A 57,525-nucleotide genomic window follows, 5' to 3' on the forward strand; every position below is an offset into this window, starting at 1 on the left:
GACACCGCCGGACCACACCACCAGGGTCGAGCCCCCGCACACCGTGCGGGGGCTCCCCGCATTTAACACCCATTGCCGGCGCGAGCTCTACGGCACAGGCCCTCATCGCACGGTGAGGGCCTGTCCGCGTCCCAGGGCCCCACTGCCGCCGGCGGAGTGAGCCGGACCCGCGGTACGGCCCCCGCTCCACGGACCGACCGCTGTCCGTCACAGAAGCGCGGGAACGGCTCTCGGCGCATAATGCGGGCATGGATGCGACCGACGATGAGTCCGAGACCCCGAAGGTGATGGAGCAGGACGAGCAGCCCACGGCGGTGGTGACGGGGACGGTGGCCATGGGCGAGCTGCGGGAGTTCTTCGACCGCGCCTTCGGCGAACTGGGACAGGCGATGGCCGACGGGGCGTTCGAGCCGACGGGTCCTCCGATGGCCGTCTACCACGGGGTCCCGGCGGAGACGGTGCACCTGGAGGTGGGTTTCCCGGTGCAGGAAGAGGTCTCCCCGAAGGGCGCAGTGGTGGCGGGCCGGCTGCCTGCCTCTCGCGTGGCGACGTCCGTGCACCGCGGCAACTACGACGACCTCGGACGATCCTGGCAGCATCTGGCGGAGTGGGCGGGGGGGCAGGGCCTCGCCCTCGGCGACCGCATGTGGGAGGTCTACGTGACCGAGCCGCGGCCGGGGGACGACCCTGCCGACATGGTCACCGAGCTCCACTGGATGCTTCGTCCCTGATATCCCACGGGCCGCTCGGCCCACGGCCGGGGAAGGCCGCGTGCCCAGGGCCCCGGGACTGTCCTCGTCAACTGGCCGGGTCGTACCCGAACTGCCGGAGTTCCTGCGGGCAGCGGCAGGCGGCGGCGAACGTCGCGGCCCACTCGAGTGCCGCCTCCCGCGAGGGCAGCTCGAGAACGGTGTAGCCGCCGTTGGTCGCCTCGTGGCGCGGATGCGTGCCCTCGGTGACGGTGCCGTCGGCGGCCACGAGCACCGGGTCCACGTCCTCGTCGATCCCGCCGCCGAAGACGTACACGCCCGCCGCCTTGGCCTCCTCGATGACGGCGTGCGAGGCCTCCACCACCGACTCGAAATCCTGCTCGGGGACCACCATGGCCTCACTCGGGAACGAGATCAGGTACTTCGTCATGGAAGGACTCCTCTGCTCCGGCGGCGCCGTCCCTCGGCTCCTCGGCGGGGCACCGCACGGGTGCCCCGCCCGATTATGGCTCCGGCGCCGGACCTCGGGTCAAGGCGGAGCTTCGAGAGCGGCCCGCGGCATCCGGTCGTGCGGGAGCGTCCGGGCGGACGCTTCCGACCTCCGCCCCGCCGTGGAAGGAGCCGGACGACTACCGAGCGGTCTGTGCGTCCGACAGTGTCAGCTTCGCCGGGATCTCCTGCGCGGATCCGGCCATGGTGCGCCGGCCGATGAGCTTGTTCATGACCACGGCGATGGCGCCGTCCCCGGTCACGTTCGTCGCGGTGCCGAAGGAGTCGATGGCGATGTACGTGGCGATCATCAGCGCCACCGCGGTCTCGTCGAAGCCGAGCATGCCCTGGAGCAGACCCACGGCGGCCATGATCGCCCCGCCGGGAACGCCCGGGGCGGCGACCATCGTGATCCCCAGCATGAGGATGAAGCCCACGTAGGCCACATCGTCGATCGGGGTGCCGGTGATGGTCATGACAGCCGTCGAGAACAGCACGATCTTCAGGGTGGACCCGGAGAGGTGGATCGTTGCGCTCAACGGGATCACGAAGCCTGCCACGGACGGGCGGACGCCGTTGGCCTCCGCGCACCTCAGGGTGACCGGGATGGTCGCGGCGGAGGACGACGTGCCCAGCGCTGTGGCGTAGGCCGGAAGCATGTTCTTCAGCAGGGTCGCGGGGTTGCGGCCCACGTAGATCCCCGCGACGACGTACTGGGCGACGAGGAGCACGACGGACAGGGCCAGGGCGACGAGCACCACCTTCGAGAAGGTGGCGACGACCACCAGGATCTGTCCGTTCATGGTGAGGCCCATGAACATCCCGAAGATGTAGAGGGGCAGCAGCGGGATGATGACCAGCTCCACGATGCGCATGATGATCCGACGCAGGTCGTCCATGCTCCGGTGGAGGGTGTCACCCGATATGAGGGTGATGCCCACCCCCAGGCAGAAGGCCAGGAGGAGCGCTGTCATGACGCCGAGCACGGGTTCCATCTCGAGCGTGAAGAAGCCGGCGAGGGCGCTCTCCTCCGGGTTGGCCAGGGCGTCGACGTCGCGCTCCCCGTCCAGCAGCCACGGGTATCCGGCGCGGGCGACGGCGAAGGCCAGCAGACCGGAGAGGACGGTGGAGGCGTACGCGATGGCGGCGGTCACGCCGAGCCACTTGCCGGCCCCTCTGCCGAGGTCGCCGATGGCCGGGGTGACGAGACCGACGATCAGCAGCGGGACGATGAAGCCGAGGAAAGCGCTGAAGAGGCCGTTGAACGTCAGGAAGACCCGGGCGAGCGGTTCGGGGAAGAACAGACCGCAGGCGACGCCCAGGACGATGCCGAGCAGCACGCGCACCAGGAGGTGGGACGTGAGGGGTTTTTTGGACATGAGCCCATCATCCGACGAGGGGCCGGCCGGGGACGAATCGGGACAGAGGGTCGTCGGACCTGCTTATACAATGGGAACGATCATCATGGCGGACCGTTCTCCGGCCACCGCCGACATCCACGAGAGCCGACCGGCACCGCGTCGGCACAGAGGAGCGGTACGTGTCCGAGTCTTTCCAGCACGGGTCCCGGGACGAGCGTCGGAACGGACATTCCGGCGACCGCCGGTCCGGCGGAGGAGCCGGGCGCGAGGGCGACCGGTCCGGCGCTCAGCCCCGACGCCGTTTCGACGAGGGGCGGCGCGGTCCGGCTCGCGACGGCGAGGCGCGCGGACGCAACTCCGAGGACCGCGGAGCCGCCGACCGGCCCGGCCGCGACCGTCGGGACGACCGCAGTGGCGGGTACGCGCCGCGCGGTGACCGGCGGGACGACCGGCCGGGTGAGCGGGGGCCGCGCCGTGAGGGCGAGGGTCGCCGCGACGATCGGCAGGACGAGCGTCGTGGTGGGTACGCCCCGCGCGGTGACCGTCGCGATGATCGCCAGGAGGACCGTCGTGGTGGGTACGCCCCGCGAGGAGGCCGTCGCGATGACCGCCAGGACGAGCGTCGTGGTGGGTACGCCCCGCGCGGTGACCGGCGGGACGACCGGCCGGGTGAGCGGGGGCCGCGCCGTGAGGGCGAGGGCTACCGCGGCCGTCGCGATGACCGCCAGGACGACCGCCAGGACGACCGCCAGGACGACCGCCGCGGCGGGTACGCCCCGCGAGGAGGCCGTCGCGATGACCGCCAGGACGAGCGTCGTGGTGGGTACGCCCCGCGCGGTGACCGGCGGGACGACCGGCCGGGTGAGCGGGGGCCGCGCCGTGAGGGCGAGGGCTACCGCGGCCGTCGCGATGACCGCCAGGACGAGCGTCGTGGTGGGTACGCCCCGCGCGGTGACCGGCGGGACGACCGGCCGGGTGAGCGGGGGCCGCGCCGTGAGGGCGAGGGCTACCGCGGCCGTCGCGATGACCGCCAGGACGAGCGTCGTGGTGGGTACGCCCCGCGCGGTGACCGCCGCGGCGGATTCCCGGACCGCGACGAGGGCTACCGGAGCCGGCGTGACGACCGGGACGACGTCTCGACCCACCGTCACCGGGCACCCGAGGTGGACGAGGACATCACGGGTCGCGAGCTCGACAAGCCGACCCGTGCCCAGCTGGGGGCGCTCGAGCCGCGCAACGCCGAGGCCGTCGCCAAGCACCTGGTCATGGCCGGGCGCTACCTGCTCGACGTCCCCGAGCTCGCGCTCGAGCACGCACAGGCCGCGGGACGGCGCGGCGGCCGCATCGCCGCGGTGCGGGAGGCGACCGGCGTCGCGGCGTACGAGGCGGGTGACTACGCACTGGCGCTCAAGGAGCTGCGCACGTTCCGCCGGATGACCGGAGCCGACATCCACCTGCCCCTGATGGTCGACTGCGAGCGGGCCCTCGGACGCCTGGACAAGGCCGTGGAGCTCGCGACGTCCGAGGCCGTGCAGTCGCTCGAGCCCAGCGAGAAGGTGGAGCTGGCCATCGTCCTGGCCGGCATGCGCCGGGACCAGGGAGACGCCCAGGGTGCGGTGGACGCGCTGAGCATCCCGCAGCTGGACAGGAACCGGGGCTTCCCGTACAGCCCCCGGCTGTTCCGTGCCTACGCCGAGGCCCTGCGGGGCGTAGGGAGGGACCGCGAGGCCCTGACCTGGGACCGGCAGGCCGTGGTGGCCGAGGCCGCCCTCGGGACGGGGCAGTTCGCCGAGCCGGAGATCGTCGACTTCGACGACGAGGAGGAGACCGAGCAGGTGCCGGCCGGCGGCGTCGTCCTGGCCGACGCCGAGGAGACGGCCCAGGACCCGACCTCGGACCCGGCGGACGCACCGGTCCCGGACGCGGCCGAGGTCGCCGGCGACGATCCGGGCCTCGACCCCGACGGCGGGGCGGACGACGAGACCGAGGACGTGCTCGACGAGGGCACCGAGGAGGAACCGGACCTGGAGCCGGACGACGAGGCGGAGGGCTCGGAGCACGACCTGGACCCGGACGACGACTTCGAGGGCGGCTCCGAGGCCGATCTCGACCCGGACGACGACGCGGATCTCACGGACCTCGGCGGCGACGACGCGAGTGACGAGGCGAGCGACGGCACGGACGGCGGCCCGCAGCGTGGCTGAGCGGCTGCTCGACCGGTACGACGCCGTCCTGAGCGATCTGGACGGCGTCGTCTACGCCGGCCCGCACGCCATCCCCGGCGCACCGGAGGTCCTCCGCCGGATCTCCGCGGACGGCGTGCCCGTGGTGTTCGTGACGAACAACGCCTCGCGCTCCGTCGCGACGGTCGCCGAGCACCTGACAGAGCTGGGCGTGCCCACGGGCCCGGACGGCGTGGTGAGCGCCGCGCAGGCGGGAGCCGAGCTCCTGGCGCAGCGGGTCCCGGCCGGCACCGCGGTGCTCGTCACCGGCTCCCAGGCCCTGGCCGACGTCGTCGCGGAGGCCGGGCTGGTCCCGGTCCGCGCCCAGTCCGACGAGCCCCGCGCCGTGATCCAGGGCTTCGACCCCGGCCTGGGCTGGGCCGAGCTGGCCGAGGCCGCTTACACGCTGGCCGACCCGGACGTGCTGTGGGTCGCCACCAACACCGACCGCACCATCCCGCAGGCCCGCGGTCTGGCGCCCGGCAACGGCACGCTCGTGGCCGCCGTGGCGGCCACGACGGCGCGGCCGCCGGTCGTGGCCGGCAAGCCGGAGGCCCCCATCTTCCGCACCGCCGCCGAGCGGGCGGGCAGCGCCCGGCCCGTGGTGCTGGGGGACCGGCTGGACACCGACATCCGGGGCGGCATCGCCGCCGGCTTCGCGACGATCGCGGTCCTCACCGGGGTGGACACCGTGTACACGATCCTCGCCGCGTGCACCGCGGAGCGCCCGGACCACGTCGTCGGGACCCTGCACGCGCTCTTCGAGCCGTACCCCGACGTCGAGGTCTCGTCCTCGGCCGGAGCGCACTCCGCGCGCTGCGGGGCGGCGGAGGCCGAGACCGACGGCACGCGGCTGCGGATCCGCGGCGCCCAGGACGACCTCGACGCCTGGCGGGCCGCGTGCGCGGCCTGGTGGGCGGCGCACCCCGACACCGACGTCCCCGTGGTTCCGGACCCCGAGTGGGAGGCGGGCGAGTGACCGGGGGCGCCGGGGCGCAGCGCGCGGCCGGGGACGACGGCCCAGCCCTGCGCCCGACCGGTCACGCCCGGGTGGACGCCGTGCTGGACCGTGCCGGTGAGCTGGAGGCGCTGCCCGTCGCGGAGCACCCCGGCCGCTACGACGAGCTGCACGCGGCACTCGTCGCCGAGCTCGACGCCGAGCCCGGCACGGTCCCCGCCGGCCTCGCGCCGCGACCCGGCACCGGACAGGAGGAGGCGGCGCACCGGTGAGCTCCCGTCTCGACCAGGAGCTGACCGCGCGGGCGCTGGCCCGCTCCCGCACGATCGCCGCCCGGTGGATCGGCGAGGGCCGGGTCCTCGTGAACGGCCGCCCCGTGACCAAGCCCTCCGTCCGGGTCGGCCCCGAGGACCTGCTGGAGGTCCGGCCCGCGGACGTCCCGGACTACGTCAGCCGGGCCGGGCACAAGCTCGCCGGAGCGCTCGCGGCCTTCCCGGACATCGACGTGGCGGGCAAGCGGTGCCTCGACGCCGGCGCCTCGACGGGCGGGTTCACCGACGTGCTGCTGCGGCGGGGCGCCCGGGAGGTGGTCGCCGTGGACGTGGGCCACGACCAGCTCGACCCCTCGCTCCGGGCAGACCCCCGGGTCCGGGTGCTGGAGGGCATGAACGTGCGCTGGATGCGCCCCGAGGACATCGGCGGCCCGGCGGAGCTCACGGTCTGCGACCTGTCCTTCATCTCGCTCACCCTGGTCCTGGAGCCGCTGGCGGCGGCCACGGTGCCGGGCGGTGACCTCGTGCTCATGGTCAAGCCGCAGTTCGAGGTCGGCGCCGAACGCCTCGCGCGCACGGGGGTGGTCACGAGCGAGCAGGAGCGGGCCCGGGCCGTCGAGGCCGTGGCCGCCGCTGCCCGGACCCACGGACTGTCGGTCCGGGGCCGGGAGCGCAGCCCGCTGCCGGGGCAGGACGGCAACCACGAGTTCTTCCTGTGGTGCCGCCGGGACCAGCCGTCCTGACTGTCCCCGCCCTCGCGTAGGGTGGTGAGCGGTGCCCGGTCCGCGGGCACGGCGTGCGCCACGGGCCGGTCCCGGTCCTGACGACGCCCGCGCGCACCGAGCAGTCGAGAACGGGAGGACCCGGTGAGCAGAAAGATCCTGGTCATGGCCCACATGGGCCGGCAAGAGGCCAAGGACGCCGCCCGCGACTCCTGTCTCCAGCTGCACGAGGCCGGCCTGGTGCCGGTGATCTCGCGGGCGGACCTCGAGGCGCTCCAGGAAGACGCGGAGCCGCTCGCGCCCGTGGAGGTCATCGAGGAGGACGTCTCCCTGCGGGAGATCGAGCTCGTCATGGTGCTCGGCGGGGACGGGTCCATTTTGCGCGCCGCCGAACTGGTGCGCAGCGTGGACACCCCGCTGCTCGGGGTCAACCTGGGCCACGTGGGCTTCCTCGCCGAGAGCGAGCGCTCCGACCTGCGCGAGTCCGTGGAGGCCATCGTGGACGGGCGCTACACGGTGGAGCAGCGCATGACGATCGACGTCACCGTGTGGCAGGGCGAGAAGAAGGTCCTGCACACCTGGGCGCTGAACGAGGCCTCGGTGGAGAAGGGCGACCGCGAGAAGATGGTCGAGGTGGTCATCGAGGTGGACCGCCGGCCGCTGAGCACCTTCGGGTGCGACGGCGTGGTCCTCGCCACCCCGACCGGCTCCACCGCCTACGCGTTCTCCGCGGGCGGGCCCGTGGTCTGGCCCGAGGTCGAGGCGCTGCTCATGGTGCCCCTCAGCGCCCACGCCCTGTTCTCCCGGCCCCTGGTCATCTCCCCGAACTCCATGATGGCCGTCGAGGTCCTCACCCGCACCGACGCCCGCGGCGTGCTGTGGTGCGACGGCCGCCGGACCACCGAGCTGCCGCCGGGCTCCCGGATCGAGGTGGTGCGCTCCCCGAAGGCGGTCAACCTCGCGCGGATGCACCTCACCCCCTTCTCGGAGCGGCTCGTGCGGAAGTTCGAGCTGCCCACGAGCGGCTGGCGGGGGCCGGTGCCCCCGCACGAGGCGGCCGCGGCGCGGACCACGGCCCTGCCCACCGTCCGCGGCGACGAGGCACAGGAGCAGCAGAAGTCCACCGTCGGGCACGAGATGCCGCACGAGCCGGACGCCCCGGCGCCCACTGCACCCGCGACGAGTCCGGGGAGGCCGGCTGAATGATCGAGGAGATCCGCATCCACGACCTCGGGGTCATCACCGACGCCGTGCTGCCCCTCGGCCCGGGGCTGAGCATCCTCTCCGGTGAGACCGGCGCGGGCAAGACCATGGTGGTGACCGCCCTCGGGATGCTGCTGGGCAACCGCTCCGACGCCGGCGCCGTGCGCTCCGGGGCGCCCAAGGCCGTCGCCGAGGCCGTCGTGCGGGTGCCGGCCGGCCATCCCGCCGCGGTCCTCGTCGAGGACGCCGGCGGCGCGGTCGACGTCGAGGCCGTCGGGGACGCCGAGGAGGCCCTCGTCACCGTCGCGCGGACGGTGACCGCGGAGGGGCGCAGCCGCGCCCACGTCGGTGGCCGCTCCGCTCCCGTGGGCACCCTCTCCGCGGTGGGCCAGACCCTGGTCGCGGTGCACGGCCAGTCCGACCAGCTGCGGCTGAGGTCCCCGGCCGCCCAGCGCCACGCCCTGGACCAGTACGCGGGGGAGGAGCTGGCCGCCGAGCTGCGCCGCTACCGGGAGCGCCTCGCCGAGTACCGCTCCGTGCAGCAGACCCTGCGCGAGGTCACCGAGCACGGCCGCGAACGTGCCCTCGAGGCGCAGAGCCTGCAGGGCGCCCTCGAGGAGATCGACGCGGTGGACCCCCAGCCCGGCGAGGACGAGCGCCTCGACCAGGAGAGCCAGAAGCTGACCAACCTCGAGCAGCTGCGCGCCGCCGCCCTCACGGCCCACGCCGCTCTCAGCGGCGGGGAGTTCGCCGACGCCGACACCCCGGACGCGACCGCCCTCGTGGCGGCGGCGCACCGGGCCCTGGAGCAGGAGGCCGGCTCCGACCGTGATCTCGAGGAGCTGTCGGGGCGGGTCGCCGAGCTGGCCGTGCTCGTCAACGACATCGCCGCGGACCTCTCGGGCTACGCCTCGGGGCTCGACGACGAGGGCCCCGCCCGCCTGGCCGAGGTGGAGTCCCGGCGGGCCAAGCTCAAGTCCCTGACCCGCAAGTACGGCGCCACCGTGGACGAGGTCCTCGACTGGGCGGGGCGCTCGCGGGCGCGCCTCGACGAGCTCACCGACGACCCCGCGCGGGAGCAGGAGCTCCGGGCGCGGCTCGAGCAGCTGCACGCCGAGCTGAGCGAGCTGGCCGCGCGGATGACCGAACGGCGCCGGGACGCCGCCCACCGGCTCTCCGGGGCCGTCAGCTCCGAGCTCACGGCGCTGGCCATGCCCAACGCCTCCCTCGTCATCGAGGTCGAGCCCACCGAGGAGTTCTCCGGCCACGGGAGGGACGAGATCTCGTTCCTCCTCAGACCGCACGCCGCCGCCGCACCCCGGCCCCTCGGCAAGGGCGCCTCCGGCGGCGAGCTGTCCCGCCTCATGCTCGCCATCGAGGTGGTCCTCGCCGCCGTGGACCCCGTGCCCACCTTCGTCTTCGACGAGGTGGACTCGGGCGTGGGCGGCAAGGCCGCCGTGGAGATCGGCCGCCGGCTGAAGATGCTCGCCCAGCACGTCCAGGTCCTCGTGGTCACGCACCTGCCGCAGGTCGCGGCGTTCGCCGACCAGCACATCCTCGTCACCAAGAGCACGGACGCCACGGTCAGCGACGTGCGCGTGCTCGACGCGGAGGAGCGCGTGGTGGAGCTCGCCCGCATGCTCGCCGGCCACGAGGACTCCGCGGCGGCCCGTGAGCACGCCCGGGAACTCGTCCGCGGCGCGGTGCTCTGAGGTGCCGCCGCCCGGTGATCCCCAGCACGCAACCGACGTCCTGAGCGGACAAGAATGATAGGGTCGAATTCCGTGGTGAATGCAAACGAAGCCGCCCACGAGGCCGGCGCACAGCAGACCGAAAACCAGCGACCGGGCAAGGTGACCCGCCAGATCTTCGTGACGGGCGGCGTGGCCTCCTCCCTCGGCAAGGGCCTGACGGCCTCGTCCCTCGGGATGCTGCTGCGGGCGCGCGGGCTCTCCGTGACGATGCAGAAGTTGGATCCGTACCTCAACGTCGATCCGGGCACCATGAACCCCTTCCAGCACGGCGAGGTCTTCGTGACCGACGACGGGGCGGAGACCGACCTCGACATCGGCCACTACGAGCGGTTCCTCGACGAGAACCTCGACGCCTCGGCGAACGTGACCACCGGACAGGTGTACTCCACGGTCATCGCCAAGGAGCGCCGCGGCGAGTACCTCGGGGACACCGTCCAGGTCATCCCCCACATCACCGACGAGCTGAAGAACCGCATGCGCCGCCGCGCGCAGGGCGAGGACCAGCCGGACATCATCATCACCGAGATCGGCGGCACGGTCGGCGACATCGAGTCCCAGCCGTTCCTCGAGGCCGCGCGTCAGGTCCGCCAGGACGTCGGCCGCCGCAACGTGTTCTACCTGCACGTCTCGCTGATCCCGTACATCGGGCCCTCGGGCGAGCTGAAGACCAAGCCGACACAGCACTCCGTGGCGGCGCTGCGCGGGCTCGGCATCCAGCCGGACGCACTGGTGCTGCGCTCCGACCGGCAGGTCCCCGACACGATGCTGCGCAAGATCGGCAACGCCTGCGACGTCGACCACGACGCCGTGATCTCCTGCCCCGACGCCCCGAGCATCTACGACATCCCCCGGACCCTGCACACCCAGGGGCTCGACACCTACATCCTCGACTACCTGGGGCTGGACTACCGGGACGCGGACCTGGCGCAGTGGGAGCGGCTGCTCAAGGCCGTGCACGAGCCCTCCCACTTCGTCACGGTGGCCATGGTCGGCAAGTACATCGACCTGCCGGACGCCTACCTGTCGGTCTCCGAGGCCCTGCGGGCCGGCGGCTTCGCCAACGACGCCCGCGTGAAGATCAAGTGGGTGGCCTCGGACCTGTGCGAGACGCCGGAGGGCGCCCAGCGCGAGCTCGGCGACGTCGACGCGATCTGCGTCCCCGGGGGCTTCGGCATCCGCGGCATCGAGGGCAAGCTCGGCACCCTGCGCTTCGCCCGGGAGCACCGCATCCCGACCCTCGGGCTGTGCCTGGGCCTGCAGTGCATGGTCATCGAGTTCGCCCGCTCGGAACTCGGCCTGGCCGGGGCCTCCTCGAGCGAGTTCGAGCCGGAGACCGCCCACCCGGTCGTGGCGACCATGGACGAGCAGAAGCAGTTCGTCGAGGGAGCCGGCGACCTCGGCGGCACCATGCGGCTCGGCCTCTACGACGCGCAGCTGCGGCCCGGGTCCGTCGTGGCCGGCGCCTACGGCTCCACCGAGGTCAAGGAGCGCCACCGCCACCGCTACGAGGTCAACAACGAATACCGCGAGCGCCTCGAGGAGGCGGGGCTCGTGATCTCCGGAACCTCCCCGGGCGGCACCCTCGTGGAGTTCGTGGAGCTGCCCGCCGACGTGCACCCGTACTACGTGGGCACCCAGGCGCACCCCGAGCTCATGTCCCGCCCGACCCGCCCGCACCCGCTGTTCGACGGGCTCGTCAAGGCGGCCCTCGAGCGCCGTGAGGCCGAGGGCCGCTGAGCCCCCGCCCGTCACCGCACGGGCGTCCCGGTGCAGGCGCCGGTCCTCGCGAGGACCGGCGCCTGCACCGTCTCCCCACCCGCACCCCGCCCGCCGCTCCCGTCGCCCCGCGACGGCGGCCGCTCCGAAAGGGACCCCATGGACATCCGCCACCTCGCACCCGAGGAGCTCTCCGACCAGCTCAGCGACCGCCGCACGGTGTCCTCCGAGACGGTCTACGAGGGCTTCATCTGGGACGTCCGGCGCGACGAGTTCGAGCTCGCCCGGGGGGAGGACCCGCTGCGGCGCGACTACATCACCCACCCCGGCGCTGTGTCCGTGCTCGTGCTCAACGACCACGACGAAGTGTTCCTGATCAACCAGTACCGCCGGCCGGTCGGGATGACCATGTGGGAGATCCCCGCCGGCCTGCTCGACGTCGAGGGGGAGGACCCCGCCGTGGCGGCCCAGCGGGAGCTCGCGGAGGAGGCCGATCTGCGGGCCGAGCGCTGGGACGTGCTCGTGGACTTCCACAACAGCCCCGGTTCCTCCTCGGAGGCCAACCGGATCTTCCTGGCCCGTGGTCTCAGCGACGTCCCCGACCACGAGCTCCACGAGCGGGACGGCGAGGAGGCGGAGATCCACGGGGCGTGGGTCCCGCTCGACGGCGCGGTGCGGGCGGTGCTGGAGGGCCGGCTGAACTCGCCCGCCGCGGTGATCGGCGTCCTCGCCGCCCACGCCGCCCGGGCGGAGGGCTACCGGTCCCTGCGCCCGGCCGACGCCCCGTGGCCCGGTCACCCCGACCTCCGGTGACCGGCCTCCCCACCGACGGGACGTCCGGGACCTCGCCCGGCGCCCCGTCCGGTGACCACCCCGGCGACGCGTTCGACCGCGCCCTGGAGCGCTATCTGCAGCACCTGGCTGTCGAACGGGGCCTGGCCGCCAACACACTGGCCGCCTACCGCCGGGACCTGCGCCGCTACGCCGAGCACCTCCGCGAGCGGACGGACCCGCCCGTGACCACCCTGGAGGGCATCACCACCGGTCACGTGCGCGACTTCCTCCGGGACCTGTCCGCCGGGTCGCTGGACAGCGAGCCCCTGAGCACCCGCAGCGCCGCCCGCACCCTTGTGGCGGTCCGGGGCGCCCACCGGTTCTGGGTCCTCGAGGGGATGACGCGCACGGACCCCGCGGCCCCCGTCCAGCCGCCCACGCCCGGGATGCGCCTGCCCAAGGCCGTCCCGGTCGAGCAGGTCACCGCGCTGCTCGAGTCGACCGGCACCGACACCCCCCAGCAGCTGCGCGACCGGGCGCTGCTGGAGCTGCTCTACTCGACGGGCGCCCGGATCTCGGAGGCGACCGGCCTCGACGTCGACGACCTCTCCCGGGCCGTGCGCCGCAGCGGGGAACCGGAGGAGAGCGGAGCGGGGATGCCCTTCGTGCGGCTGTTCGGCAAGGGCGGCAAGGAGCGGATGGTGCCGCTGGGCTCGTGGGCCGTGCGCGCCGTGGACGAGTGGCTCGTGCGGGGCCGGCCCGCGCTCGCCGCCCGGGGACGAGGCACCCCCGCGCTGTTCCTCAACGCCCGGGGCGGGCGGATCAGCCGCCAGACGGCGTGGACCACGGTGAAGAGCGCGGCGGAGCGGGTGGGCCTGGGCGACCGGATCACCCCGCACACGCTGCGGCACTCCTTCGCGACCCACCTCCTCGAGGGCGGCGCCGACCTGCGGGTCGTCCAGGAGCTGCTCGGCCACGCGTCGGTCAGCACCACCCAGGTCTACACCCTGGTGACCGTCGACTCCCTGCGCGAGGTCTACGCCGCCGCCCACCCCCGCGCCCGGTAGCCGGGGCGGGTCACCGGCAGCGCGTCCCGGAGGGGTCACACACGCGCCGGTGCTATCGGGAAGGCCTGCCGGCGGCCTAGCCTGGACGCACGCCCGAGCGCTCCGCTCGGCGGACGGACGGGGACGTCATGCGCGAGACCACGCGGCACAGCACACGGCAGACCACGCAGCCCGGCACGCGCAGGACCGGGCGGACGGGCCGGACGCTGCTCGTCCTGCTGTTCGCCCTGGGACTGGCTCTCCCGGGGCTCGGCACCCCGGCGTTCGGGGCCACGGCGATCCAGGCCGAGCACCAGCGGCTCGGGGGAGCGGACGGCCGGCTCGGCCGGGCCCTGGGGGCCGAGCGGTGCGGGCTCGTCCGGAGCGGCTGCTACCAGAAGTTCGAGCGTGGGACCATCCACTGGTCCCCGCGGACCGGGGCCCGTCCCACGTGGGGTGCGATCCGTGCGGCGTGGGCCGCGCAGGACCACGAGCGGGGGCCGCTGGGCTACCCCGTGAGCCGTGAGGTGTGCGGACTGCGCGACGCCGGCTGCCACCAGGCCTTCGAGGGCGGGGTCGTGGTGTGGTCGCGGCCGAGCGGGGCGCATCCCACCGGCGGCGGCATCCGGGCGGCCTGGCTGCGCCACGGCGCAGAGCACGGCGCCCTGGGGTATCCGGTCTCGGCGGAGTCCTGCACGGGCGGCGGCTGCCGGCAGACCTTCCAGCGCGGGTCCGTCAGCTGGACCCGCGGCGCCGGGACCCGGGTGGTCCGGGAGATCGACCGTGCCGCGTCGGTGTACGTCGTCGTCAACAAGCGCCGCCCCCTCGACCCGGCCGATCACGTGCCGCGCCCCCTCGAGTCCATGGGCGGGCAGCTCCTGCGAGCGGACGCCGCCGCGGCGTTCCGGCGGATGCAGCGGGCCGCGGCGGCGGACGGGGCGCCCCTGACCGCGGTCAGCGGCTACCGCTCCTACGCCACGCAGGCCGGCCTCTACCGCGACTACGTGGCGCGCTACGGGCAGGCGCAGGCGGACCTGATCTCGGCGAGGCCGGGTCACAGCGAGCACCAGACCGGGCTGGTCATGGACATCGGCGACCCTAGCGGGGAGTGCGGTCTGCAGAGCTGCTTCGAGGGGACCCCGGCCGGGGCGTGGGCGCGCGAGCACGCCCACGAGCACGGCTTCGTCGTGCGGTATCCCCGCGGCCGGACCGCGACCACCGGCTACGCCTACGAGCCGTGGCACCTGCGCTACGTCGGCGTGCACGTGGCCTCCGGCATGGTCGACCAGGACATCCCCACGCTCGAGCACTACATGGGGCTGCCCGCGGCGCCCACCTACTGAGCCCGCCGCGTCCCGCGCGGACGTCTCCCGTCCGGACGGTCGCGGGACGGGGGCAGGCCGGCGGGGAGGGACGGGCCGGGGGCGGGTCCGCGGACCCGCCCCCGGCCCGTCGCGCTACAGGTGCCGCTCGTCCGGGCCGTTGTACTCGGACAGCGGGCGGATCAGGGAGTTGGCGGCCACCTGCTCCATGACGTGCGCGGTCCAGCCGGTGATCCGGGCGGCGACGAACAGCGGGGTGAACGTGGGGATGTCGAAGCCCATGAGCCAGTAGGTGGGACCGGCCGGGTAGTCGAGGTTCGGCTTGATGCCCTTCGCCTGGTCCATGGACCGCTCGAGCCCGTTGTACAGGCCCAGCAGCTCGCCCCGGCCGTAGTGGGCGACCATCGTGTCCAGGGCCGCCTTCATGGTGGGCACCCGCGAGTCACCGTGCTTGTACACGCGGTGGCCGAAGCCCATGACCTTCTTCTTCGCCGCCAGGGCCTCGTCCATCCAGGCCTTGGCGCGGGCCTCGGCCTCGGCCTCGGTCTCCTCCTTGCGGATGCCCAGCTCCACGAACGTCTCCATGACGGCCTCGTTGGCCCCGCCGTGCAGCGGCCCCTTGAGCGCGCCGATGGCGGCCGTGACCGCCGAGTGCAGGTCCGACAGGGTCGAGGTCACCACCCGGGCCGTGAACGTCGAGGCGTTGAAGGAGTGCTCGGCGTAGAGGATCATCGACACGTTGAACGCCTCGACGACCTCGGGGTCGGCCTCCTCGCCGAAGGCCATCCACAGGAAGTTCGCCGAGTAGTCGAGGTCGTCGCGCGGCTCCACCACGTCCTGGCCGCGGCGGCGACGCTGGTCGTAGCAGACGACGGCGGGCATCGCCGCGAACAGCTTCTGCGCCTTGGCCAGGTTCGCCGCAGGGGTGGAGTCCTCGGCCTGCGGGTCCTGGGCGCCCAGGACGGAGGCCGCGGTGCGGCAGACGTCCATGGGGTGGCAGGTGGTCGGCAGGGCGTCAATGATCGCCTTGAGCTCGGGCGTCAGCGCCCGGTGCTCCCGCTCCCGGGCCCGGAACTCCGCCAGCTCCTCGTCCGTGGGCAGCTCGCCGTTCCACAGCAACAGGGCGACCTGCTCGAAGGAGCAGTTCGCCGCGAGCTCCTGGACGGGATATCCGCGGTAGAGCAGGGAGTTGGTGTCCGGGTTGACCTTGGAGATGGCCGTGTAGTCGGCGACGACGCCGGCCAGTCCCTTGTGGACCTCGCTCTGGGTCTCGGTCATGGTGGTCTCCTTCACGTGGTCGGTGCGGTGGGTGCGGTCAGTGGTGCAGTCCGGGGACCTCGAAGTCGAAGACCCCGGAGTCGAACTGGTTGTACCCGTTGTAGTCCACCAGCTCGTAGAGCCGGGCGCGAGTGAGCATCTCCGGCACGGCCGCCTCCTGGGTGCCGTCGGTGCGGAGGGTGTCCAGCACGCGCTCCATGGCGCCCAGGGCGGCGCGCATCAGGGTCACCGGGTAGATGATCATGTTCACCCCGGCGTCCTGGAGCTGGTCGGCGGTGAACAGCTGCGACTTCCCGAACTCGGTCATGTTCGCCAGGATCGGCACGTCCACCGCGGCCCGCATCGCCTCGAACTCCGAGAGGTCGGCCATCGCCTCGGGGAAGATCGCGTCCGCTCCGGCGTCCACCAGTGCCCGGGCCCGGTCGGTGGCGGCGTCCAGGCCCTCGACGCCGCGGATGTCGGTGCGGGCCATGATTAGGAAGTTCGGGTCCCTGCGGGCCTCGGCGGCGGCCCGGATCCGCTTGACGGCGGTGGCCAGGTCCACGACGTTCTTGCCATCCAGGTGGCCGCAGCGCTTGGGGTTGAACTGGTCCTCGATGTGGCACCCGGCCAGGCCGGCGTTCTCGAGCTCCTGGACGGTGCGGGCCACGTTCATGGGCTCGCCGAAACCGGTGTCGGCGTCCACGAGGCACGGCAGGTCGGTCACCCGGGCGATCTGCCCGGCCCGGGCAGCCACCTCGGACAGGGCGGTGAGCCCGATGTCGGGGAAGCCCAGCTCGTTGGCGAGCACGGCCCCGGAGATGTAGACGCCGTCGAAGCCCTGCTCCTGGATCAGTTTCGTGGACAGCGGGGTGTAGGCGCCGGGGAAGCGGACGGTGCGGGGGCCGGCCAGCATCTCGCGCAGGGCGATCCGCTTGGCCTCGGGGGTGGTGGTGGAGAACAGCATGGCTCTAGAAGATTCCCTTCGTGCCGGTGCGCAGGTCGACGGAGGCGGTGACGTTGAGGGCGTCGAGCTCGCCGGCGCCCAGGGCCGGGAGGTTCTCGGCGGCGGCGATGAAGCGCTCCAGCTCGTCGTCGGCGACGATCCCGGCGGCGAGGGTGCGCAGCTTGGTGACGTACTGCTCGCGGGCGAACGGGCGGGCGCCCAGCGGGTGGGCGTCGGCCACGGCGATCTCCTCGACCACGGTGGAGCCGTCGGTCAGGGTGATCTCGGCCCGTCCGCCGAAGGCCTTCTCGGCCGGGTCCAGGGAGTGGTAGCGGCGGGTCCACTCGGCGTCCTCGGCCGTGGTGACCTTGTTCCACAGGGCCACGGTGTCGGGCCGGCCGGCGCGCTCGGGGGCGTAGGAGTCCACGTGGTCCCAGTGCCCGTCTTGGAGCGCGACGGTGAAGATGTAGGGGATCGAGTGGTCGAGGGTCTCCCGGGTGGCCGTCGGGTCGTACTTCTGCGGGTCGTTGGCCCCGGAGCCGATCACGTAGTGGGTGTGGTGGGAGGTGTGCAGCACGATGCGCTCGATCCGGGCCGGGTCGGCCAGCTCGGGGCGCTCGCGGTGCAGCTTGCGGGCCAGGTCGATCCAGGCCTGCGCCTGGTACTCCGCCGAGTGCTCCTTGGTGTAGGTGTCCAGGATCGCGGCCTTGGCCTCGCCCGGGGCCGGCAGCGGCACCTCGTAGGCGGCGCCGGGGCCGTCCAGCAGCCAGGCGATGACCCCGTCCTCGCCCTCGTAGATGGGGGTGGGGGAGGTCTGCCCGCGCATCGCGCGGTCCACGGCCTCCACGGCCATCTTCCCGGCGAAGGCCGGGGCGTGGGCCTTCCAGGTGGAGATCTCGCCCTTGCGGGACTGGCGGGTCGCGGTGGTGGTGTGCAGGCCCTGGCCGATGGCGTGGAAGACCGTCTTCACGGGAAGGCCGAGCAGGGTGCCGATTCCGGCCGCCGCGGACGGGCCGAGGTGGGCGACGTGGTCGATCTTGTGGGCGTGCAAGCAGATGGCCTTCACGAGGTCCACCTGCAGCTCGTAGCCGGTGGCGATGCCGCGGACCAGGTCGTGGCCGGTGGCCCCCACGTGCTGGGCCACGGCCAGGATCGGCGGGATGTTGTCGCCGGGGTGGGAGTACTCGGCGGCCAGGAACGTGTCGTGGTAGTCGAGCTCGCGCACGGCCACGCCGTTGGCCCACGCCGCCCACTCGGGGGAGACCTTGCGCGTGGCGGTGTCCACGCCGTAGAGGCCCGAGCCCGTGCCGCCCGGGGTCGGCACATGGGCCAGGGCCTGGTCCCGGGCGGAGACGATCGGTGCCCGGTTGAGCGAGGCGATCGCCACCGAGGCGTTGTCCAGGACCCGGTTGATCACCATCTCCGTCACCTCGGGCGTGACCTCGACCGGGTCCGCGGCGACCTCGGCCATCTTCCAGGCCAGCTGCTCCTCGCGGGGCAGGTTGTCCTTGGACGGGTGGACGCGCACGGAATGGAGAACGGTCATGGGAGTTCCTCTCGTGGAGACGGACGACCGCCGGCAGCGGTCGAAGGGGTGTCCGCGCTCAGCCGGCGGCCTCGAGCGGGGGAGCGGGCTGGACCCACTCCCGGACAGGGGTGGTTAGGACGGCCTGCAGCGAGTTGGCCAGGTGCACACGGGTCGCCGCCTCGGCGAGCTCCTCGGAGCCCTCCGCGACGGCGCGGGCGATCTGGGCGTGCTCGGCGGCGGCGCGCGCGAGCCGGTCGGGGTTGGTGCGGGAGAGCTTGCGCACCCGGGCCAGGTGCAGGCGCAGGGAGCGCTGGGCCGCGGTGAGGTACGGATTGGCCGTGGCCTCGTCGATGGCCCGGTCCATGCGCTCCACGAGGTCGTAGTACCCGGCCCGGTCGATGCCCGGCCCGTGGAGCTGGGCCACGACCGCCTCGAGCTCGGCGGCCAGCTCCTGGAACGCGACGGGGTCGCGGCGCCGGGCGGCCAGCCGGGCCGCCCGGCAGTCGAGGGCCTCCCGCAGCTCGAACAGGGCTCGGACGTCCTCGAGGGAGACCTGGGAGACCACGACGCCGCGGCCCCGGTGCGCCTCCGCGAGACCGTCGGCGGTGAGCCGGCTGAGGGCCTCGCGGATCGGCGTGCGCGAGATGCCGAAGCGCTCCGACTGCTCGACCTCGCCGAGCACCTGGCCCGGGAGCAGCCGCCACTCGACGATGTCCTCGCGCAGGGCCTCGTAGGCGCGGTCGCTGGCTCGCACGGCTCCCTCCTCGCTCTTGTCGCCCGCGACAGGGAGTGCGCCGCGGACTCTGGGTGACAGGCATCACAATGCACGAGCATTGTATACACAGTTCGGTGCAGATGACGAGGGATTTGGTCCCGCTCGGCTTGATCGTGCATCTGTGTATACAGAGGTCTTGTCGTGTGTGACCTGCACCACTAGGGTGTCCGGCAGGACCGCAACACCTGGGAGGGACCCATGAGCACCGACCACCGAACACCGCCGCCGGCCGAGGGCTACGCGGAGGTCTACCGCCGCAGCGTGCAGGACCCGGTGGGGTTCTGGCTCGACGCCGCCCGCGCCGTGGACTGGGTGCGCGAGCCCACCACCGCCCTCGACGACACCGCCGCCCCGCTCTACCGATGGTTCCCCGACGGCGAGCTCAACACCTCCTACAACGCCCTCGACCGGCACGTGGAGGCCGGCCACGGCGAGCGCACCGCGCTCGTCTACGACTCCGCCGTGCTGGGGGTCCAGGAGAGGTTCAGCTACGCGCGCCTGCGGGACGACGTCGCCCTGTTCGCCGGGGCGCTCGCCGCCCGGGGGGTGGGCAAGGGCGACCGGGTGCTCGTCTACCTGCCGATGATCCCGCAGGCCGTCGTGGCGATGCTCGCCTGCGCCCGGCTGGGCGCGGTGCACTCGGTGGTCTTCGGCGGGTTCGCCCCGAAGGAGCTCGCCTCCCGCATCGACGACTCCCGGCCGGTCGTGGTGGTGACCACGACCGGCGGGGTGGAGCCGAAGCGGCGGATCGAGTACATCCCGGCCATCGAGGAGGCCCTGCGGATCGCCGAGCACGCCCCCGGGGCGGTGCTGGTGCACGAGCGCCCGGGGTTCGAGACGACGCTCGAGGACGCCCGGGGCCGGGCCGGGGCCGGCGGGCAGCCGGCCGTCGAGTGGCTCGACTGGGCGGAGGCCGTCGAGGGCGCCGAGCCCGCGGCGCCCGTCCCGGTCGCGGCCACCGACCCGCTCTACGTTCTGTACACCTCCGGGACCACCGGGACCCCCAAGGGCGTGGTCCGCGACAACGGCGGGCACGCCGTGGCCCTGACGTGGTCCATGCGCCACATCTACGACGTCGGCCCCGGCGAGGTGATGTGGACCGCGTCCGACGTCGGCTGGGTGGTGGGCCACTCCTACATCGTCTACGGCCCGCTCCTGGCCGGCGCCACGACCGTGCTCTACGAGGGAAAGCCCGTGGGCACCCCGGACGCCGGGGCGTTCTGGCAGCGCGTCGAGGACCACGGCGTCAAGGTGCTGTTCACGGCGCCCACGGCCCTGCGGGCCATCCGCCGGGCGGATCCCGAGGGAGAGCTGGTGCGCCGGCACGACATCGGCTCCCTGCGGGCCCTGTTCGTGGCGGGGGAGCGGCTCGACCCGGAGACGTACCACTGGGCCGCCCGGGTGCTGGGCGTCCCGGTCGTCGACCACTGGTGGCAGACGGAGACGGGGTGGGCCATCTGCGCCAACCCCTTCGGGATCGAGCGGCTGCCCCTGAAGGCCGGCTCGCCGTCCGTGCCGGTGCCGGGTTACCGGGTGGAGATCCTGGACCCGCTGGGCCGGCCGGTGGAGACCGGCGAGGAGGGCAACATCGCCCTGCGCCTCCCGTTGCCGCCGGGCACGCTCCCCACGCTGTGGGGCGACGACCAGCGGTTCGTGGACTCCTACCTCAGCGCGTTCCCCGGCTACTACGCCACGGGCGACTCCGGCCACGTGGACGAGGACGGCTACGTCTACGTCATGGGGCGCACCGACGACGTCATCAACGTCTCCGGGCACCGCCTGTCGACCGGGGCCATGGAGCAGGTCCTCGCCTCCCACCTGGCGGTGGCCGAGTGCGCCGTGATCGGGGTGGGGGACCCGCTGAAGGGCCAGCGGCCGTCCGGGTACGTGGTGCTCAAGACCGGCGCCGACGTCCCGCCGGAGCAGCTCCGGGAGGAGCTCGTGGCGCTCGTGCGCCGGCAGATCGGGGCGGTGGCGGACTTCAAGGACGTGGCCGTGGTGGAAGGGCTCCCCAAGACCCGCTCCGGGAAGATCCTGCGCAAGACCATGCGGCAGATGGCCGACGGCGAGGACTACACCGTGCCCTCGACGATCGAGGACGCCTCCGTGCTGGAGGCCCTCGAGAGCGTGCTGCGCCCGTCGAGCGGTCGGTGACGCCCCGGCGCGCGGCACGGGGTCAGCGGCCGGGGGAGACGTCCTGCCCGGCCCAGCCGTACTCGAGCTCCGGCCGCCCGGGGGTGCCGTGGCGCGGGCGGCGCTGCACGAGGCCCCGGGCCGTCAGGTGCTCGAGGTAGCGCCGCGCCGTGACCCGGGACAGCGTGCTGCGCTCGGCGACCTCACCGGCCGAGAGCCACTCCCCGCCCCGGATCAGCGCGGTGACGGACTCGAGGGTCTGCGGGGACAGGCCCTTGGGCGCGTCCGGGCGGGTGGGCGCGCCCAGGGCCGCGAACGCGCGGTCCACCTCCGCCTGGCCCACCGTCCCGGCCGCGCCCAGGGCGGAGCGGTAGCGCCGGTAGGCGTCGAGCTTCTCCTCGAACACGGCGTAGGTGAAGGGCTTGATGAGGTAGCCGACCACGCCCAGTGTGCTCGCGGCCCGGACGGTCGCCACGTCCCGGTGCGCCGTGATCACCAGCAGGTCCACCGTCTCGCCGCGGGCGCGCAGGGTCCGTGCCACGTCGAGACCGGACATGTCCGGCAGGTTCACGTCCAGCAGCACCAGGTCCACGGGTCGCCCCGCCCGCCGGGCGGCCTGCACGGCCTGCACGGCCGTCCGCCCGGACACGGCGGTGGCGGCCGCCTCGAAGCCCGGTGAGCGCTCGACGTACTGGGCGTGGGCGGCGGCGGTGAGCGGCTCGTCGTCGACGACCAGGACGCGGACCGGCGCGCTCACGGGGCCCGCCCCGCCGCGGCGTCGCGGGCCACCGGGACGGTCACCGTGAACACGGCCCCGCCGTCGTTGCGGTGCTCGATCCGCGCGCCCCACCGTTCGACGACCTCCCGCACCAGGTGCAGGCCCACGCCGCGGCCCTCCGGGCCGGCCGGCTTCGTGGTGACGCCGAGCTCGAACACCTCCCGAGCGAGGTCGTCGGGGACCCCCATCCCGGTGTCGGCGACGGTGATCACGACCGCGTCCCGGGCGGGGTCCGCGGCGTCGGGCGCCCGGGCGATCTCGACCTCGACGACCGGACGGACCCGGTCGGCGTTGGCCGCGGCGGCCTCGACGGCGTTGTCGACGAGGTTGCCGACGAGGGTCACGAGGTCGGCGGGGGAGACGGGGATCCGGGGCGCGTCCGGGTCGACGACGACCTCCAGCTCCACGCCGCGCTCGTGGGCCGCGGCGGTCTTGCCGACCAGCAGGGCCGCGAGGAACGGGTCGTCGAGGTGGGCGAGGAGGTCGTCGGACAGCACCCGGGTGCGCACCATGTCCGCCGAGGCGAAGCCGAGGGCCTCCTCGTCCCGGCCGAGCTCCAGCAGGGAGACGACCGTGTGCATGCGGTTGGCGTGCTCGTGGGTCTGGGCCCGCAGCGCCCCGGCCAGCGCCGCGGTGGCGCGCAGCTGTCCCGAGAGCCGCGAGATCTCGGTGTGGTCCCGCAGGATCACGATCGTGCCGCGCCCCGCGAGCGCTCCGCGGGCCGGGAGGGCCGAGACGATGAGGGTGCGCTCCCCGACCACGAACCACTGCTCCTGCACGGGCGCGCCGGCGCGCAGGAGGACCGCCAGCGCGTCCGGCAGGTCCAGGTCCGCGATGGGGAGGGGCTCGTGCCGGGCCGGTCCCGGGGCCGCCGGCGCCCGGACCCCGAGCAGCTCCCGCGCCCGGGCGTTGAGCACCTGCACCGCGCCGGTCGTGTCCACGAGCAGGAGGCCCTCCGTGGCCTCGTTGAGCACGGCGTCGTGCAGCGCGTGCACCTGGGCGAGCTCCTCCGGCCCCCAGCCGTGGGTGACCCGGCCCAGGTACCGGGAGCCGAGGGCCGCGACCGTCGCTGACGCGGCCAGCAGCAGTAGCCCGACCAGGAGCACCGCCGGCAGCTGGGCGAGCGCCTGCTGCGAGACGGCCTCGAGGAGGACACCGGTGGCCACGAGCGCCACGACCGTGCCGTTCCCGTCCCGGACCGGGGCGATCGTGCGCACGGAGGGGCCGAGGTTGCCGCGCTCCGTGCTGGTCCAGGTCTCCCCGGCGAGCGCGTGCGAGCGGTCCCCGCGGTAGGCCTCGCCGACCGAGGAGGGCAGGGGGTGCGTCCAGCGGGTGCCGTCCGGGGCCATGATCGTGACGAAGTCGAGGTCCGTGTCCGCGAGCAGCCGGTCCGTGAGCGGCTGCAGCACGGCGTGCGGGTCCGGCCCGCCCACCGCCTCGAGCACGTACGGGTCGTCCGCGAGGGCCGTGGCGAGGACCCGGGTCACCGCCTCGGCGCGGTCCACGACCGCGCCGCGCTCGTGGGCGAAGAGGACCAGGGAGACGGCGAGGGTCACCAGCGCGACGACGGCGAGCTGCATCAGGAAGAAGCGCCGGGCCAGGGACATGTGCGCTCCTTGATCTCCCGGTCGTCCCTCCCTCGGTTGTGGTGGGCGTCACGACCATTATGACCACAACACGACAGGGCGCCGGGCCGCGGTGAGACTCGTCACATCGGCCCGATCCCGGGCCCCGCGCACCGCCCCACCGCACCGCCCATCCAAACCGGAGGACAAGCATGGCCACCGTCGCCACGGACCCCGTCGACCCGCAGCCGCCCGCCCAGAAGCAGAAGAAGGACAGGACGCACTACCTGTACGTCTTCGTGATCGTCGCCGTCGTCGCCGGCGCCGTCCTGGGCCTCGTGGCCCCCGAGTTCGCCCGGACGCTCAAGCCGGTCGGCACCGCGTTCATCGCCCTGATCAAGATGATGATCGCCCCCATCATCTTCTGCACGATCGTCCTGGGCGTCGGCTCCATCGCCAAGGCGGCGACCGTCGGCAAGGTCGGCGGCCTGGCCCTGGCCTACTTCATGGCGATGTCCACCATGGCACTGGGCATCGGCCTGGTGGTGGGCAACCTCATCCACCCGGGCGAGGGCCTGAACATCCAGGGCTCGGAGTACGAGGTCACGGACACGGGCCACGGCGACGGGGAGGGCGGGACCATCGGGTTCCTGCTCGGCATCATCCCCACGTCCCTGCTGTCCTCCCTGACCGAGGGCAGCATCCTGCAGACCCTGTTCGTGGCGCTCATCGTGGGCTTCGCGCTGCAGCAGATGGGCTCGGCCGGCAAGCCCGTGCTCAAGGCCGTCGGCTACGTCCAGGCCCTGGTCTTCCGGATCCTGGTCATGGTCATGTGGGTCGCCCCCATCGGGGCGTTCGGCGCGATCGCCGGTGTGGTCGGCGAGACCGGCGTCCAGGCCATCGTCTCGATGGCCACCCTGATGATCGCCTTCTACCTCACCTGCGTCCTGTTCATCGTGGTGGTCCTGGGCGGGCTCCTGAAGGCTGTCACGGGGATCAACATCTTCCGGCTCATGAAGTACCTGGGCCGCGAGTACCTGCTGATCTTCTCGACCTCCTCCTCCGAGGCGGCCCTGCCCCGGCTCATCGCCAAGATGGAGCACGTGGGCGTCTCCAAGCCCGTGGTCGGCGTCACGGTCCCGACCGGCTACTCCTTCAACCTGGACGGCACCGCCATCTACCTGACCATGGCCGCCCTGTTCGTCGCCTCCGCGATGGGCAGCCCGCTGGCCATCGGCGAGCAGATCTCCCTCCTGGTGTTCATGATCATCGCCTCGAAGGGCGCCGCCGGGGTCACCGGCGCCGGCCTGGCCACCTTGGCGGGCGGCCTGCAGTCCCACCGCCCCGACCTGGTCGACGGGGTCGGCATCATCGTCGGCATCGACCGCTTCATGTCCGAGGCCCGCGCCCTGACCAACTTCACCGGCAACGCCGTGGCCACTCTGCTGATCGGCAAGTGGACCCGCGAGATCGACCTCGTCCAGGTGGAGCGCGTGCTCTCCGGCCAGGACCGGTTCGACGAGTCCACCATGGCCGCCCACTCGCACGGCACCGCCGAGGACCGGCCCGCCGCCGAGCCCGCTCCCGGGGCCCGGGTGGAGGACTCCGTCGCGGAGAAGGTCGAGGCCGCGGCCGGCGCCGGCGCGCGCTGACCCGTACCCGCACCGGGACCCGTGTCCGGCCCGCGCCCGCCGTGCCCCCTCGGGGGCGCGGCGGGCGCGGGCCGTCGTCGTCCGCCGGCTCCACCGCGCCCGGGAATTCGGGGCCGCACGGCGGCGGCGGTACCCTGGTAGCTGATCGAGTCCAGGAAAACCCCAGGTCGGCCCGTCCGGCCCGGGCCGCCCCGTGCCCGGGGCCGGTCCGCCCGAGCGCGACCACGAACGAAAGAGCGGTGCCACGAGTGAGCCAGCAGAGCGACGAGAGGAACCCCGGCACGGGCGAGGCCGGGACGGGAACCGTCGGCCTGACCGGCCGTCCCGCCCGCGACTTCCCCGAGCCGCCCGAGCTCTCCACCCACGGGCCCGCCCGGATCATCGCGATGGTCAACCAGAAGGGAGGGGTCGGGAAGACCACCTCGACCATCAACCTCGGCGCGGCGCTCGCCGAGCTGGGGCGCAAGGTCCTGCTCGTCGACTTCGATCCGCAGGGCGCCCTCTCCGCCGGCCTCGGCGCCAACCCGCACGAGCTGGAGCTGACGGTCTACAACGTCATGATGGACCGCTCCGTGGACGTCTGGGACGTGGTCCAGGAGACCGACGTCGAGGGCGTCGACCTGCTCCCCGCGAACATCGACCTCTCCGCGGCGGAGGTGCAGCTCGTCACCGAGGTGGCCCGCGAGCAGGTGCTGGCCAGTGCCCTGCGCAAGCTCGAGGAGCACTACGACGTCATCATCATCGACTGCCAGCCCTCGCTGGGGCTGCTGACGGTCAACGCGCTGACCGCCGCGCACGGGGTGGTCATCCCGCTCATCGCGGAGTTCTTCGCCCTGCGCGCCGTGGCGCTGCTCGTGGACTCCATCGAGAAGGTCCAGGACCGGCTCAACCCCCGCCTGCAGATCGACGGGGTGCTCGCCACGATGTTCGACTCCCGGACCCTGCACTCCCGCGAGGTCATGGCCCGGATCGTGGACGCCTTCGGCGACAAGGTCTTCGACACCGTCATCAAGCGCACCGTGAAGTTCCCGGACGCCACGGTGGCCGCCGAGCCCATCCTCTCCTTCGCCACGGCCCACCAGGGCGCCGAGTCCTACCGTCAGCTGGCGCGGGAGCTCATCTCGCGCGGCGGCGCACCCTGATGCACCCCGAGGAGCCGCCGGTCCCCGAGGGTCCCGGCGGCTTCGCGGTGCGGCTGGAGGACTTCGCGGGGCCCTTCGAGGTGCTGCTCTCCCTGATCGCCAAGCACGAACTGGACATCACCCGGATCGCGCTGGCCACCGTCACGGACGAGTTCCTCCAGTACGTGCGTGCCCTGCACGAGATCGGCTCGACCCGCGCGCTCGACGAGGCCAGCGAGTTCCTCGTGGTCGCCGCGACGCTCCTGGACCTCAAGGCCGCCCGGCTGCTGCCGCGCGGGGAGGTCGAGGACGAGGAGGACGTGGCCCTGCTGGAGGCGCGGGACCTGCTCTTCGCCCGGCTGCTGCAGTACAAGGCGTTCAAGGAGGTGGCCGTGCTGCTCGACGAGCGGATGCGGGCCGAGTCCACCCGCCTGCCCCGGTCGGTGCCGCTGGACCCGGAGGTGGCGGACGTGCTGCCCGAGCTCGACTGGCGGACCACGCCGGAGCAGTTCGCCGAGATCGCCCGCTCCGTCTTCGTGCCCCGCCCCGGGGCGCCCGCGGAGGTCGGGGTGGACCACCTGCACGGGGCCGCCGTGACGGTCCGGGACGAGGCGGAGATCCTCGCCGGGCTGCTCGAGGACGGAGCCCCGCGCTCCTTCCGGGTGCTCGTCGCGGACGCCGGGTCCACCCTCGCGGTGGTCGTGCGGTTCCTGGCGCTGCTCGAGATGTACCGGGACGCGGTGCTCGAGCTCGCCCAGGAGCAGCCGCTGGGGGAGCTGACGGTCCGCTGGACCGGGGCGGGCACCGGGTGGACCGCCGACCGGCTGTCCGAGGACGCCGCGGGACCGGCGGCCGTCGTCGCGGCCCCGGACGGGGTCCCGGCCGCCTCGGTGGCCCCGGCGTGAGCCCCGCGGCCGAGGGTGGACCGGACCTCGAGGCGCTGCCCGGCGGGGTCCGGGCCGCCGTCGAGGCGATCCTGATGGTGGCCGACGAGCCCGTCAGCGAGTACGAGATCGCAGCCGTCCTCGTGGTCCCGGTCGCCTCCGTGCAGCGGGTCCTCGACCGGCTCCGCGCGGAGTACGACGGCGTCGCCGCCGATCCGGGGTATGATGGGACGTTGGCGCCGCGCGGGTTCGAGCTGCGCAGCACCGGTGCCGGCTGGCGGATCCACTCGCGCAGCGAGTTCGCCCCCGTCGTCTCCGCGTTCGTCGCGGAGGGACAGACCGCCCGGCTGTCGCAGGCGGCCCTGGAGACCCTGGCCGTCGTGGCCTACCGCCAGCCCGTGAGCCGGGGGCGCATCTCCGCGATCCGCGGGGTCAACGTCGACGGCGTCGTCCGCACGCTCGTGCAGCGAGGCCTGATCCGCGAGCTCGAGCGGGACGGCGAGTCCGGCGCCGTGCTCTACGGCACCACCACGTTCTTCCTGGAGAAGATGGGCATCGGCTCGCTCGACGAGCTCCCCGACATCGCCCCTCATCTGCCGGGCATCGACCAGATCGACCACTACGAGGACTGAGACACCACCATGGCCACTTCACGTTCATCATCCGGCCGCCCCGGGCCCGGCGGCCGCCGCGCCCCCGGCTCCCAGGGCGGCCAGAAGCCCCGCACCGGCCAGGGCGGCACGTCGTTCCAGGGAGGGAAGGGCGCTCCCGGCCGCGGCCCCGCCAAGGCCGGCGCCGGCAAGGGCGGTGCCGTCAAGGGTGGCGCCGCGAAGGGTGGCGCCGCCAGGGGCGGGTCCTCGACGGGCACCGGTCAGGACCGCGGTCCCCGCCCGTTCGCGTCCTCCGAGAAGAACGCCCGGCGGATGCCCGCCACCCCGTACCGCCCGCCGCACCGGAAGCGCCGGCCCAAGAACCCGCCCGTGGACCGGCTCGACCAGCACGACCCGGACGGGGTGCGGCTGCAGAAACTCATGGCCCAGGCCGGCGTGGCCTCGCGGCGGGTGTGCGAGGAGATGATCGAGGCCGGCCGCGTGCAGGTCAACGGGGAGACCATCACCGAGCTCGGCATCCGCGTGGACCCGGACACCGTCGAGATCCACGTCGACGGCGTCCGCGTGCAGCTCGACGAGAACCTCGTCTACTACGCCTTCAACAAGCCCGAGGGGGTGCTCTCCACCATGGAGGACCCCGAGGGCCGGCCGTGCGTGGCCGACTACCTCAACCAGCAGAAGAACGAGCGCGTCTTCCACGTGGGCCGCCTCGACGTCGAGACCGAGGGCCTCCTGCTGCTGACCAACGACGGCGAGCTGACCAACCGGCTCACCCACCCCTCCTACGAGGTCCCCAAGACCTACCTCGTGCAGGTCCGCGGGCCCATGGAGAAGGGCGTCGGCGCGGCCATGAAGGCCGGCATCGAGCTCGAGGACGGCATCGCCTCCGTCGACTCCTTCCGGCTCGTGGACTCCACGCCCGGCCACCTGCTGGTCGAGGTCGTCCTGCACTCCGGGCGCAACCGCATCGTGCGCCGGCTCTTCGACGCCGTGGGCCACCCCGTCGAGAAGCTCGTGCGCACCGAGGTCGGCCCCATCCGGATCGGGGACCAGCGCCAGGGGACCATCCGCCGCCTGTCGAAGACCGAGGTCGGGCACCTCCTCGCCTCGGTGGGCATGTAGGGAGCGCCCGTGACGCAGACCCCCACCGCACAGCCGCCCGCCGCGGCGACTGCCGGGCCCGTGCTCGTGGTCGGCGCCGGCCTGCTCGGCGCCAGCATCGGCCTGGGCCTGCGCCACCTCGGCGTGGACGTCTGGCTGCAGGACTCCTCGCCCACCGCCGAGGCCGTGGCCCAGGACATCGGCGCCGGCCGCTCCTGCCGCGCGGCGGGGGAGGACCGGGTGCCGGAGCCGGCCCTCGTCGTCGTCGCCACCCCGCCCGACGTCACCGCCGAGACCGTGGTCGAGGCGCTGGGGCGCCACCCGGAGGCGGTCGTCCTCGACATCGCCTCCGTGAAGGAGTCCGTGCTGGAGGACGTGCGCGCCCTGGGCGGGGACCTCGCCCGCTACGTGGGCACCCACCCCATGGCCGGGCGGGAGAAGTCGGGCCCCGTGGCCGCCCGCGGCGAGCTGTTCACGTCCATGCCCTGGGTCGTGTGCGACTCCGGCCGCTCCGCGCCCGCGGCGCTCGCCGCGGCGAAGAACCTGGCCGTGGACCTCGGGGCGACGGTCACGTTCATGGACGCCCGCGAGCACGACGCGACCGTGGCGCTGATCTCCCACCTGCCGCAGGTGATGTCCTCCCTGCTGGCCTCCCGGCTGCAGGACACCCCGCTGCACCACCTGTCCCTCGCGGGCCAGGGGCTGCGGGACACCACCCGCATCGCCGCCTCCGACCCGGGCCTGTGGGTGCAGATCCTCTCCGCGAACGCCGCTCCCGTGGTGGCGTCCCTGCACGGGGTGCGCGAGGACCTCGACCGGCTCATCGCCACGCTCGAGGCCCCGCGGGCCCCGGGCGCCCGGCTGGACATCGCCCAGCTGATGTCGGAGGGCAACGCCGGCCGGGCCCGGATCCCGGGCAAGCACGGCGGCGCGCCCCGCGCGTTCGCGACCCTCACGGTGCTCGTCGGGGACGTCCCCGGGCAGATCGCCCGGCTGCTCACCGAGATCGGGGAGATCGGCGTCAACCTCGAGGACCTGCGCCTCGAGCACTCCCCGGGCCAGCCCGTGGGCCTCGTGGAGGTCTCCGTGCTGCCCAACCGCCGCAAGGAACTCGTCGAGGCGCTCCAGGAGCGCGGATGGAAGGTCGTGCAGTGAACACCGGAACGAACACCGCCCGCAGCGCAGCACCCGGCACCGGGGCGCCGGCCGCCGCCGGCCGGCAGCTGGTCGTCGCCATCGACGGGCCCTCCGGCTCCGGCAAGTCCAGCGTGTCCAAGGAGGTGGCCCGCCGCTTCGGCCTCGCCTACCTGGACACGGGCGCGATGTACCGCGCGCTGACGTGGTGGTGCCTCGACCGCGGGGTGGACCTCTCCGACGGCGGCGCCGTGGTCGAGGCCGCCCGCTCCTTCCCGCTCGCCCAGGGCACCGACCCCGACCGGGAGCTGGTGTTCGTGGGCGGGACCGACGTGGGCGTCGAGATCCGCGGCGCCCGGGTGACCGAGGCGGTCAGCGCCGTGGCCACCAACCAGGCCGCGCGGGCGGTGCTGGTGGCCCGCCAGCAGGAGCTCATCGCGGAGAGCGGCCGGCGGATCGTGGCCGAGGGCCGGGACACCACCACCGTGGTGGCCCCGGACGCCGACGCCCGGATCCTGCTCACCGCCGACGAACGGGCCCGGATGGCCCGGCGCGGCCTGCAGAACGGCGGCGTCGAGGACGCCGAGCAGCTGCGGGCCCGGGTCGTGGGCCGGGACGCCAAGGACGCCACGGTCGTGAACTTCACCGAGGCCGCCGGCGGCGTCGTGACGATCGACTCCTCCGAGCTCACCGTGGAGCAGACGGTCCAGGCCGTCATCGACGTGGTCGTCCGGGCCGCGGGCCGCTCCGCCTGAACCCCTCCGCCCCGCCTCCCCCGACATTTTTCCGCACCCCGACCGGCCGCACCCGGCCCAGCGAAGGACAGCCATGACCGGCAACCCCGAGAACTCCGCGCACGACACCGCCCACGACCCCTACGAGGCCGAGATCCTCGGCGGCACCACGGACGACGTCGCCCAGCGGCTCGCGGCCATCGACGACGACGAGGCCGAGCAGCGCGCGCAGGCGCTGCGGGCCGGGCTCGAGGACTACGAGCTCGACGAGGAGGACGCCGCGCTGCTCGCCGAGTGGGCGGAGGACGGGGACCAGGCCCCTGTGCGCCGGCCCGCCCCGGTGCTCGCCATCGTGGGCCGCCCCAACGTCGGCAAGTCGACCCTCGTCAACCGCATCCTCGGCCGGCGCGAGGCCGTCGTGGAGGACACCCCGGGCGTGACCCGGGACCGCGTCTCCTACCGGGCCACCTGGAACGGGCGCAACTTCACCCTCGTGGACACCGGCGGGTGGGAGTACGACGCCAAGGGCATCAACGCCCGCGTCGCCGAGCAGGCCGAGATGGCCGTGGAGTTCGCCGACGCCGTGCTGCTCGTGCTCGACGCCACCGTGGGCGTCACCGCCGCGGACGAGGCCATCGTGAAGATGCTGCGCAAGGTCCGGAAGCCGGTGATCCTGGTCGCCAACAAGGTGGACTCCCCGCAGCTCGAGGTCGAGGCCACCTACCTGTGGTCCCTCGGCATGGGGGAGCCGCACCCGGTGTCCGCCCTGCACGGGCGCGGCGCCGCCGACGTCCTCGACGCGGTCACGGACCTGCTGCCGGAGTTCTCCGCCGTGGCCGAGACCGAGCTGACCGGCGGGCCCCGCCGCGTGGCGCTCATCGGGCGCCCGAACGTGGGCAAGTCCTCGCTGCTCAACAAGCTGGCCGGCTCCGAGCGCGTCGTCGTGGATCCCCTGGCCGGGACCACCCGCGACCCCGTGGACGAGCTCATCGAGCTGGGCGGCAAGCCCTGGCGCTTCATCGACACCGCGGGCATCCGCCGCCGCGTGCACATGGCCCAGGGCGCGGACTTCTACGCGTCCCTGCGCACCCAGGCCGCCCTCGAGCGCGCGGAGGTGGCCGTGGTGCTGCTGGCCGCGGACGAGGTGCTCTCCGAGCAGGACGTCCGCATCCTGCAGCTGGCGGTGGACTCCGGCCGCGCCCTCGTGCTCGCCTTCAACAAGTGGGACCTCATGGACGAGGACCGCCGCTACTACCTGGAGCGGGAGATCGACCGCGACCTCGCGCACGTGGCCTGGGCGCCGCGGGTGAACGTCTCGGCGAAGACCGGCTGGCACAAGGACCGGCTGGTCCCCGCCCTGGAGACCGCCCTGGCCTCGTGGGACACCCGCGTCCCCACCGGCCGGCTCAACGCGTTCCTCGGCGAGATCGTGGCCGCCCACCCGCACCCCGTGCGCGGCGGCAAGCAGCCGCGCATCCTCTTCGGCACCCAGGCCTCCTCCCGGCCGCCGCGCTTCGTGCTGTTCACCACCGGTTTCCTCGACCCCGGGTACCGGCGGTTCATCACCCGCCGCCTCCGCGAGACCTTCGGTTTCGAGGGCACCCCCATCGAGGTGTCGATGCGCGTGCGGGAGAAGCGGAACCGGAAGCGCTGAGGCGCCCGCCGAGATGAATTCCGCCGGAGCTTGCTGTAATGTGATGCGAGTGCTCGGGGCGGGAACGTACTGAGCACTTCGGGCTGTGGCGCAGCTTGGTAGCGCACTTGACTGGGGGTCAAGGGGTCGCAGGTTCAAATCCTGTCAGCCCGACGATTCGAGGCCGGTGGACCGCGGGAACGCGGACCACCGGCCTTCTCTCGTTCCCCGGGACGGCGTCTCCGGCACCCGAGCTGCTTACCGCCGGGCCCGGGAGGCCGACTCCCGCAGCCGGTCCAGGTCGAGGTCCGGCCGCCCTCCGGCGGTGCCGACCACGTCGGCCGCCGCCGCCGCGGCCCACCAGGCGGCGGACTCCGGGCTCTCCCCGCGCAGCAGCGCGACGGTGAGCGCGGCCACGAACGAGTCGCCCGCCCCGGTGGGGTCCACGGGATCCTCGCCCAGGTGGGGCAGGAGCACGTGCCCGCTCGGCCAGGCGACCACGTCGCCCGCGCCGGTGGCCAGGGCGACGACGCGCGGGCCCTCCGCGAGCAGCGACTCCGCGGCCCGCACCGTCCCCGGCACGTCCTGCGGCGCCCAGCCCACCAGTGCCTCCGTCTCGGCGGTGTCGGCGCGCACCACGTCCGCGGTGGCCAGCACCCGCCGGCGCACCACCCCGTCCGCCGGGGCGCCGTCGGCCACCGTGAGCGCGCTCCCCGCCGCGGCCGCCTCGAGGGCCTCCGTCACGGCCGCCCCCGGCTGCTGCAGCTGGACCAGCACGGCGTCCGCCGAGCGCAGCAGGTCCCGGCTCGCGCGCACGTCCCCGGCGTGCAACAGCATCCGGGCGTCCACGTCCTCCAGCAGGCGGCGGACCCCGCGCGGCCCCACGAGGTCGACGAGCAGCGCGGTCGGGGCGCCGGCGCGACGCATCACGGCGCCGACGTCGATCCCGTCGGCCGCGGCCTGGGCGAGCACCTCCGCGCCGGCGGAGTCGGTGCCCACGACCCCCACCAGGGCGACCTCGGCGCCGAGCTGGCGGCACGCCACGGCCTGGTTCGCGCCCTTGCCGCCGAGCAGCTCCTGCCGCTCGAGCACGTCGGCGGCACCGCCCTCCGCAGGCAGCTCCGCCACGGTCAGCACGAGATCCCGTCCCACCTGTCCGACCACCACGACACCGGACATCCGGCACTCCTTTTCCTCCGAGCGGCTCCGCTCGCGAGCCTAGAGCACTCCGGCCGCGGAGCCGACGGCGGTCGCGCGGTGCGGGGCGACCCGGCCGCGGGGGCGGAGCCCGGCCGCCGACCGTGGCGCATACACTGCACGGGACGTCGAGTGCTCCGGTCCCCGGGGCCGACCACGAAGGAGCGCCGGAGTTGAACGACCTGCACACCCTGCCCAAGGCGGAGCTGCACCTGCACATCGAGGGCACCCTCGAGCCCGAGCTCGCGTTCGCGCTCGCCGCCAAGAACGGGGTGGAGCTGCCCTACGGCTCCGTCGAGGAGCTGCGGCGGCAGTACGACTTCGAGGACCTGTCTTCGTTCCTCGCGCTCTACTACGCCACGATGGCGGTGCTGCGCGACGCCTCCGACTTCGAGACGCTGACCCGGGCCTACCTCGAGCGCGCAGCGGCGCAGGGCCTGCGGCATGTCGACGTCTTCTTCGACCCGCAGGCGCACACCGCCCGGGGCGTGCCGCTCAGGACGGTGGTCGACGGCATCCGCGCCGGCCTCGACGCCGCCCGGGCCGAGCACGGCCTCACCAGCACGCTGCTGCTGTGCTTCCTGCGGGACCGGCCCGCCGCGGAGGCCGTCGAGCTCTTCGACTCCCTCGGGGACCAGCTGCCGCGCATCGACGGGATCGGCCTCGACTCGGCCGAGGTCGGCCATCCCCCGGCCCTCTTCGAGGAGGTCTACGCGCGGGCGCGGGCGGTCGGACTGCACGTCGTCGCCCACGCAGGGGAGGAGGCGGGCCCCGAGTACGTCCGGGAGGCCCTCGACGTGCTGCGCGTGGAGCGGGTGGACCACGGCATCCAGTGCCTGCGCGATCCCGAGCTCGTGGACCGCCTCGTCGCGGAGCGGGTCCCGCTCACCGTGTGCCCACTGTCCAACGTGCGGCTGCGCGTGGTCGACACGCTCGCCGACCACCCGGTCCTGGACATGCTCGAGCGCGGGCTGCTGGTCACCGTCAACTCGGACGACCCGGCCTACTTCGGCGGCTACGTAGGGGACGTCTTCCAGGACCTGCGCGACACGCTGGGGCTGACCGACGGGCAGGCCGCCGACCTGGCCCGCAACTCGGTGGACGCGTCCTTCGCGGGGACGGAGCGCAAGCGGGCGATCCACGCCGAGATCACCGCGTGGGAGGGGCGCTGAGCGGCCGGGACCCGCGACGCCCCGCGCCCCCGGGCCACGGGGACGTCTGTGCCATAATCGAGCCGACCGCACCCGCCGGACCAGGAGTCACCCCATGAGCAACATCCCCGCCGACCTGTCCTACACGGCCGAGCACGAGTGGATCGCGGGCCCCGACGCCGACGGCGCGGTGCGCATCGGGATCACCGACCACGCGCAGGGCGAGCTGGGCGACGTCGTGTTCGTCCAGTTGCCCGAGGTGGGGGAGAGCGTCGAGGCGGGCGCCTCCGTGGGCGAGATCGAGTCCACCAAGTCCGTGAGCGACATCTTCGCCCCGGTCTCCGGCGAGGTCACCGCGGTCAACGAGGCGCTCGAGGCCGAGCCCGGGACCGTGAACTCCGCCCCCTACGCGGAGGGCTGGCTGTTCGAGGTCCGCCCTTCCGGCGAGGACTACCGCTCCGGGCTGCTCGACGCCGAGGGGTACGCCGCCCAGCTCGACTGACCCGCGCAGGACCCGACCACGCGCGAGCCGGGACGTGTCCCGGCCGCCCCTCCGTGTCTCCACCACCCGGTACACTGACAAGCAACCGGGTGGCTCCGGCCGGTCGCCCGGGAACGGCCGGGACAGGAGGTCGCGGGGCAGGGGTCCCACGGGATCCGTCCACCAACACGTCACCAGTCGAGGGAAGAGATGTCCAGAACCCAGAACGGCTCGAACGCACCCCAGGGGGAGCCGGAGACCACGTCGATCCAGATCGTGGCCGAGGTCCTCTCGCACGCAGCTTCCCACAAGCTCTCCCCCGAGGAGAGCTCAGCGGTCTCCGCGCTCCCGCCCCGCAGCGCACTGCTCGTGGCCCACGACAGCGGCGGGTCCGGCTCACGCTTCCTGCTGGACCGGGACGAGGTCCCCGCCGGCCGCCACCCGTCCTCCGAGATCTTCCTGGACGACGTCACCGTCTCGCGCCGGCACGCGCGGTTCATCCGGCGCGGCGACACCTTCGAGATCATCGACTCCGGGTCCCTGAACGGCACCTACGTCAACGGCGACCGCGTGGACAGCGCGCAGCTGGACAACGGCGACGAGGTCCAGATCGGGAAGTTCCGGTTCACGTTCTACCGTTCGCTGCGCTCGCAGTCGGACCAGTAGAAGGGAGCCATGACCGACCCCGCGGAGACCGATCCCCACCGGGACGACGTCCAGCACGAGGCCCGGGTGGGCATCAGCGCCGTGCTCAAGGAGCTCGGCGAGGACCACCCCGGCATCACCGCCTCGAAGCTGCGCTTCCTGGAGGACAAGGGCCTGGTCCACCCGGCGCGCACCGCGTCCGGCTACCGCAAGTTCTCGCGCGCGGACGTGGACCGGCTGCGCCGGATCCTGGAGCTCCAGCGCGACCGCTACCTCCCGCTGAAGGTGATCCGGGAGCGGCTGGACGCCGACGAGGACGCCCGCGCCTACGACGCCCGGCGCACCGCGGAGCCCGCCGACCCGGTCACCGCCCCTCTGCCGGTCGTCAGCGCGCCGCGCACCTACAACCTCCGGGAGCTCGCCGCCCGCACGGGCGCCGGCATTCCGCTCGTCCGTGAGCTCGTGAGCTACGGGCTGATCCGGGAGCAGAACGGGGCCTTCGACGACCACGCCCTCGCCATCACCCGGGCGGCCCTCGCGCTCACGGCCCACGGCCTGGAACCGCGCCACCTGCGCCCCTTCAAGGCCGCCGCGGACCGGGAGCTGGGCCTCGTGGAGCGCGCCGTCGCGCCCCTGACCTCCCGCCGGGACGCCGCCTCGAGGGCCCGCGCGGTCGAGCGTGCCCAGGAGATCTCGGGGCTGTGCCTCACCATCCACACCTCGCTCGTGCGCTCGGAGATCGCCGCGCTCCAGGAGCGCGCCGCGGTGGAGGGCTGACGTGGCCGTGCACCAGGTCCTGATGGAGATCGCGGGCGTCCGCATGGACGTGCCGTCGGCGCAGCCCGTCGTCGTCCTCCGCGAGGTCGAGGGCGGACGGCACCTGCCGATCTGGATCGGCACGAACGAGGCGACGTCCATCGTCTTCGCCGTGCAGGGGATCGAGCCGCCCCGGCCCCTGACGCACGACCTCGTGCTGTCGGTGGCCACCGCGTTCGGGCGCACGCTCACCCGGGTGCGGATCCACACGGTGGAGGAGGGGGTCTTCCACGCCGCGCTCGAGTTCTCGGACGGCACGGTCGTCGACTCCCGCGCCTCGGACGCGATCGCCCTGGCCGCCCGCACCGACTGCCCCATCCTGTGCACCGAGACCGTCCTCGACGAGGCCGGTCTCGTGATGAGCGGGGACGGCGAACTGCGGGAGCCCTCCCCCCGCGCGGGGGAGGGGGAGCCGCAGCTGCCCCCCGAGACGCAGGTCGAGCAGTTCCGCGACTTCCTCGACAACGTCGACCCCGAGGACTTCTGAGCCGTCCCCGTCCGCCCGACACGGGGTCCGGGCCCCTGATGTCTTTGACCCCGTCCCCGGGGAGGTCTACCGTCATAAGGTGTACTCGAGGTGTTCCCGGGGGGATCCGGACGTCTCTGTGAGACCATCCACTCCCGGCGCCGCGAGCACCGGGTCCACGAGCGAGGAGGCGGCGTGAGCGAACGCGAGCAGCCCGGCGGCCCTCCGGCGCACGGCACCCAGGGCGTCCTCTTCGACGACTCCGTGATCCGGGACGAGTCCGTCGGCTACCGCGGCCCCACCGCCTGCAAGGCCGCGGGCATCACCTACCGGCAGCTCGACTACTGGGCGCGGACCGGTCTCGTGGAGCCCACCGTGCGCGGCGCCTCCGGGTCCGGCACGCAGCGGCTCTACAGCTTCCGCGACATCCTCGTCCTGAAGATCGTCAAGCGGCTCCTGGACACCGGCGTCTCCCTGCAGCAGATCCGCACCGCCGTGGGGGCGCTGCGCGCCCAGGGCGTGGAGGACCTGGCCCGGCTCACCATGATGAGCGACGGCGCCAGCGTCTACGCGTGCACGTCCCCCCACGAGGTCATCGACCTGGTGCAGGGCGGACAGGGCGTCTTCGGGATCGCCGTGGGCCGGGTGTGGCGCGAGGTCGAGGGGACCCTCGCGGCGCTCCCCGGGGAGCACACCGGAGCGGACCGTGCCCCCGCCCAGGAGCCGCTGCCCGGGGACGAGCTCTCCGAGCGCCGGGCCCGCCGGCAGAGCGCGGGTTGAGCCGGGCGGCTCAGGACGAGCCGTCGAGCAGGCCCTGCAGGATCGCCGTGTACCGCCCGGAGATGTCCTGGGCCTCCGCTCCCGGCCAGCGGTGGATCGGCCAGGCCGCGCCCTGCGCCTGCTGCCAGACGGGCAGGTCCGGGATCACCGGGCTGACCAGCAGGGGGCCGAACAGCTCCTGCAGCTCGTCCAGACGGTGACGGTGCTCCACCGACGAGTGCTGGACCTTGTTGACCACCACCCCGGCAGCCGGCACGGCCCACGTGCGGCTCTGCTCGAACTGGGCGATCGCCGTCATCGTGCGCTTGGTGCCCGCCACCGAGAACAGCGAGGGCTCCGCCACCGAGAGCACCTTGTCGCTGGCGGCCCACGCCGTGCGGGTCAGCGCGCTCAGGGTGGGCGGGCAGTCGACCAGCACCAGCTCGTACCCCTGGGCGCCGGAGAGCGCGCGCTCCAGCCGACCGAGGTCCTTCTCCCGGTACTCGGAGCGGTCGAGGTGGGACGAGCGGGCCGAGCCCGGTGCGACGTCGAGGGCCCTGCTGTCCAGGCCGGCCCGCACCGCCCAGGCCGAGGCCACCACCACGCGCTCGAGCGCTCCCCGGCGCGGCCTGCGCAGCACCTCTCCGATGTCGTGACCGCGCTCCGGGTGCACGCCCAGCCCGGTCGTGGCGTCGGCGTGCGGGTCGAGGTCCACCACCAGCGTGGGCACTCCCGCCTGCAGGGCCGCCGAGGCGATCCCCAGGGTCACGGAGGACTTGCCGACACCGCCCTTGAGGCTGCTGACGCTGACGATCTGCACGGAGGGGACACCCTTCGCTCGCGGGGAAACGGGAGGAACGCCTCCTCGGGTCCGGGATCGGGGGCCGCGGCGAGGAGACGGATGCGCCCATCGTAGCCGGGCGGGCGCGCTCCGCCCCGATCCGGCGCGGAGCCGCCCGCGGCCGCCCCGCCGTCCCGCGCCGCCGCCGTGTACGCTGACCACGACGTCGCTCTGTGACGGCAGTCACAGTGTGCCCCCGGGTGGCGTGGTTCACTGGTCAGGACCGCCCGCGGACGGCCATGCTGACCGTGTGCGCGACGTTGTACGACCTTCGACGAATCAGTGCCCGGGTGTCCGCCGAACGGCCCCGGGTGCGGAACGGGTGTTGATGTTCTCCAAGATCCTGGTGGCCAATCGCGGCGAGATCGCGATCCGTGCTTTCCGTGCCGCCTACGAGCTGGGCGCCAAGACGGTGGCGGTGTTCCCGTACGAGGACCGCAACTCGATCCACCGGCAGAAGGCCGACGAGGCGTACCGGATCGGGGAGGAGGGCCACCCCGTGCGGGCCTATCTCGACGTCGAGGAGATCGTCCGGGTGGCCAAGGAGTCCGGGGCGGACGCGATCTACCCCGGCTACGGGTTCCTCTCGGAGAACCCGGACCTGGCCCGTGCCGCCGCGCGCGAGGGCATCACCTTCGTCGGCCCGCGGGCCGAGATCCTGGAGCTGGCCGGCAACAAGGTCGCGGCGCTGAAGGCGGCGAAGCGGGCGGGGATCCCGACCCTCGCCTCCACGGAGCCCTCGGCGGACCCCGAGGAGCTGCTGGCGCAGGCGGAGGGCATCGGGTTCCCCATCTTCGTGAAGGCCGTGGCCGGCGGCGGGGGCCGTGGCATGCGCCGGGTGGAGACCCCCGAGGCGCTGCCCGAGGCGCTGGCCGCCGCGATGCGCGAGGCCGACACCGCCTTCGGCGACCCCACCGTCTTCCTGGAGCAGGCCGTGCTCCGGCCCCGCCACATCGAGGTGCAGATCCTCGCCGACAACGAGGGCGGGATGGTGCACCTGTTCGAGCGCGACTGCTCCCTGCAGCGCCGGCACCAGAAGGTCGTGGAGATCGCGCCGGCGCCGAACCTCGACGAGGGGATCCGCCAGGCCCTGCACCGGGACGCGGTGAAGTTCGCGAAGGAGCTCGGCTACGTCAACGCCGGCACCGTGGAGTTCCTGGTGGACACGGCCGGGGAGCGGGCGGGTCAGCACGTGTTCATCGAGATGAACCCGCGCATCCAGGTCGAGCACACGGTGACCGAGGAGATCACCGACGTCGACCTCGTCCAGTCGCAGCTGCGCATCGCCTCCGGGGAGACCCTGGCGGACCTGGGCATCGCCCAGGACGAGCTGGCCGTACGCGGGGCCGCCCTGCAGTGCCGGATCACCACCGAGGACCCGGCCAACGGGTTCCGCCCCGACGTCGGGAAGATCTCCGCCTACCGCTCCGCCGGCGGCGCGGGGGTGCGTCTGGACGGCGGCACGGTCTACGCCGGGGCGGAGATCTCCCCGCACTTCGACTCGATGCTGGTGAAGCTCACCTGCCGGGGCCGGGACTACGCCACCGCCGTGCACCGGTCCCAGCGTGCCCTGGCCGAGTTCCGGATCCGCGGGGTGTCCACCAACATCCAGTTCCTGCAGGCCGTGCTGGCCGACCCGGAGTTCCTCGCCGGCAACGTGGCCACCGACTTCATCGAGCGCCGCCCGGAGCTGCTCGAGGCCCGCACCTCCGGGGACCGCGCCACCAAGGCACTGACGTGGCTGGCCGAGGTCACGGTGAACCAGCCCAACGGGGAGCGGGTGGAGGGCATCGACCCGCGCACCAAGCTGCCCCACTACCCGGGCGACAAGCAGGACGAGCCGTTCCGCTCGCCCTTCGACGGACCCTCCGAGCACACCCCGCCGCCGGGGTGGCGGCAGCGGCTCGTCGAGCTCGGCCCCGAGGGGTTCGCCCGGGCCCTGCGGGAGCAGCAGGCGGTGGCGGTGACCTCGACGACGTTCCGGGACGCCCACCAGTCGCTGCTGGCCACCCGGGTGCGCACCCGTGACCTGCTGGCCGCGGCCCCGGCCTACGCCCACACGCTGCCGCAGCTGCTGTCCGTGGAGGCCTGGGGCGGGGCGACCTACGACGTCGCCCTGCGTTTCCTCGGGGAGGACCCGTGGGAGCGGCTGCGGCTGCTGCGGGAGGCGATGCCGAACATCCCGATCCAGATGCTGCTGCGCGGGCGCAACACCGTGGGCTACACCCCGTACCCGACCGAGGTGACGGACGCGTTCGTGGCCGAGGCCGCGGCCACCGGGGTGGACATCTTCCGGATCTTCGACGCCCTCAACGACGTGGAGCAGATGGCCCCGGCCATCGAGGCCGTGCGCAGGACGGGCACCGCGGTCGCCGAGGTCGCCCTCTGCTACACCGGGGACCTGCTCGACCCGGCCGAGGACCTCTACACCCTGGACTACTACCTCGAGCTCGCCCAGCAGTGCGTCGACGCCGGGGCCCACGTGCTGGCGATCAAGGACATGGCGGGGCTCCTGCGCCCCATGGCGGCGGCGAAGCTGGTGACCGCCCTGCGGGAGCGCTTCGACCTGCCCGTGCACCTGCACACCCACGACACCGCCGGCGGGCAGCTCGCCACGCTGATGGCCGCGATCGACGCGGGCGTGGACGCGGTGGACGTGGCCGAGGCCTCGATGGCCGGCACGACCTCCCAGGTGCCCGCCTCGGCGCTGATCGCAGCCCTGGCCCACACGGACCGGGACACCGGCATCCCCCTGGAGGCCGCGACCGCCCTGGAGCCCTACTGGGAGGTCATCCGCCGGATGTACGCCCCGTTCGAGTCCGGGCTCACCGCCCCGACCGGGCGCGTGTACCGGCACGAGATCCCCGGCGGGCAGCTGTCGAACCTGCGCCAGCAGGCCATCGCGCTGGGACTGGGGGAGCGGTTCGAGGCGATCGAGGACATGTACACCGCCGCCAACGCCATGCTCGGCAGGCTGGTCAAGGTCACCCCCTCGTCCAAGGTCGTGGGCGACCTCGCCCTGCAGCTGGTGGGCATGGGCGTGGACCCGGCCGAGTTCGAGACGAACCCGCAGAAGTTTGACATCCCCGACTCGGTGATCAGCTTCCTCGCCGGGGAGCTCGGCACGCCTCCCGGCGGGTGGCCCGAACCGTTCCGCTCCAAGGCCCTGGAGGGCCGCAACGTCAAGGTCGGGATCACGGAGCTGGCCCCGGAGGACTCGCAGGCCCTGGCCGGGGACTCAGCCACCCGGCGTGCCACGCTGAACCGGCTGCTGTTCGCCGGCCCGACGCGGGACTACGAGGCCAGCCGGGCGAAGTACGGCGAGCTGGCGCTGCTGCACACCCGGGACTTCCTCTACGGGCTGACCTCCGACCGGGAGCACGTGATCTCCCTCGGCAAGGGGGTGCGGCTGCTGGTGACCCTGCAGGCCATCTCGGAGCCGGACGACAAGGGCATGCGCACCGTGATGGTCACGCTCAACGGCCAGCCCCGGATGATCGAGGTCCGAGACACCTCGATCACCTCCTCGGTGCCCGAGACCGAGAAGGCCAACCCCACGGACCGCGGCCACGTGGCCGCCCCGTTCGCGGGGGCGGTGACCGTGACGGTGGCCGAGGGCGACACCGTGGAGGCGGGCGGCCAGGTGGCCACCATCGAGGCCATGAAGATGGAGGCCTCCATCACCGCCCCCACGGGCGGCACGGTCGCCCGGGTGGCCCTCAAGGGCGTCACCCAGGTCTCCGGCGGCGACCTCCTGCTGGCGCTCGACACCGCCGGCTGACCCGGCACGCCCGCACCGGCACCACGGACCCCGGGAGGGCCGCGGTGCCGGCGGGGGCCGCCCGGCGGCCGCGCATAGGATGGGCCGCATGCGGAAATTCGACCTCATCATCATCGGCTCCGGCTCGGGCAACTCGATCCTCACCGAGGACTACGAGGGCCTGGACGTCGCCATCATCGACGGCGGGACCTTCGGCGGCACCTGTCTCAACGTGGGCTGCATCCCGACGAAGATGTACGCGTACCCGGCGAGCGTGGCCCGCCGCGCCCAGGAGGCGGACCGGCTCGGCCTCGACGCCTCGGTGGACGGCGTGCGCTGGCGGGAGATGCGGGACCGGATCTTCGGGCGGATCGACGCGATCTCCCACGGCGGGCTCGAGTACCGCCGGACGTTGCCGCACGTGACGGTCTACGAGGAGCACGTGCGCTTCACCGCCCCGCGGACCCTGCGCACCGCCTCGGGGGAGGACCTCACGGCCGACCAGATCGTGGTGGCGTCCGGCTCGCGCCCGGTGCGGCCGGAGATCCCCGGGATCGACCTGCCCCAGGTGCACACCTCGGACACCGTGATGCGCATCGAGGAGATGCCCCGCCGCGTGGTGGTGGTCGGCGGCGGCTACATCGGCGCCGAGTTCGCCCACATCTTCTCCAGCCTCGGCGCGCGGGTGACCCAGGTCAACCGCTCGCACCGGATCCTGCGCTACCACGACCCGGAGATCGCCGAGCGGTTCGCCCGCGAGGCCTCCCGGCAGTGGAAGCTCGAGACGGGCTGGTCGCTGAGCGAGGTCGAGGAGTGGGACGGCGACGAGTGCGCCGTGATGGTCACCTTCCGCGACCCGCAGGACCCGGAGCTCGTCATGCGCCTGCCCGCGGACGTGGTGCTGGTGGCCACGGGCCGGCAGCCGAACACCGACGTGCTCGACGCCCGGGCGGGCGGCCTGGACGTGCGGCCGGACGGGCTGCTGGCCGTCGACGAGCACCAGCGCGCCCTCTCCGGGGGCCGCCCCGTCGAGGGCGTGTGGGCCCTGGGCGACATCAGCTCGCCCTACCAGCTCAAGCACGTGGCCAACGCCGAGGCCCGCACGGTGCAGCACAACCTCCTGCACCCCGGCGACCTCCGGGCCACCGACCACCGGTTCGTGCCCTCGGCCGTGTTCACCAGCCCGCAGATCGCCTCCGTCGGCATGACGCAGCAGGAGGCCGAGCAGTGGGCGGTCGAGCAGGGCAGCGAGATCACGGTCAAGGTGCAGGACTACGGGGCCACGGCCTACGGGTGGGCCATGGAGGACCGCACGGGGCTGTGCAAGCTGATCGCGGAGAAGGGCACCGGTCGCCTCCTGGGCGCGCACCTGATCGGGGAGGAGGCCTCCCTGCTCGTCCAGCCGCTGGTGCAGGCCATGTCCTTCGGCCTCGACGCGCACACGATGGCGCGCGGCCAGTACTGGATCCACCCCGCCCTCAGCGAGGTCGTCGAGAACGCCCTGCTGGGCCTCGACGTCCCCGAGCACTCACCGCTGTCCCCGGGGGCCCTCGTCGGCGGCCGGTGATCCCACCGGCCGCCGGCCGGCCCCGGGTTAGCCGCGGCCCGGCAGGTGCGCGTGGGAGAGCTTTTCCTTGATCCGCTCCGCCGGGGTGGCGGGGGCCGCGGCCGGTTCGGGGGCGGGACGCGAGTAGATCTCCTCGATCCGGTCCGCGAAGTCCTGCGCGATCCTGGCCCGCTTGATCTTCATGGACGGGGTCAGATGCCCGGAGGCCTCCGTCCAGTCGACGTCGAGGATCTCGAAGGCCCGGATGCTCTCCGCGCGAGAGACCGCCTGGTTCGCCCGGGTGACGATGTCCTGGACGTGCTCGACGACCTTCGGGTGGCGGGCGGCCTCCGCCACCGGCATCGCGGGGTCCAGGCCCATCAGCTCCAGGCGGGCGGGGAGCACGTCCTGGTCGAGGGTCACGAGGGCGGCCACGAACGGCCGGTCGTCCCCGACCACCATGACCTGGGAGACCAGGGCCGAGGCGCGGATGGGGTCCTCCAGCACGTTGGGGACCACGTTCTTGCCGCCGGCGGTGACGATGATCTCCTTCTTCCGGCCGGTGAGGGTGAGGGCGCCGTCCTCGTCGAGCGAGCCGAGGTCGCCGGTGCGGAACCACCCGTCCTCGAAGGCCTCGGCGGTGAGGTCCTCCCGCCCGTGGTAGCCGCGCATGACGTGGGTGCCCCGGACCAGGACCTCCCCGTCCTCGCCGATCCGCACCTCGTTGCCCGGCAGCGGCAGGCCCACGGTGCCGATCTTGCCGATCTCCGGGGTGTTGACGGCGATCGGGGCCGTGGTCTCCGTGAGTCCGTAGCCCTCCACGACGTACACGCCGATCCCGTTGAAGAAGTGGCCCAGCCGGGTGCCGAGGGCGGCGCCGCCCGAGACGGCGTGCGTGACCTCCCCGCCCATCGCGTCCCGCAGCTTCGAGTACACGAGCCGGTCGTAGAGGGCGTGGCGCGCCCGCAGGAGCGGCGGGACCCGCCCGTCCTGACCGGCCTTCGAGTACGCGACGGCCGTGGTCACCGCGCGCTCGAAGATCAGGGACTTCGCCCCGCCGGCCTTCTCGGCCTTGAGGCGGGCGCTCTGGTAGATCTTCTCGAACACGCGCGGGACGGCCAGGATGAACGTGGGCCGGAAGGCCCCGAGGTCCCCCATCAAGTTCTTCACGTCCGGGGTGTGGGCCAGGACGGTCCCGGAGTAGAGGGCGATCACCTCCACGAAGCGGGCGAAGACGTGGGCCAGCGGCAGGAACAGGAGCGTCCGGGCGCCCGGGTGGATGATGTCCTCGACGACCAGGGTCGTGTTCTCGCACAGCCGCACGAAGTTCCCGTGCGTCAGCTCGCAGCCCTTGGGCGGTCCGGTGGTCCCCGAGGTGTAGATGATCGTGGCGACGTCCTCGAGCCCGCGCGACGTGCGGCGGGCCTCGAGCTCCTCGTCCGGCACGTCCGCGCCGGCGCGCGCGAGGTCGTCGAGGCCCGTGCCGGTGCCGTCCAGGCGCCAGACGTTCTCCGCGGCGCGGAACGGCGTCTCCCGCGAGGCAGCGAGCACGGAGTCCTCGAGGGCCTGCGTCTCGACGAACACGGCCTTGGCGTCGGAGTCCCCCATGATCCAGGCGATCTGCTGCGTCGAGGACGAGTCGTAGACGGGGACGGGCACGGCGCCGGCGTACCAGATCGCGAGGTCCGCGAGGGTCCACTCGTAGCGCGTCCGGCTGAGGATGCCCACCCGGTCCCCGGGCTCGATCCCCGCGGCCACGAGACCCTTGGCCACACCCTGCACGGCGGCGAGGAACTCCCGGGCGCGCACCTCGCGGGCGGCCCCCTCCGGTGCCAGGACGGTGTACAGGTGCGGATCCTCGTCCTGGCCCGCCTGCATGAGCAGGAAGTCGGTGATGCGGCTGTGGGCCGGTGGGTCCACGAGGGCGTCGGTCGCGACGTGGCGCATGGGGTTCTCCTCGGATCGGGGTCGGTGGGCCGTCCGCCCCAGTCTAGTGAATTGGCTCACGCAAACTCCGTCAGACGCGGGCGCCGTCGTCCAGGTCGTCGCGGTCGTCGGGCAGGGACCGCAGCAGGTGGCCGATGGCCCCGACCACGGCGACCAGGCCCCCCACGATGGTCCACCACGGCAGGGAGCCGGGCAGGAGGGAGAGCACCACCAGCAGCACGGGCACCCCGACCAGCACGGTCCAGGACAGCAGCGCCCCGCCGCTGAGTCCCTGCGTGACCGGCCCGGGGTCGGGGGAGTAGGGCGCGTCGTCGTCCCCCGCGTCCTCCGGTTCCCCGGGGCCCTCGACCCCGGCAGCGTCTGCCCCGGCGTCCGCCGCCCCGGCGGACGCGCCCGGCCCGGCGTCCTCGGGGGACCAGTCCCGGGGCCCGGCGAGGTGTCGGTCCCCGGCCCGGCGCACGTCCTCGAGGTCCGACACGATCCGGCTCCACTCGTCCTCGGGGCCGTGCCCGGCGCCGCCCGGCGTCCCCGGGCCCGCACTCATCGCCGGTCCCCCCGGGAGGCGGGGCGCAACGGTCTCGCGGTGACCGGGTTGCGGCCCGCCAGCAGGTCCTCCAGGAAGCGCACCGACCGCGCCGCGACCACGTCCGCCTCCCGGTCCAGGGTGGCCACGTGGAAGCTCTCCGCCAGCCGCACCAGCTCCACGTCCCCGCCGGCCCGGCGCAGCACGTGCAGGTGCGAGGCGTCCGAGACCACGTGGTCGTGCCGCGAGCGCAGCACCAGGACCGGGGCGGTGACCGCGGGCAGCATCCTCCGGGTCCGGGCCATGAACCGGCCCAGCTCGGCGACGCCCGCCACGGGCGTGCGCGGGTAGGCGTGCTCGGTGACGCCCGGGAGGCTGATGTCGTCCCCCACGCCCGGCACGGAGGGCACCGCGCGGTGCAGGGCCGGGGCGAGGCGGGCCGTGCGGCTGACGAGGGACAGCGCCGGGTTCAGGGCCACGACCCCGTCGACGGGCAGGGTCGCGGCGAGGTGCAGGGCGAGCGCCCCGCCCATGGACAACCCGCACACCACCACCACGTCGTGCCGGGCCCGCAGCCGCTGCACGTGCTCGGCCGCGTGGTCGCGCCACTGCTCCCAGCGGACGCCGGCGAGGTCCTCCCAGCGGGTGCCGTGGCCGGGCAGCACGGGCCCGACGACGTCGGCGCCCGCCGCGTGCAGCGCCCGGCCCCACGGGCGGACGCTGAACGGGACGCCGGTGAAGCCGTGCAGCACGAGCGCGCCCGCGGGCCCGTCGGCCGGATGGTGGAAGGGCGCGCCCGGATCGTCCGCGGCGGCGGGCCCGCCGGCCGCGGAGGGGGTGGGCAGGTGCTGGTCCTCGACGGGTGGCGTCATGCATCCATGATGTCAGGGCGGGCGCCGTCGGCGGGCGGACCGGCGCGGGTGCCCGTGCGGACGTGAGAGAATACCGGAGGCCGGACCCGGTCCGAGCGGCACGGACCCTCGCGACATCCCGATCAGCACGAAGGAGTCCTCTCCCACATGGTCTACATGTTTCTGAAGCGCTACGTCGTCGGCCCCCTGATCAACGTCGCCTTCCGTCCCGAGGTGCGCGGCCTGGAGCACGTGCCCGACGAGGGCCCGGCCATCCTCGCGAGCAACCACCTCTCCGTCTCCGACTCGGTGTTCATGCCCGTGGCCGTGCCCCGGCAGGTGTACTTCCTGGCGAAGTCCGACTACTTCAACAGCCCCGGCGTCAAGGGCCGGGTGATGGCCGCGTTCTTCCGCGCCATCAACCAGATCCCCATGGACCGCTCCGGAGGCCGGGCCAGCGCGAAGTCCCTGAGCAACGGCGGCCGCAAGCTGCTGGAGGGCGAGCTGCTCGGGATCTATCCGGAGGGCACCCGCTCCCCGGACGGCCGCATGTACAAGGGCAAGATCGGGGTGGCCCGGCTCGCGCTCGAGACGGGGGCCCCGGTCGTCCCGATCGCCATGGTCGGCACCGACAAGGTCCAGCCGATCGGGACCAGGCTCCCGCTGCCCCGCCGCAGCGCCCGGGTCACCACGATCTTCGGCGAGCCCCTCGACTTCTCCCGCTACCGGGGCCGGCAGGGCGAGCACGCCCTGCTCCGCGAGGTCACCGACGAGATCATGCACGCGATCCAGGCCCTCTCCGGCCAGGTCTACGTGGACGTCTACGCCTCGGAGCACAAGAAGCGGCTCGCCGAGCAGAAGCGCCAGGAGACCAAGCAGGCCGCGGCGGAGCTCGTGGGCAACGCCAAGGACAAGGCGCGCAGCGCCGCCCACACCGCCCGCCGGACCGCGGACTCCATCGCCCACCGCGACCGTCCCGGGGCCGCGGACGACGACACCCCGCGGCCCACCGCACCCTGATCCCGCGCCCGGCCCCGCCCCGGACGAGACATAGGAAGACATGATGCTCGACTTCACCGTTCCCGACAGCCTCCGCAACCTCGCCTCCCCGGTGCCCTCTGCGGCCGACTACCCGGGGCTGGACAACTGGCGCGAGCTGGCCGCCGACCAGCAGCCGACCTGGCGCGACCACCCCGACTTCGCCGCCTCGATCGCCGAGCTCAACGCGGTCCCGCCCCTCGTCTTCGCGGGGGAGGTGGACAAGCTGCGCGACCGTCTGGCCGAGGTCGCCAACGGCCGGGCGTTCTTCCTGCAGGGCGGGGACTGCGCCGAGACCTTCGAGGGCGCCACCGCCGACCGGATCAGCGCCCGGGTCAAGACGCTGCTGCAGATGGCCGTGGTGCTCACCTACGGCGCGTCCATGCCCGTGGTGAAGATGGGCCGGATGGCCGGGCAGTTCTCGAAGCCCCGCTCGTCCAACGACGAGACCCGCGACGGCACGACCCTGCCGACGTTCCGCGGCGAGATGGTCAACGGCTTCGACTTCACCGAGGAGTCCCGGGTCCACGACCCGCGGCGGATGGTGCGCGGCTACCACACCTCGGCCTCGACCCTGAACCTCATCCGGGCCTTCACCACGGGCGGGTTCGCGGACCTGCGCCTCGTGCACGCCTGGAACATGGGCTTTACCACGAACCCGGCCCACGCCCGGTACGAGTCGCTGGCCCGCGAGATCGACCGGGCCGTGAAGTTCATGGACGCGTGCGGCGCGGACTTCGACGCCCTGCGCACCACGGAGTTCTACGCCGGCCACGAGGCCCTGCTGCTGGACTACGAGCGCGCGCTGAGCCGCATCGACTCCCGCACCCACCTCCCGTACGGCACGTCCGGGCACTTCCTGTGGATCGGGGAGCGCACCCGGGAGCTCGACGGCGCCCACGTGGACCTGCTCTCCCGGCTGCGCAATCCGATCGGCGTCAAGCTCGGCCCCAAGACCACCGGGGACGACGCGCTGGCGCTCATCGACAAGCTCGACCCGGAGCGCGAGCCCGGACGGCTCACCTTCATCACCCGCATGGGCGCGAAGAACATCCGGGAGAAGCTGCCCCCGCTCGTCGAGGCCGTGGAGCGCTCCGGCGCCAAGGTCGTGTGGGTGACCGACCCCATGCACGGCAACACCGTGTCCCTGCCGTCCGGGTACAAGACCCGCAACTTCGACGACGTCGTGGACGAAGTCCGCGGCTTCTTCGAGGTGCACGAGGCGATCGGGTCCTTCCCCGGCGGCATCCACGTGGAGATGACGGGCGACGACGTCGCGGAGTGCCTCGGCGGCGCCGACCCCGTCGACGAGTCCTCCTTCCAGGACCGCTACGAGTCGCTGTGCGACCCGCGCCTGAACCACATGCAGTCCCTGGAGATCGCGTTCCTCGTGGCGGGCTACCTCTCCCGCCGCTGAGCGCGGGACCGGCCGACGGGGCCGGGGCCCTCCCTGCCGTCCGCTCAGACGACGGTGAGGACGACCTCGGCCCCGTCCGTCGTCTGGGCCACCACGTAGCCGAAGGGGGCACCGAGGCTCTCCTCGACCCGCGCCGCGAACCCCGCCTCGGCGAGGAGCCGGACCGCCTCGTCCACGGGCCTGCCCAGCACCCCGGGCGCGGAGTCGGCGCGGGCCCCGAGAGAGACGGCGAGGTCCACCGCCGACCCCTCGGCCACCGCCTCGCCCGCCTCGGGGTGCTGGCCCACGACCGTCCCGGCGGCGGCGTCGTCGGCGACCGGGCTCCGGGTGCCGACCGCCAGCCCGGCGTCCTCGAGGCGCGCCCGGGCGACCTCCTCGGACATCCCGGTGACGTCGGGCGCGGTCGTCCGCACGGGACCGGTCGAGACCAGCAGGACGACCTGCTCCGCGGACCGCACCGTGGCCCCGGCCTCCGGGTCGGTGCCGAGCACGGTGCCGGCGGGGGCCACCGGGTCCGCGGTCTCGTGCACCGCGACGTTGCCCAGACCGGCCCCGGCCAGGTACTGCTCGGCGAGCTCCGGACCCGCTCCCCGCACGTCCGGCACGCTCACCGTCCCGCCCGGACCGGAGCCCAGGAGCCAGCCAAGGAACGCCGCCCCGGCCACCGCGAGCGCGACCAGGGCCAGCGTCCCCGCCGCGTGCAGGGGCCGGGTGGGGCGCAGCTCGACCTCGGGCCGCCAGGGGTCGGAGGAGCCGCTCGAGGTCCGCGCCGGCAGCGGCCGGCCGGAGACCCCCGGGGCACCGGGCCCGGCCGGACCCAGGGGCGCGGCCTGCGGACCCGGCACCCCGGTCCGGCTGGCCGCCGTGCCGAAGGCCTCCGTGGGAGCGCCGCGGCCGAGGGCCTCTGTGGGGGCGTTCCGGCCGAGGGCCTCTGTGGGGGCGTTCCGGCCGAGGGTCTCCGTGGTGCCTCCCGTCCCGAGAGCCTCCGTGGGAGCGCCCCGGCCGAGAGCTTCCGTGGGGGCGCCCGCCCCGAGGGCCGCGGTGGGTCCGACCTCGGGGTCCAGGGCCGCCGTCGCCGCGGCGTCCGGAGCCGGCACGGCCCCGGCGCCGCGGGCGGCGCCGGGGCCCGGGGGGCGGTCGAGCTCCGCGGGACGCAGACCCGCCCGGACCGACCGGAGCTCGTCGAGGAAGCTGCCGGCGTCGGGCGGACGCCGCTCCGGCTCCCGTGCCGTGGCCCGGGCGACCAGCCGCGCCACACCGGCCGGGAGACCGCGGTCGAGGGTGCGCAGGTCCGGGACGGCGCCCTCCGCGTGGGCCCGGGCCACGGCCAGCGGGCCGCCCTCGAAGGGACGGCGGCCGGCCAGGAGCTCGAAGAGCACGATCCCGGCCGAGTACACGTCCGCGCGGGTGTCGACCCGCTGCCCCGTGACGAGCTCCGGCGAGGCGTAGCCGACCGTGCCCAGCACCGTTCCGGTCGCCGTGTGCTGGTCGACGGCGCGGGTGAGACCGAAATCCGCGACGGTCACCCGGCCGGTGGCGGAGATCAGCACGTTCTCCGGCTTCACGTCGCGGTGCACCAGGCCCTCCCGGTGGGCCGCCGCCAGCCCGTCGAGGACCGGTTCCAGCAGCCCCAGCGCCTCGCCCGGGGGCAGGGCTCCGCGCCGGCGCAGGAGGTCCCGCAGCGTCGAGCCCGCCACGTGCTCCATGACCAGGTACGGCACCCCGTCCGGGGCGTGGCCCTGGTCGAGCACGGAGACCACGTGGGGATGGGACAGCCGCGCCGCCGACCGGGCCTCCCACACGAACCGGTCCGCCGCGGCCGGATCCTCGGCCAGGTGGGCGTGCATGAGCTTGACCGCCACGACGCGCTGCAGGCGGGTGTCCACCGCCCGGTACACGGTGGCGGTGCCACCGCGGGCGATCCGCGGACCCAGCTCGTAGCGGCCCTCGAGGACGGTCCCGGTCAGGTGGTCGGGGAGCGCGTGCTGCACGGGATCAGCCTAGGGCGGGGCGCTGTGCGCAGGCTGGGTCGCAGGTCACGGTCCGAACCGCTTGCGGTGCGTCTTGACGCTCTTGACGTACTGCTTGGTGTCGTCGTACATCCCGTACTTCTTCACCCCGTGCAGGCCCTGGTAGTACGCGGCGATGGCCACGTCGGTGCTGGGCGCGGCGCGGCCCAGCTGCCGGATGATGGCCACGCCGGCGGTGACGTTGTCCTGCGGGTCCAGCAGGTCGAGCTCCCGGCCCACGAGTCCCGAGGCCCAGTCCCCGGCGTCCGGGATGACCTGCATGGTGCCCACGGCGTCCGCGGGGGACACGGCCCGGTGGTCGAAGCCCGACTCCTGGTGGGCGTGCGCCAGGGCGAGCGCCGGGTCCACGCCCATCCGCACGGCGGTGTCGTGGACGAGCCGGCGCATCTCCTCGCGCGAGGGCGCGGGGCGGGCGGCGAGCTGCTCGTGGTGGCGATTGGCGGAGTCCACCACCCCGTCCTCGTACGTGCGGCCCAGGAAGGAGTCGCCGACGGCGCGCTCGGGCGCCGGCCGGGGCTGCTCGGCCCGCTCGGGGGCGGGGGCCCGGGCGGTCTGCACGGTCTCGGGGGCCGGCTCCGTGACCGACAGCCGCTGGCCCGGGCGCAGCAGCGAGTTCACCGTGAGGTCGTTGCCGTCAAGGAGCGACTGGACCGACACCCCGCGCGCCTGCGAGATGCTCCACAGCGAGTCGCCCGAGCGCACCACGTGCTCCGTCCGGGGCGGCTCCGCCGCGGGCGGGGCCGGCTTCTTCGAAGGCTCGGCCGCCGGGGCCGCGCCGCCGGAGAGGCGCAGCTCCTGCCCGGGCAGCAGCAGCGCCGCGCCGGAGAGGTCGTTCCACCGCATGAGCTCGTCCACGGCCACGCCGTGGCGCTGGGCGACCGCCCACAGGGAGTCCCCGGGGGACACGGTGTGCACAGGCGTCTTCGCCGTCTTCTGGCCGGCGAGCAGGGGCGCCGAGGCCACCTGGGCCGTCTGGGTGGGGGCGGCGTGGGCCACGGTGCCCCCGCCCAGGGCGGCGAGGGCGGCGACGGCGGTGACCGCCGACCCCGTACGGGCGCGGCGCGCCCAGGCGGGGGAGCGGTCGTCCTGCTGCCCGGAGGTCTCGGCGGTGGTGCAGCGCGGTGCGTCGTTCGGGTCGGTCGTGTCGCTGTCGGGGGGATACGGCATGAAGTAACTCTCTGACGCTGATCGGGGAAGGTGCGGAGGTCTCAGCCGGCTCCGCGGGTCGAGCATACCGTGGCGGGCCCGCGTGGCACGGGCACCGGCGGACGTGGCACTCTGGGGGCGTGAAGAACACATCCGGAATCAGCACCGAGGAGTTCGACCGCCTGGACGGTCTCGTCCAGGAGTGGTTGCCCCTGCCCGACGTCGCCGAGCAGCTCGGCCTCGTGGTCACCCGCGTCCACGGCCTCGTCGACGACGGGACGCTCCTCGCCGTCCGCAACCCGCACGACAGCATCCGCCGGGTGCCGGCCGCCTTCCTGCTGGACGGCGCCGTGGTCGACTCGCTGAAGGGCACGGTGGCGGTCCTGCGGGACTCCGGCTTCACCGACGTCGAGGCGATCACGTGGCTGTTCACCGAGGACGAGTCCCTACCGGGCCGTCCCGTCGACGCGCTGCGGGACGGGCGCAAGACGGAGATCCGCCGCCGGGCGCAGGCCCTGGCCTGGTGACCCGCTCCTGACCGGCGCGCCGGACCGGCCCCGAGCGCGGGACCGGCCCGGTGCACCGGACTCAGGACGAGCGGCGGACCGCCGCCGTCGCGAGGCCGCGCAGCGCGGCCATGGGCACGGCGTCGGCCCCGAGCCGGTCCAGCGCCGTGAACGCCTCCCCGCTGAGCCGTTCGATGAGCTCCTCCGTGGAGCCCAGGGCGCCGCACGCCGTGATGAGCGAGCGGAGCTCCTCGACGTCGTCCTCCGTCAGCTCCGGCCGGCCCAGGGCGTCCTCGAGCCGCGCGATCTGCGCCTCGCTGCCGAGCGTGCGGACGTAGCCGACGAGCACCGTCCGCTTGCCCTCGCGCAGGTCGTCGCCGGCGGGCTTGCCCGTGGCCGCCGGGTCGCCGAACACGCCCAGGACGTCGTCGCGCAGCTGGAACGCCTCGCCCAGGGGCAGCGCGAACGCGGAGCAGCGCTCCAGGACCGGCTCCGGCGCCCCGGCCAGGGCGGCGCCGAGCACCACGGGGTGCTCCACCGAGTACTTCGCCGACTTGTACCGGATGACGTCCAGGGCCCGCTGGACCGCGCCATCGCGGTCCTGGCCCCCGCCGGCGACCTCGCCCTGCACGTCGAGGTACTGCCCGGCCATCACCTCGGAGCGCATGAGGTCGAAGACCGCCCGTGCGCGGTGGCCGCCGGGCGCCGTGGTGGTGGCCGCGGCGAACGACTGCTCGCTCCAGGACAGGCACAGGTCGCCCGAGAGGATCGCGGCGGCGACGCCGAAGGCGGGACCGTCCAGAGCCCAGCCCCGGTCCGCGTGCACGGACTCGAAGCGGCGGTGCACGCTGGGGGCGCCGCGGCGGGTGTCGGAGCGGTCGATGACGTCGTCGTGGATGAGCGCTGCGGACTGGAAGAGCTCGAGCGCCGCCCCGGCCCGGACCACGGCCGGGTCCTCTGGGTCGCCGCCCGCCGCCCGCCAGCCCCAGTAGCACAGCCGCGCCCGCAGCCGCTTGCCGCCGGCGGAGAGCGCGACGACGGCATCCAGCAGCGGGAGGGCGTCCGCCGAGATGCCGCCCAGGACCGCTCGCTGCCGGCCGAAGAACTCCTCCAGCTCCGCGTGCAGCCGCGCCACGAACCGCTCGTCCTCGGCGCGGAAGGCGTCCTCGAGCCGGGCCTGCGGCGCGGTGCCGGCGGGGGCGTCGGGGTGGTGCGGGAGGGGCGGGCACGTCATGGGCGGATCGACCTCGGTCTCGGGGCGGCGGCGGACGCCCTCTGCCGGCAGTCCGCGATGTCCGCCCCAGCCTATCGAAGGCCCGGTGGGCGGGCCGAGGCGCTCCGCCCGGGCCGGGCCCGCACCGCGGCCGGGATGTCCGCGCCGAGGGCTAAGCTGTGCCGGACCCAGGAGGAGGACACGGTGACCGAGACGCCGAGGGACCGGCTGGAGCGCTGGCGGCAGTGCGCCGTGCTGCACGTCGACATGGACATGTTCTACGTCGGCGTGGAGCTGCTCGCGGCCCCCGGGCTGCGCGGCCGGCCCGTCATCGTGGCCGGGGCGGGCGGCCGCTCCGTCGTCCTCTCCGCGTCCTACGAGGCCCGGGCGTTCGGCGTCCGCTCCGGCATGCCCCTGGCACGGGCCCGGGCGATGTGCCCCCGGGCCGTCCTGCTCGAGCCCCACCGGGACGCCTACGACGCCTACTCCCGCCGGGTCATGGCCATGTTCCGGGAGATCACCGACCGCGTCGAGCAGATCAGCGTGGACGAGGCCTTCCTCGACGTCGCCGGAGCGGTGCGGCGGCTCGGCCCGCCCGTGGGCATCGCCCGCGGCCTGCGGGCCCGCGTGCGGGACGAGCTGGGACTGACCGCCTCCGTGGGGATCGGCGCCAACAAGACCGTCGCGAAGATCGCCTCCACCCGCTCCAAGCCGGACGGCCTGCTGCTCGTCCAGCCCGAGGACACCGTGGCGTTCCTGGCGGAGCTGCCGGTCTCAGCGCTGTGGGGCGTCGGCGGGCGCACGGCCGAGACGCTCACCGGCGCGGGGCTCAGGAGCGTGGGGGACCTTGCGGTCGCCCCCGTGCCGATGCTGACCCGCCTGGTCGGACGGGCTGCCGGCCACCACCTGCACGAGCTCGCCAACGGGCGGGACCCCCGCCCCGTCGAACCGGTCCGGGAGGAGAAGAGCGTGGGCGCGGAGGAGACCTTCCCCCGGGACGTCACGGACGACCGCGTGCTGCACGAGACCCTCCTGCGGCTCAGCCACCGGACCGCCTCGCGGCTGCGCCGGCAGGGACTGCGCGCCCGTCGGGTGGGGCTCAAGGTGCGCTGGGCGGACTTCACGACCATCACCCGGTCGCGGACCCTGCAGCATCCCTTCACGTCCGCCCACGACCTCCTCGAGCACGGCGTGGGCCTGCTCGAGGAGCTCGGGGACCGGCCCCAACCGGTCCGGCTCATCGGCATCCGCGCCGAGCGGCTGGAGCCCGCCACGGACGCCCTGCAGCTGAGCCTGGACGGCCGCGAGGAGGAGTGGGGGGCCGCCGAGCAGGCCATGGACCGGGTGCACGCCCGCTTCGGCGCCGAGCGCCTCGGGCCCGCCCGCCTCCTGCCTCCCGCACCCCGGAGTCCGGAGGGCAACTCGGAGGCTGTTGACAGCCGTGTGCGCGGTGCCAAATCAGCACCCGACGGTCTATCCTGGTAACAGGCGGCGCCGGAACAGCCGGGGAATCCGCACCCGAAGGATGAGGAGGCATACCGTGCCACTGTCCGAGCACGAGCAACAGCTCCTGGCGCAGCTCGAGAAGCAGCTCCACGCGGACGACCCGAGGTTCGTGACGAGCATGGGTTCCCGCGCCGTCAGGGGTGCTTCCACCCGCAACATCGTCCTCGGGATCGTGATCGCCGTCGTCGGCCTGCTCGTCCTCCTGGGCGGGGTCGTCATCGACTCCATCCTGGTCGGGGTCCTGGGCTTCGTCGTGATGGGCGCGGGTGTCTACGTCGCCACGCTGCGCTCCGGCAAGCCGCGCCCCGGCGGGGAGCCCGGCAAGGGGGGTCCGCCCCGCCGCTCGTCGCCCTTCCTGCAGAACCTCGAGGAGCGCTGGGACCAGCGCAACTCCGGGGGCCCGTCCACCTGACCGGCCCCGCCCGGACACGGAGCCGCCCGCGAGGCGCCCGCCGCAGGGCGCCGCCCGCTCGGACCGACCCGCCTGGACCGACCCGCCCGGCCCCTCCACCTCCCCCCACCCTGCCGCCGCACAGCGGTGTGCAGGGTCCGACCAGCTCCCCGGTGCACCGCCGGGGAGCTTTTTCATGCCCCGGAGGTGCCGCGGCCGTACCCGGCCGCACCACGGGAACCCCTGGGGAGCGGTCCTCCACCGTCCTCCCCGCAGCCCGCACCGCGGCGTCCTCCACTCTCCTCCCCGCAACCCTCCGCCGGCGTCCGGCGCCGCGGGCCGCGGTGTCCTCCACCACGCTCCCCGCCGTCCGGTGCCGGCGCCCCGCACCGCGGGCCGCGGTGTCCTCCACCCTCCTCCCCGCCGCCCTCCGCCGCAGCGCCGCCGTGCCCACCTGGGGTGACGCCCGTCGCGGGGGCCGGGCGCCGCGCCACGCCGCGGCGCCCGGCCCCCGCGTTCGTTGACCGGGGAGTGAAGTGGAGTAAAGTGGGGCGAAGAGATGGATCTGGGAGAACTCTCGGGCTGGAGAGGCGGTGAGCATGTTTCTCGGAACGTACTCACCCCGTCTCGACGAGAAGGGCCGCCTGATCCTGCCGGCGAAGTACCGGGAGGAACTGGCGGAGGGACTCGTCCTGACCCGCGGTCAGGAACGGTGCCTCTACGTGTTCAGCGTCCGCGAGTTCGAGCGGGTCCACGAGCAGCTGAGGGCGGCACCGTTGTCCTCGAAGCAGGCCAGGGACTACATCCGGGTCTTTCTCTCGGGCGCCTCGGACGAGGTCCCGGACAAGCAGGGCCGAGTCACCATACCGCCGCCGTTGCGGGACTACGCCGGGC

At 73.9% G+C, this 57,525-nt stretch carries 51 protein-coding genes and 1 tRNA gene (1 of these 52 only partly in view); 35 read left to right on the forward strand and 17 right to left on the reverse strand.

Features of this window, described 5'->3' with window-relative positions; translation table 11 throughout:
• Window positions 1-248: 248 nt before the first annotated feature.
• The gene (locus RF647_RS07040) at window positions 249-731 is read left to right on the forward strand and encodes a GyrI-like domain-containing protein (RefSeq protein ID WP_368811132.1); all 483 of its coding nucleotides are present in this window, start codon (window positions 249-251) and stop codon (window positions 729-731) included.
• A 67-nt stretch (window positions 732-798) separates the two neighbouring features.
• Here the strand turns inward: RF647_RS07040 and RF647_RS07045 are convergent, their stop codons facing one another.
• The 3 genes from RF647_RS07045 to RF647_RS07055 all read right to left on the reverse strand — a co-directional run bounded on the left by RF647_RS07045 (window position 799) and on the right by RF647_RS07055 (window position 3,711).
• Window positions 799-1,140, reverse strand: a complete 342-nt coding sequence (locus tag RF647_RS07045) for a YciI family protein (protein WP_368811133.1) — start codon at window positions 1,138-1,140, stop codon at window positions 799-801.
• Window positions 1,141-1,339: 199 nt separating this feature from the next.
• Window positions 1,340-2,578, reverse strand: a complete 1,239-nt coding sequence (locus RF647_RS07050) for a dicarboxylate/amino acid:cation symporter (protein ID WP_368811134.1) — start codon at window positions 2,576-2,578, stop codon at window positions 1,340-1,342.
• An 83-nt stretch (window positions 2,579-2,661) separates the two neighbouring features.
• Window positions 2,662-3,711, reverse strand: a complete 1,050-nt coding sequence (locus tag RF647_RS07055) for a hypothetical protein (RefSeq protein ID WP_368811135.1) — start codon at window positions 3,709-3,711, stop codon at window positions 2,662-2,664.
• A gap of 12 nt (window positions 3,712-3,723) precedes the next feature.
• Between RF647_RS07055 and RF647_RS07060 the strand changes: the two genes are divergently transcribed.
• The 10 genes from RF647_RS07060 (at window position 3,724) to RF647_RS07105 (ending at window position 14,570) form a co-directional block, all read left to right on the forward strand.
• Window positions 3,724-4,764, forward strand: a complete 1,041-nt coding sequence (locus RF647_RS07060; protein WP_368811136.1) for a hypothetical protein — start codon at window positions 3,724-3,726, stop codon at window positions 4,762-4,764.
• The gene (locus RF647_RS07065; RefSeq protein WP_368811137.1) at window positions 4,757-5,761 is read left to right on the forward strand and encodes an HAD-IIA family hydrolase; all 1,005 of its coding nucleotides are present in this window, start codon (window positions 4,757-4,759) and stop codon (window positions 5,759-5,761) included. Before RF647_RS07060 ends, RF647_RS07065 begins: the two co-directional genes overlap by 8 nt.
• Window positions 5,758-6,012: a hypothetical protein gene (locus RF647_RS07070; protein ID WP_368811138.1), complete on the forward strand. Its 255-nt coding sequence runs from the start codon at window positions 5,758-5,760 to the stop codon at window positions 6,010-6,012. The genes RF647_RS07065 and RF647_RS07070 overlap by 4 nt, the downstream gene beginning before the upstream one ends.
• Complete coding sequence (locus RF647_RS07075) at window positions 6,009-6,755, forward strand: TlyA family RNA methyltransferase (protein WP_368811139.1); 747 nt, start codon at window positions 6,009-6,011, stop codon at window positions 6,753-6,755. Before RF647_RS07070 ends, RF647_RS07075 begins: the two co-directional genes overlap by 4 nt.
• Window positions 6,756-6,878: 123 nt before the next feature.
• On the forward strand, window positions 6,879-7,940 hold the full coding sequence (locus RF647_RS07080; protein ID WP_368811140.1) for an NAD kinase: 1,062 nt from the start codon (window positions 6,879-6,881) through the stop codon (window positions 7,938-7,940).
• Window positions 7,937-9,649, forward strand: a complete 1,713-nt coding sequence (gene recN, locus RF647_RS07085) for a DNA repair protein RecN (RefSeq protein WP_035924075.1) — start codon at window positions 7,937-7,939, stop codon at window positions 9,647-9,649. The genes RF647_RS07080 and recN overlap by 4 nt, the downstream gene beginning before the upstream one ends.
• A 54-nt stretch (window positions 9,650-9,703) precedes the next feature.
• Window positions 9,704-11,428 carry a CTP synthase gene (locus RF647_RS07090; protein WP_368811141.1) on the forward strand — a complete coding sequence of 575 codons (1,725 nt, stop codon included), beginning with the start codon at window positions 9,704-9,706 and terminating at the stop codon, window positions 11,426-11,428.
• Between the two features lie 138 nt (window positions 11,429-11,566).
• Window positions 11,567-12,220 (forward strand): NUDIX domain-containing protein, encoded by a 654-nt coding sequence (locus RF647_RS07095; RefSeq protein WP_368811142.1) that lies wholly within the window; start codon window positions 11,567-11,569, stop codon window positions 12,218-12,220.
• A gap of 83 nt (window positions 12,221-12,303) precedes the next feature.
• Window positions 12,304-13,248, forward strand: a complete 945-nt coding sequence (locus RF647_RS07100; RefSeq protein WP_368811395.1) for a site-specific tyrosine recombinase XerD — start codon at window positions 12,304-12,306, stop codon at window positions 13,246-13,248.
• A 128-nt stretch (window positions 13,249-13,376) separates the two neighbouring features.
• A complete protein-coding gene (locus tag RF647_RS07105) occupies window positions 13,377-14,570 on the forward strand; it encodes a D-alanyl-D-alanine carboxypeptidase family protein (RefSeq protein WP_368811143.1) in 1,194 nt (397 codons plus the stop codon).
• A 114-nt stretch (window positions 14,571-14,684) separates the two neighbouring features.
• Here RF647_RS07105 and RF647_RS07110 read toward each other — a convergent pair whose 3' ends face one another.
• The 4 genes from RF647_RS07110 to RF647_RS07125 are packed head-to-tail and all read right to left on the reverse strand — an operon-like array spanning window position 14,685 to window position 19,034.
• Entirely contained in the window at window positions 14,685-15,827 is a 1,143-nt protein-coding gene (locus RF647_RS07110; protein ID WP_368811144.1) for a bifunctional 2-methylcitrate synthase/citrate synthase, read from the reverse strand.
• Window positions 15,828-15,864: 37 nt separating this feature from the next.
• Window positions 15,865-16,773, reverse strand: a complete 909-nt coding sequence (gene prpB / locus RF647_RS07115) for a methylisocitrate lyase (RefSeq protein ID WP_368811145.1) — start codon at window positions 16,771-16,773, stop codon at window positions 15,865-15,867.
• A gap of 4 nt (window positions 16,774-16,777) precedes the next feature.
• Window positions 16,778-18,298, reverse strand: coding sequence for an MmgE/PrpD family protein (locus RF647_RS07120; RefSeq protein ID WP_368811146.1), 1,521 nt, complete (start codon window positions 18,296-18,298; stop codon window positions 16,778-16,780).
• A gap of 58 nt (window positions 18,299-18,356) precedes the next feature.
• Window positions 18,357-19,034: a GntR family transcriptional regulator gene (locus RF647_RS07125; protein ID WP_368811147.1), complete on the reverse strand. Its 678-nt coding sequence runs from the start codon at window positions 19,032-19,034 to the stop codon at window positions 18,357-18,359.
• A gap of 219 nt (window positions 19,035-19,253) precedes the next feature.
• Between RF647_RS07125 and RF647_RS07130 the strand changes: the two genes are divergently transcribed.
• Entirely contained in the window at window positions 19,254-21,209 is a 1,956-nt protein-coding gene (locus tag RF647_RS07130; RefSeq protein WP_368811148.1) for an AMP-binding protein, read from the forward strand.
• Between the two features lie 22 nt (window positions 21,210-21,231).
• Here the strand turns inward: RF647_RS07130 and RF647_RS07135 are convergent, their stop codons facing one another.
• Both RF647_RS07135 and RF647_RS07140 read right to left on the reverse strand, forming a co-directional pair.
• Window positions 21,232-21,945, reverse strand: coding sequence for a response regulator (locus RF647_RS07135; protein WP_017834265.1), 714 nt, complete (start codon window positions 21,943-21,945; stop codon window positions 21,232-21,234).
• Window positions 21,942-23,573: an ATP-binding protein gene (locus RF647_RS07140; protein ID WP_368811149.1), complete on the reverse strand. Its 1,632-nt coding sequence runs from the start codon at window positions 23,571-23,573 to the stop codon at window positions 21,942-21,944. The genes RF647_RS07135 and RF647_RS07140 overlap by 4 nt, the downstream gene beginning before the upstream one ends.
• Before the next feature lie 170 nt (window positions 23,574-23,743).
• Here RF647_RS07140 and RF647_RS07145 point away from each other — a divergent pair, with 170 nt between their 5' ends.
• From RF647_RS07145 to RF647_RS07185, 9 genes are all read left to right on the forward strand, one after another.
• A complete protein-coding gene (locus RF647_RS07145; protein ID WP_368811150.1) occupies window positions 23,744-25,183 on the forward strand; it encodes a cation:dicarboxylase symporter family transporter in 1,440 nt (479 codons plus the stop codon).
• Window positions 25,184-25,431: 248 nt separating this feature from the next.
• A complete protein-coding gene (locus RF647_RS07150) occupies window positions 25,432-26,325 on the forward strand; it encodes a ParA family protein (protein WP_017833723.1) in 894 nt (297 codons plus the stop codon).
• Complete coding sequence (locus RF647_RS07155) at window positions 26,325-27,209, forward strand: ScpA family protein (RefSeq protein WP_368811151.1); 885 nt, start codon at window positions 26,325-26,327, stop codon at window positions 27,207-27,209. Before RF647_RS07150 ends, RF647_RS07155 begins: the two co-directional genes overlap by 1 nt.
• Entirely contained in the window at window positions 27,206-27,820 is a 615-nt protein-coding gene (gene scpB, locus RF647_RS07160; RefSeq protein WP_368811152.1) for an SMC-Scp complex subunit ScpB, read from the forward strand. Before RF647_RS07155 ends, scpB begins: the two co-directional genes overlap by 4 nt.
• 9 nt (window positions 27,821-27,829) lie before the next feature.
• Window positions 27,830-28,921, forward strand: coding sequence for a pseudouridine synthase (locus RF647_RS07165; RefSeq protein ID WP_368811153.1), 1,092 nt, complete (start codon window positions 27,830-27,832; stop codon window positions 28,919-28,921).
• Between the two features lie 9 nt (window positions 28,922-28,930).
• Entirely contained in the window at window positions 28,931-30,055 is a 1,125-nt protein-coding gene (locus tag RF647_RS07170) for a prephenate dehydrogenase (protein WP_368811154.1), read from the forward strand.
• Window positions 30,052-30,789 carry a (d)CMP kinase gene (cmk, locus tag RF647_RS07175; protein WP_368811155.1) on the forward strand — a complete coding sequence of 246 codons (738 nt, stop codon included), beginning with the start codon at window positions 30,052-30,054 and terminating at the stop codon, window positions 30,787-30,789. Before RF647_RS07170 ends, cmk begins: the two co-directional genes overlap by 4 nt.
• A gap of 73 nt (window positions 30,790-30,862) precedes the next feature.
• Entirely contained in the window at window positions 30,863-32,422 is a 1,560-nt protein-coding gene (der, locus tag RF647_RS07180) for a ribosome biogenesis GTPase Der (RefSeq protein ID WP_017833717.1), read from the forward strand.
• A 79-nt stretch (window positions 32,423-32,501) separates the two neighbouring features.
• Window positions 32,502-32,575 (forward strand) — tRNA-Pro (locus tag RF647_RS07185).
• 84 nt (window positions 32,576-32,659) lie between these two features.
• Here RF647_RS07185 and RF647_RS07190 read toward each other — a convergent pair.
• A complete protein-coding gene (locus tag RF647_RS07190; RefSeq protein WP_368811156.1) occupies window positions 32,660-33,580 on the reverse strand; it encodes a PfkB family carbohydrate kinase in 921 nt (306 codons plus the stop codon).
• 191 nt (window positions 33,581-33,771) lie between these two features.
• On the opposite strand from RF647_RS07190, the gene RF647_RS07195 reads away from it, so the two are divergent.
• The 6 genes from RF647_RS07195 to RF647_RS07220 all read left to right on the forward strand — a co-directional run bounded on the left by RF647_RS07195 (window position 33,772) and on the right by RF647_RS07220 (window position 37,937).
• Window positions 33,772-34,770: an adenosine deaminase gene (locus RF647_RS07195; RefSeq protein ID WP_368811157.1), complete on the forward strand. Its 999-nt coding sequence runs from the start codon at window positions 33,772-33,774 to the stop codon at window positions 34,768-34,770.
• Between the two features lie 94 nt (window positions 34,771-34,864).
• Complete coding sequence (gcvH, locus tag RF647_RS07200) at window positions 34,865-35,251, forward strand: glycine cleavage system protein GcvH (RefSeq protein ID WP_368811158.1); 387 nt, start codon at window positions 34,865-34,867, stop codon at window positions 35,249-35,251.
• Window positions 35,252-35,440: 189 nt separating this feature from the next.
• The gene (locus RF647_RS07205; RefSeq protein ID WP_368811159.1) at window positions 35,441-35,896 is read left to right on the forward strand and encodes an FHA domain-containing protein; all 456 of its coding nucleotides are present in this window, start codon (window positions 35,441-35,443) and stop codon (window positions 35,894-35,896) included.
• 9 nt (window positions 35,897-35,905) lie between these two features.
• Window positions 35,906-36,652 (forward strand): MerR family transcriptional regulator, encoded by a 747-nt coding sequence (locus RF647_RS07210; RefSeq protein WP_368811160.1) that lies wholly within the window; start codon window positions 35,906-35,908, stop codon window positions 36,650-36,652.
• Window positions 36,653-36,674: 22 nt separating this feature from the next.
• Window positions 36,675-37,178, forward strand: a complete 504-nt coding sequence (locus RF647_RS07215) for a bifunctional nuclease family protein (protein WP_031283123.1) — start codon at window positions 36,675-36,677, stop codon at window positions 37,176-37,178.
• A gap of 174 nt (window positions 37,179-37,352) precedes the next feature.
• On the forward strand, window positions 37,353-37,937 hold the full coding sequence (locus tag RF647_RS07220) for a MerR family transcriptional regulator (RefSeq protein WP_017833710.1): 585 nt from the start codon (window positions 37,353-37,355) through the stop codon (window positions 37,935-37,937).
• Between the two features lie 10 nt (window positions 37,938-37,947).
• Here RF647_RS07220 and RF647_RS07225 read toward each other — a convergent pair whose 3' ends face one another.
• Window positions 37,948-38,736 (reverse strand): ParA family protein, encoded by a 789-nt coding sequence (locus tag RF647_RS07225; protein ID WP_368811161.1) that lies wholly within the window; start codon window positions 38,734-38,736, stop codon window positions 37,948-37,950.
• A 349-nt stretch (window positions 38,737-39,085) separates the two neighbouring features.
• Between RF647_RS07225 and RF647_RS07230 the strand changes: the two genes are divergently transcribed.
• Both RF647_RS07230 and RF647_RS07235 read left to right on the forward strand, forming a co-directional pair.
• The gene (locus tag RF647_RS07230; protein ID WP_368811162.1) at window positions 39,086-42,538 is read left to right on the forward strand and encodes a pyruvate carboxylase; all 3,453 of its coding nucleotides are present in this window, start codon (window positions 39,086-39,088) and stop codon (window positions 42,536-42,538) included.
• A gap of 88 nt (window positions 42,539-42,626) precedes the next feature.
• Window positions 42,627-44,084, forward strand: coding sequence for a mycothione reductase (locus tag RF647_RS07235; protein ID WP_368811163.1), 1,458 nt, complete (start codon window positions 42,627-42,629; stop codon window positions 44,082-44,084).
• Window positions 44,085-44,111: 27 nt separating this feature from the next.
• On the opposite strand, the gene RF647_RS07240 is transcribed toward RF647_RS07235, so the two are convergent.
• From RF647_RS07240 to RF647_RS07250, 3 genes are all read right to left on the reverse strand, one after another.
• Entirely contained in the window at window positions 44,112-46,010 is a 1,899-nt protein-coding gene (locus tag RF647_RS07240; RefSeq protein ID WP_133411665.1) for a long-chain fatty acid--CoA ligase, read from the reverse strand.
• Between the two features lie 70 nt (window positions 46,011-46,080).
• Window positions 46,081-46,554, reverse strand: coding sequence for a hypothetical protein (locus RF647_RS07245; RefSeq protein WP_368811164.1), 474 nt, complete (start codon window positions 46,552-46,554; stop codon window positions 46,081-46,083).
• Complete coding sequence (locus RF647_RS07250) at window positions 46,551-47,405, reverse strand: alpha/beta hydrolase (protein WP_368811165.1); 855 nt, start codon at window positions 47,403-47,405, stop codon at window positions 46,551-46,553. The genes RF647_RS07245 and RF647_RS07250 overlap by 4 nt, the downstream gene beginning before the upstream one ends.
• A 147-nt stretch (window positions 47,406-47,552) precedes the next feature.
• Here RF647_RS07250 and RF647_RS07255 point away from each other — a divergent pair, with 147 nt between their 5' ends.
• Together RF647_RS07255 and RF647_RS07260 are read left to right on the forward strand one after the other, a co-directional pair.
• Window positions 47,553-48,404 carry a lysophospholipid acyltransferase family protein gene (locus RF647_RS07255; RefSeq protein WP_368811166.1) on the forward strand — a complete coding sequence of 284 codons (852 nt, stop codon included), beginning with the start codon at window positions 47,553-47,555 and terminating at the stop codon, window positions 48,402-48,404.
• Between the two features lie 43 nt (window positions 48,405-48,447).
• Window positions 48,448-49,839 (forward strand): class II 3-deoxy-7-phosphoheptulonate synthase, encoded by a 1,392-nt coding sequence (locus tag RF647_RS07260; protein ID WP_368811396.1) that lies wholly within the window; start codon window positions 48,448-48,450, stop codon window positions 49,837-49,839.
• A 44-nt stretch (window positions 49,840-49,883) separates the two neighbouring features.
• On the opposite strand, the gene RF647_RS07265 is transcribed toward RF647_RS07260, so the two are convergent.
• The gene (locus RF647_RS07265; protein WP_368811167.1) at window positions 49,884-51,830 is read right to left on the reverse strand and encodes a PASTA domain-containing protein; all 1,947 of its coding nucleotides are present in this window, start codon (window positions 51,828-51,830) and stop codon (window positions 49,884-49,886) included.
• Window positions 51,831-51,875: 45 nt separating this feature from the next.
• Window positions 51,876-53,036 carry a LysM peptidoglycan-binding domain-containing protein gene (locus RF647_RS07270; protein WP_368811168.1) on the reverse strand — a complete coding sequence of 387 codons (1,161 nt, stop codon included), beginning with the start codon at window positions 53,034-53,036 and terminating at the stop codon, window positions 51,876-51,878.
• Between the two features lie 119 nt (window positions 53,037-53,155).
• Here RF647_RS07270 and RF647_RS07275 point away from each other — a divergent pair, with 119 nt between their 5' ends.
• A complete protein-coding gene (locus RF647_RS07275; RefSeq protein ID WP_017833699.1) occupies window positions 53,156-53,542 on the forward strand; it encodes an Rv2175c family DNA-binding protein in 387 nt (128 codons plus the stop codon).
• A gap of 61 nt (window positions 53,543-53,603) precedes the next feature.
• Here the strand turns inward: RF647_RS07275 and RF647_RS07280 are convergent, their stop codons facing one another.
• On the reverse strand, window positions 53,604-54,755 hold the full coding sequence (locus tag RF647_RS07280; RefSeq protein WP_368811169.1) for a polyprenyl synthetase family protein: 1,152 nt from the start codon (window positions 54,753-54,755) through the stop codon (window positions 53,604-53,606).
• A 183-nt stretch (window positions 54,756-54,938) separates the two neighbouring features.
• On the opposite strand from RF647_RS07280, the gene dinB reads away from it, so the two are divergent.
• The 3 genes from dinB to mraZ form a co-directional block, all read left to right on the forward strand.
• On the forward strand, window positions 54,939-56,219 hold the full coding sequence (gene dinB / locus RF647_RS07285) for a DNA polymerase IV (RefSeq protein ID WP_368811170.1): 1,281 nt from the start codon (window positions 54,939-54,941) through the stop codon (window positions 56,217-56,219).
• Window positions 56,220-56,274: 55 nt separating this feature from the next.
• Window positions 56,275-56,652 carry a DUF3040 domain-containing protein gene (locus tag RF647_RS07290; protein WP_133411674.1) on the forward strand — a complete coding sequence of 126 codons (378 nt, stop codon included), beginning with the start codon at window positions 56,275-56,277 and terminating at the stop codon, window positions 56,650-56,652.
• Between the two features lie 578 nt (window positions 56,653-57,230).
• Window positions 57,231-57,525: the 5' portion of a division/cell wall cluster transcriptional repressor MraZ gene (gene mraZ / locus RF647_RS07295; protein WP_031283112.1), read on the forward strand. The gene runs 137 nt beyond the window's last position; only the first 295 of its 432 coding nucleotides appear in the window; it begins with the start codon at window positions 57,231-57,233; the stop codon falls past the right edge of the window.

Source organism: Kocuria sp. CPCC 205263 (assembly GCF_040981075.1).
In the GTDB taxonomy this organism is placed as follows: Bacteria; Actinomycetota; Actinomycetes; order Actinomycetales; family Micrococcaceae; genus Kocuria; species Kocuria rosea.

Coding starts and splice junctions, on each gene's coding strand:
- RF647_RS07140 (WP_368811149.1), bottom strand. CDS start 23,573: ATGTCCCTGGCCCGGCGCTTCTTCCTGATGCAGCTCGCCGTCGTCGCG.
- RF647_RS07090 (WP_368811141.1), top strand. CDS start 9,704: ATGATAGGGTCGAATTCCGTGGTGAATGCAAACGAAGCCGCCCACGAG.
- RF647_RS07155 (WP_368811151.1), top strand. CDS start 26,325: ATGCACCCCGAGGAGCCGCCGGTCCCCGAGGGTCCCGGCGGCTTCGCG.
- RF647_RS07210 (WP_368811160.1), top strand. CDS start 35,906: ATGACCGACCCCGCGGAGACCGATCCCCACCGGGACGACGTCCAGCAC.
- RF647_RS07040 (WP_368811132.1), top strand. CDS start 249: ATGGATGCGACCGACGATGAGTCCGAGACCCCGAAGGTGATGGAGCAG.
- RF647_RS07110 (WP_368811144.1), bottom strand. CDS start 15,827: ATGACCGAGACCCAGAGCGAGGTCCACAAGGGACTGGCCGGCGTCGTC.
- RF647_RS07130 (WP_368811148.1), top strand. CDS start 19,254: ATGAGCACCGACCACCGAACACCGCCGCCGGCCGAGGGCTACGCGGAG.
- RF647_RS07230 (WP_368811162.1), top strand. CDS start 39,086: ATGTTCTCCAAGATCCTGGTGGCCAATCGCGGCGAGATCGCGATCCGT.
- recN (WP_035924075.1), top strand. CDS start 7,937: ATGATCGAGGAGATCCGCATCCACGACCTCGGGGTCATCACCGACGCC.
- RF647_RS07270 (WP_368811168.1), bottom strand. CDS start 53,036: ATGCCGTATCCCCCCGACAGCGACACGACCGACCCGAACGACGCACCG.
- RF647_RS07255 (WP_368811166.1), top strand. CDS start 47,553: ATGGTCTACATGTTTCTGAAGCGCTACGTCGTCGGCCCCCTGATCAAC.
- prpB (WP_368811145.1), bottom strand. CDS start 16,773: ATGCTGTTCTCCACCACCACCCCCGAGGCCAAGCGGATCGCCCTGCGC.
- RF647_RS07045 (WP_368811133.1), bottom strand. CDS start 1,140: ATGACGAAGTACCTGATCTCGTTCCCGAGTGAGGCCATGGTGGTCCCC.
- RF647_RS07105 (WP_368811143.1), top strand. CDS start 13,377: ATGCGCGAGACCACGCGGCACAGCACACGGCAGACCACGCAGCCCGGC.
- RF647_RS07215 (WP_031283123.1), top strand. CDS start 36,675: ATGGAGATCGCGGGCGTCCGCATGGACGTGCCGTCGGCGCAGCCCGTC.
- der (WP_017833717.1), top strand. CDS start 30,863: ATGACCGGCAACCCCGAGAACTCCGCGCACGACACCGCCCACGACCCC.
- RF647_RS07250 (WP_368811165.1), bottom strand. CDS start 47,405: ATGACGCCACCCGTCGAGGACCAGCACCTGCCCACCCCCTCCGCGGCC.
- RF647_RS07120 (WP_368811146.1), bottom strand. CDS start 18,298: ATGACCGTTCTCCATTCCGTGCGCGTCCACCCGTCCAAGGACAACCTG.
- RF647_RS07235 (WP_368811163.1), top strand. CDS start 42,627: ATGCGGAAATTCGACCTCATCATCATCGGCTCCGGCTCGGGCAACTCG.
- RF647_RS07165 (WP_368811153.1), top strand. CDS start 27,830: ATGGCCACTTCACGTTCATCATCCGGCCGCCCCGGGCCCGGCGGCCGC.
- RF647_RS07095 (WP_368811142.1), top strand. CDS start 11,567: ATGGACATCCGCCACCTCGCACCCGAGGAGCTCTCCGACCAGCTCAGC.
- RF647_RS07205 (WP_368811159.1), top strand. CDS start 35,441: ATGTCCAGAACCCAGAACGGCTCGAACGCACCCCAGGGGGAGCCGGAG.
- RF647_RS07245 (WP_368811164.1), bottom strand. CDS start 46,554: ATGAGTGCGGGCCCGGGGACGCCGGGCGGCGCCGGGCACGGCCCCGAG.
- RF647_RS07240 (WP_133411665.1), bottom strand. CDS start 46,010: ATGCGCCACGTCGCGACCGACGCCCTCGTGGACCCACCGGCCCACAGC.
- RF647_RS07050 (WP_368811134.1), bottom strand. CDS start 2,578: ATGTCCAAAAAACCCCTCACGTCCCACCTCCTGGTGCGCGTGCTGCTC.
- RF647_RS07190 (WP_368811156.1), bottom strand. CDS start 33,580: ATGTCCGGTGTCGTGGTGGTCGGACAGGTGGGACGGGATCTCGTGCTG.
- RF647_RS07260 (WP_368811396.1), top strand. CDS start 48,448: ATGCTCGACTTCACCGTTCCCGACAGCCTCCGCAACCTCGCCTCCCCG.
- RF647_RS07280 (WP_368811169.1), bottom strand. CDS start 54,755: ATGACGTGCCCGCCCCTCCCGCACCACCCCGACGCCCCCGCCGGCACC.
- gcvH (WP_368811158.1), top strand. CDS start 34,865: ATGAGCAACATCCCCGCCGACCTGTCCTACACGGCCGAGCACGAGTGG.
- RF647_RS07145 (WP_368811150.1), top strand. CDS start 23,744: ATGGCCACCGTCGCCACGGACCCCGTCGACCCGCAGCCGCCCGCCCAG.